Here is a 57,671-nt window from a genome sequence, read left to right as displayed (position 1 = left end):
GTCCGATGCCGGCCGCAACGGTCGTTATCGCGGCAATCGCGAACGAAAGACTGGCAGCGCCCACCGGGCGCAAACCCGCCGCCAGGACATTCGGAAGAAACAGTCCGAGGGCGAACAACGGCGCGTTGACCAACGCCACTCCGAATTCGAGTGAGTACGCTGCTACCGTCGGGCCGAACAGCGCGGGGCGAGCAAGTAGGGCGATGCCGAGGGCACCGCATCCGATTACCGACGCGACAACGATTGCTTGCAGAAAGGCAGCATATTGACGCGCGAAGTCAGGACGCCCGTACGACCTGGACATCACCCGCACCGCCACGGTCGGCAGGCTAAGCGCGAATACCATGCCGACAAGGATGATCAGCTGGTCAGTCAGGCCGACCAAACCGAGCCCGGCCGGGCCGAGATCAACGGAAATCACCTTGGCCCTGACGACCTGGACAAGGATTGTCAGGACCTGAAGCAGTCCGATGATGACTATGGTCCTGAACATTATCGCCGTGCCACCTTCATACGCAAACTGGCGACGAGACAATTATCCTTCGTTGCCGATGATTTCGACACGGGGGATCGGCACGATGAATTTCCCGCCCTTGGCGAGGAATTCAGATTGCTGCTGCACGATCTCGTCCCTGAAGTTCCAGGCGAGAATGAGCAGGAAATCGGGTCGGTCGGCCGCAATCCGATCCGGTGACACGACGGGAATCCGCATTCCGGGCGTATAGCGCCCCTGCTTGAGCTCGTTGCGGTCAGCAATCCACTCGAGCGTGTCCGGCCCGATGCGGAAATAGTTGAGGAGCGTGTTGCCCTTCGCCGGCGCCGAATAGCCGGCAAGCCGACGGCCCTCGCCCTTAAGCCTTTCGAGCAGGCTCATCAGCTCGGAACGGATGGCGTGGACACGCTCGACATGGCGATCGTAGGCCTCCTTCGTGAACAGACCCGCTGCCTTCTCGCGTTCGAGATAGGCGGTGACCGCAGCGGAGGGCTCACCAACTCGGCTGAGCGTACAGCGCATCGATCCACCATGGATCGGCAGCTCCTCAAGTTCGACCAGCTTGAACCCGAATTTCCTGCCAAGTGCGACAAGCGAAGCGGCCGTAAAGGTCGACAGATGCTCGTGATAGACGGTGTCGAACTCGTTGAGCTCGATGCAGGTGAGAGCCTGCGGCAGCTCCAGCACGAAACTTCCCTCGGGGTCCAGCAGGGTCGCCACACCAGCCATGAAGTCGTCTAGATTGTCGATGTGATTGAACGTGTTCGTGCAAACGATCACGCGCGCCGGTCCGTACTGGTCCCGGATGCGCACGGCTGATTCCGCCGTGAAATATTCGTTGAAGACCTCGACCCCGCGATCGCGGGCGAATTGGGAAATGTTCGCGGACGGATCGACGCCGAGAACCCGCATGCCCTCGCCCAGGCAGGCGGCGAGAAGCAATCCGTCATTGCTTCCGATGTCGACCACAAGCTGGCCTGGCGCGGTCACCAACTTCTCGCGGAACTGGTGCGCGAGCGCAGCGAAGTGCGCCGGCATGGTCGTAGTTGCCGACGGCATGTAGACATAGTCGACGTAGAAGTCCGCCGGCAGCGGATCCGGGATCTGAATCAGGCCGCAATCCAGGCAGGCATGGCTTTCCAGCGGGAACAGCACGTCCGGCTTGTCGAGGTTCTCAGGCCTGACAAAGGCGTTCGCCGCCGGATGGTCGCCCATCGGGAGGAAGCAATACATGTTGGTACTGTCGCAGGCGCGACAAACGGTCTTTCCAAGCATCAGCGACCCCTTTGCGATCGTTTTCCGACGTCGCGGACGACGTCCAAAGTCTGTTGAGCAAGCTTTTCCCAGCGGAGCGCTTCTCCCCGCTCGCGCGCCTTCCGGCGTAGGTCGGCGCGGAGATTGTCATCCGAAAGCACTGCCTGGATCGCTTCGACCAGCGAGTCGACGCTGGGCTCGATCATGTAGGCGTACCCGCCCGCAACCTCGCCGAGACCGCCGCGATTGGCAGCAATGACTGCGGTCCCTGCCGCCATCGCCTCGGTCGTGGTCATCGACCATCCTTCATTCTCCGACGGGTGAATGAAGATGTCCGCGGCTGCATATATCGGCGCCAGGTCCGAATGATGTTCCACGACCCCTTCGGTTTGGACCACGTCGTTTTCGACACCCAGGTCGCGGATCAGCTTTTCGAGCGGGACATCGCCCCTGTAGGGCCCGAACAGGAGCAGGCCGTGCGGCCACTTCCCTTCTTTCCGCAGGCGGGCGAATGCCTTGATCAGCATCGGGATATTCCGTCGCGGCGATCCCTTGCCTACGAACAGCAAATACGGCCGGTCCGAACCGAAGAAGCGCTTGCGTGTAGCCGACAACAGGCCGGGCTGGTCGTCCATCGGATGGAAGGCTTCGTCCGCCCCCTGGTGAACGATGTGAAGCCGATCTTTCGGAACGCCATAATATTCTTCGACAGCGCGTCTCGTTTTTTCACCCGGAACGATGACTGCATCGGCGCGCCGGGCACAGTGCTTGTAGAGCCGCGCGTAAGTCTGACGGTAAAGCCAGCTATGCGCAGCCGGCTCCGTCTCGTTGACGCTGTGCGTCGCGACAACAAGCCGTCCACGATAGCCGAGCGGCGCCGAGTAGGCCGGGCAAAACAGCACATCGTGGTCGGCGGCGGCGGGACCGAGGCGCAGCGTTTCCCAGGGCAAGCCCGGCATGCGGCTTTCAAGCAGGACCGTCCGGATGCGTGGCCAGGCTCCCGCCAGTCGCTCGTTCAGGGGCCGCCGAACGAAGAGACTCAGCTCCTCGCCGTCAGCCAGCTGCTCGTTCCAGTACCCAAGGATGTATTCCAGGTAGCGCCCGACGCCGAATGGCTGGCCGGCGAGCCGCTGCCCGTTGAACGCAATGCGCATGGGTTACCACTGCCCGGCAAAGTCGCGAAAGCGCTCATGAACGTAGGCGAGATCGGTCTCGCTCAGACCGTGATGGCAGGCGACCAACATGCCGCTTCGCATGACCCGATCGGCATTGGGATAGCCGCCCGAAGCCTCACGCCGAACGATGTCGCGATATCCCGGCTGGCGAAGGATATTGCCCGTGAAGACCGTCCGCGTCTGGATTCCACAACCCTCGAGATATGTCTGCAATTGACGCCGGGTGAACGGGGCCTCGTCACGCAGGATCAGTGGTAAAGCCAGCCAACCCGTGCGGCTGTCCTCGCATTGCCGCGGAAGGGTGAACCAGTCGGCATAGTCGGAGAAGAAAGCGAGGTGAGCGTCGAAATTGGCGACGCGGGCGTCGATGTTCGACTGCAGCCGGCCAAGCTGGACGAGCCCGAATGCAGCTCCGATCTCCGACGGCTCCAGGTTGTAACCAATCCGCTCGAACACGAACTTTGCATCGTAGGGAATGCCTTCGAGCGTTACCCCGAATCGATGCTCGGGATTCTCGGAATCCACGAACAAGGACGAGCTTCGTCCCCAACTCCGCAGAAGCTTCGCCTCTTCGGCCCAGTCGTCCCTGTTGACGCACAGCATTCCGCCATTGCCGGCGCAGTTGATCACGTGCGAGCCATAGAAGCTCGTCGTGCTGATGTGAGACCGCGTTCCCGTGCTGGACCCACGCAGGGTTGCTCCTAGCGTATCGGCGGAATCCTCGACGACCAGCAGGTCATGCGCGGCGGCGAGCTCGGCCAGGCGATCCCAGTCAGGCAGGTTTCCGATCAGCGATGGGACCATCATGGCCCGGGTATTCGGGCCGATCATCGCCTCGACCTGCTCGACGTCGACATTGAAAGTATCCGGTTCGACGTCGACGAAGGCCGGCACGAGGCCGTTCTTTACGATCGGCGCCACCGTTGTCGCGAAGGTCAGTGCAGGCGTGATTACCTCGGCTCCGACCGGGAGACCGAGCAGCTCGACCGCGAGGTAGTTTGCGCTGGACCCCGAATTGACCATGATCCCGTGGTCCTTGGCGAACAGGGCCGCTACCGACGCTTCCATCTTCCGAACGTTCGCGCCCATCTGCGTCGATGTGCGCAGGACTTCGACGACCGCCGCGATCTCCTCCTCGCCGTGGACGGTCCGCCCGTATGGGACGCGAATGGCGGGCGCTCCGCCCGGCTGACTTGCCGTCGCCGCAGAAGCTCGCGTCGAACTCATTGGCAACGTTCCTCCTGTTCGGTGAGCAGCTGTTCGTACGCTGCAATCTGTTGGTCGGTGACTGCGACAGGCGACCCTTCGGCTGCCTCGCGATACCATTCGGCGGTCATATCGAGCGCTCGTGACAGGCCTAGTGCAGGCCGCCACCCGAGTTCGTTGCGAGCTTTCGTGCAGTCGAGACGCAGGACGGCTGCCTCGTGCGGCCCAGTCTGTTCGGACTGATATGCGACCTTCAGCTCTGGCCAGCGGCCGCGGAGCTGCTCGACCAGTTCGCGGACCGGGACAATCTCGTCTTCAGACGGACCGAAATTCCATGCTCCGGAGAATCGGTGACCCTCCGTCGCAGCGCGATGCCCAAGCAGGAGGTAGCCGCCGAGCGGCTCCAGAACGTGCTGCCAGGGACGGACGGCTCCCGGACGGCGAATGACGGCAGTCGCGCCCGTCTCTGCCGCGCGGGCGAGGTCGGGGACTATCCGGTCGACGGCCCAGTCGCCGCCACCGATGACATTGCCGGCGCGCCCGCTTGCGACCGTGCAGCGGGAGGTTTCGAAGAACGAACGCGCGTAGGCCGAAGTCACCAGTTCGGCTGCACCTTTCGAGGCGCTGTACGGATCGTGACCGCCCATCGGGTCAGTCTCGCTAAACGGCGTCGAGCGTCCGTCATTCTCATAGCATTTGTCGCTGGTGATGATCACCACCGCCTTGATCGACGGGAAGCCACGGATTGCTTCCAGCAGGTGCGCGGTTCCCATCACGTTCGTCGCAAAGGTCTCGACCGGAAAGTCGTAGGATGGGCGGACCAAGGATTGCGCGGCCATGTGAAAGACTATCTCGGGCTCGGCCTCCCGGACAGCCGCCTGCAGATGTGCAAGGTCGCGGACGTCGCCTTCCAAAGAATGCATCCGGTCGGAGATCCGCGCCTGGAGGAACAAGCTTCGGCTTTCCGGCGGCAAGGCATAGCCCGTCGTCTTTGAGCCGAGGCGCTCCAGCCATGCGCACAGCCATGCGCCCTTGAAGCCCGTGTGGCCGGTGACCAGGACTCGCCTGCCGGAATAGGCCTTCAGAGCGTCTGCGATCATGGCTTGCAGACCCAGGGCGGATTGCCGGACTGCCACAGCTCCTCCAGCAGCTGCTTCTCGCGAAGCGTGTCCATCGGCTGGAAGAAACCGGAATGACGAAAGGCCTGCAGCTGGCCGTCGGCGGCTATCCGCTCGAGCACGTCCCTTTCCAGCGAGCTTTCAGGGCCTTCGATATAATCGAGGATCTCCGGCTCGAAGACGAAGAAGCCGCCGTTGATCCAGTCGGTGTCGGTCTGCGGCTTTTCAGAGAATGCCGCAACATGGTCGCCTTCCAGCTTGAGCAGACCAAAGCGCGCGGGCGGGTGAACGGCTGTAACGGTTGCCAGTTTTCCGTGGCTCCGGTGGAAGGCGACCAACTGGTCGAGCGCGACGCTGCTGAGACCATCGCCATAGGTGCACATGAACGGGCCGTCGCCGACATAATCACGCAGCGCCAAGAGGCGGCCGCCAGTCATCGCGTCACGCCCGGTGTCGATCGCATGGACCCGCCAGTCTGGCGGTGCTCCGCCGACCATCTCGACGTCGCCGGATTTCAGCGAAACGATCAAGTCCTGAGCGTGATAGCAGAAGTCGGCGAAGTACTTCTTGATGACCTCACCGCGGTAACCGCAGGCAACGTAGAAGTCGTTGAAACCGAACGCCGCGTAATGGCACATGACATGGTAGAGAATTGGCCGCTCGCCAATCTCGACCATAGGTTTCGGTTTCTGGGCAGTCTCTTCCGAGATGCGGGTGCCATACCCGCCTGCCAGAATGACGACTTTCATTGGAACCCCGCCAGCGACGTAGCCGGCAGCTTATGCCAAATTGGCGGCAAGGGAAGGCTAGTGTCCCAATTGCCCCATTACGACACGCTTCAGGGGGTGGTGCCCAGGGACGGAATCGAACCGCCGACACCGTGATTTTCAGTCACGTGCTCTACCAACTGAGCTACCTGGGCTCTCGTGACCGGGCGGGCCGCCCGTCCAAGCGACGCGCTCCCTAACCTTCGTGGTCTTCACTGTCCACCCCGGGATCGGCCTTGGGACCGGGAATCCGATAGCCCCCGCCCAGCCATCGAAGGAGGTCTCGGTCCTTGCATCCGCGCGAGCAGAATGGAGCATGCTCGACGGACGGTGGCTTCCGGCAAATCGGGCAGGACTTGGAGTCAGACGTTTTGCGCATACCCGCCATGGATGGGGAGCGATTGGTCGCTTCGCAAGGTAACCCCGCCGCCGATCTGTCTCGCAAGGGCGTCGATCCAGGCCACATTGCGCTCGAAGACGGCGGATATTGACGGATGGGCGACAAGGCAGGTCGCCCCAGTTCGATCCATCGCGACTTTTCGAAGGAGCACCCGCGCTTCAAACGGAGCCCGGTCGGACGCCAGCTCGAACGTCGACGCGCGCGCTCGCACGCGAACTATTTGAATGAAGCCGAACCCATTCATCGCCGTGCGCTCGAACGGCAGCGGAAGGTTCGCATCGATCGCGGCTCCAACCGCTTGTCGCTGGTCTTTTCCAGCAATCGTTGGAAGGTCGATCCCAATCGACCCGCCGATTCCGTGCCGAAGGATCATACGAGCCGCCGCAACCGCGGACGCGACGGCAAGGTCGAACGGAGGTAGACGCCCATCGACGTCGATCAGCGTCATTGCCGGCGTCAGTGAGATGCGAAGCTCACCACCTTCGAACCGGACGATGCCGCTTCGCGCCTCTTCGATCAGGTCCGACCATCCCGCTCGCTCGAGCCGATCCTCGGGTGACGGGAACGGAAGGACTTCAGCGTCCATTGGCTGTGCTGGACGTAGTGGTTCGTCAGTCAGCCGGGCCAGCGGCCTCTTCCATGGTTCGATGCCTGGGATCCGCTCACGCGTGATCTCGATCCGAATGAGCGCGCCTTCGGTAACACCAGGCGCGCCCTTGGGGAGGAGGTATTGCTGACACCCCACCTGCGCGACGGCAGGGAAGCCCGTCTCGATCAGCCGACCCTCGAGAATTGCCCCGGCCGGCTCAACACCTTCGAGAAGGACGCGCGCTTCGACGATCTCACCGGCATGGATGCGTACCGAGCGGGTCTCACCGATCCCGCGCTCGACGACCCATTCAGGCAATTGGATATCCCGCGGACTTCAACAGCAAACGTGTCTCGGCAAGGGGAAGGCCGACCACATTCGAATAGCTGCCGGCGATCTGGCGCACGTACACCTCGCCATAGCCCTGAAGGGCGTAGCCCCCGGCCTTGCCGCGCCATTCGCCGTGACTGGCGTAATAGTCCATCTCATCGTCCGACAGCCGCTTCATCGCGATCATGGTCTCGCCGAGCCGTGTACGAAGCGGTTGGCCCGGAGCCGCCAACGCGATGCCTGTCAGGACCCGATGGCGGCGCCCGGAAAGCAATCGCATGCAAACGCGAAGCGTGGCCTCATCCTCCACTTTGGGCAGAATGCGCCGTCCCACGGCAACGACGGTGTCGGCTGCCAGAACCAGATCGTTTGGATGCTCTGCGGCGATCGCCATGGCCTTCTCGCGCGCAAGGCGAAGGGCATGATCGCGCGGAAGCTCGCCCGCCGGGACACTCTCGTCGATATCGGCGGGGACGATCTCGTCGGGAATCACACCGATGCGCGCAAGCAGGTCGAGCCTGCGCGGGCTGGCGGAAGCGAGGATCAGACGCATGCCGCCGCCCTAGGGGCGGGGCGGAGGCCCGCTGCGGCCCGGCATGAAGCGATAAGTGATCCGGCCCTTGGTCAGGTCGTACGGCGTCATTTCGACCAGCACTTCGTCACCGGTCAGCACGCGGATGCGGTTCTTACGCATCTTGCCTGCGGTATGCCCCAGGATCTCATGGCCGTTCTCGAGCCGCACGCGGAACATCGCATTGGGCAGCAGTTCGACCACCTGCCCGCGCATCTCGAGAAGTTCTTCCTTAGCCAAACGATTTCCTCTTCGGGTCGGTAAAAAGTCGCGGAGCCTTACTAGCGCAAACTTCAAAAGTGAAGGTGGTGCATCAGACCGTGAAAACAGTCGAACCCGTCGTCTTGCGCGCTTCGAGAGCGCGATGCGCCTCGGCGGCATCCTTGAGCGGGAAGGTTTGACCGATCTCGATTTTCACTTTGCCCGACAGCACCATGTCGAAAAGTTCTTTGGCCGACTGCTCGAGCTCCTCGCGCTTGGCGATATAGTGGAACAGGGTTGGCCGTGTCAGGAACAGCGATCCTTTTTGCGCAAGCAGGTTTGGCGGGATCGGGTCCGGCGACCCGGAAGCGTTCCCGTAGCTGACCATCAGCCCGCGAGGGTGCAGACAATCGAGCGACCTGAGAAACGTATCCTTGCCGACTGAATCGTAGACGACCGGCAGCTTCGCACCGCCGGTGATGCGCTCGACCTCGGCGACGAAATCCTGCCGCGTGTAAATGATCGGATGGTCGCAGCCGTGTGTACGCGCCATCTCCGCCTTCTCGTCGGTCGACACTGTGCCGATGACCGTCGCGCCGATGGCCCTGGCCCATTGGCACATGATCAGGCCGACGCCGCCAGCGGCCGCATGGACGAGGATCGTCTCGCCGGTTTGGACCGCATGGACTCCGCGCAGGAGCATCCGGACGGTCATGCCCTGCAACATCATCGCGGCAGCCTGTTGGAACGGAATTTCGTCCGGCAACTTCACGAGGCGCTCGGCGTCGATCAGCCGCTCTTCCGCATAGCCGCCGGTCGGCCCGGCATAAGCGACGCGATCACCCGGCATGAGGCCGGTTACGTTCTCCCCGACTGCTTCAACCGTCCCCGCGCCCTCGGTGCCAGGCGTGAAGGGCAGTTGCTGCGGATACAGGCCGGTGCGGTGGTAGACGTCGATGTAGTTCAGCCCGACGGCTTGCTGGCGCAACCGGACCTGACCCGGTCCCGGATCGCCAACCTCTACCTCTTCCCAGTGCAGGACTTCAGGCCCGCCGGCCTCGTGAACCCGGATAGCGTGAACCATGGCGCGCCTCTGCGCCTGCTCGAGAACAAAGAAAAGCCCCGCCGCGGCAGTGCCGGGCGGGGCCGTTCTTCAGATCCGGTCGGCGCTCAGCCGGCCCCGTGACCAGCCAGAGCCGCGAGCAGGAGCAGCGCGACGATGTTGGTGATCTTGATCATCGGGTTCACGGCCGGGCCAGCGGTGTCCTTGTAGGGATCGCCGACGGTGTCACCCGTCACGGCAGCCTTGTGAGCTTCAGAGCCCTTACCGCCGTAATTGCCGTCCTCGATGTACTTCTTGGCGTTGTCCCAAGCGCCGCCGCCCGAGGTCATCGAGATGGCGACGAACAGGCCGGACACGATCACGCCGATCAGGACCGCGCCGAGCGACGCGAACGCATTCTCCGTGCCCGCAACCATGCGGATCACGAAGAAAACGACGATTGGAGTGAACACCGGGAGCAGCGACGGGATGATCATTTCCTTGATCGCCGCGCGGGTCACCAGGTCAACTGTGCGCGCGTAGTTCGGACGGACGCTGCCTTCCATGATGCCCGGATTGTCACGGAACTGGCCACGAACTTCCTCGACCACTGCGCCGCCTGCACGGCCGACGGCAGTCATGCCCATTGCGCCGAACAGATACGGAAGCAGCGCGCCCAGCAGGAGACCAACGATTACGTACGGGTTGGCGAGCGTGAAGTTGATGTCCGCATAAGCCACACCGAGATCGCCCGCGAAGGTGCGAAGGTCGGTCGTGTAGGCTGCGAACAGAACCAGCGCGCCGAGGCCCGCCGAGCCGATTGCATAGCCCTTGGTCACCGCCTTGGTGGTGTTCCCGACCGCGTCGAGAGCGTCGGTGCGTGTGCGCACGTCATCCTCGAGGCCCGCCATCTCGGCGATACCGCCGGCGTTGTCGGTGACCGGCCCATAGGCATCGAGCGCGACCACCATCCCGGCAAGCGCAAGCATGGCGGTCGCCGCGAAGGCGATGCCGATCAGGCCTGCAAGCTGATAAGACACGATGATGCCGACGCAGATGACGAGCGTCGGAAGCGCCGTCGATTCAAGGCTGATTGCCAGACCCTGGATGACGTTCGTGCCGTGGCCGGTCTGCGACGACTTGGCGATGCTCTTCACCGGACGATAACTCGTGCCGGTGTAATATTCGGTAATCCACACGAGCAGGCCCGTCACCGCGAGGCCGACGAGCATCGAATAGAACAAGTCCCAGCCGGTGAAGGCGCCGGTGAACTCACCAACCTTGGCCTGTGCGCCAACGTCGAGGCCGGCAGGCTCGCCGCCGACAGACGCGTTCAGGTCGCCGAGGACGAGCTGAGTGACGAAATAGATCGCAGGCACCGACAGCAGCGCGGTGACCCAGAAGCCCTTGTAAAGCGCGCCCATGATCGAGCCGCTCTTGCCGAGCCGGACGAAGTAGGTGCCGATGATCGAAGTGATGATGCAAACCCCTCCAATCAGCAGCGGAAGGGTCATCAGCCCGCCGACGTGGAGCGGCGTGCCGCCCACCAGCAATGCGATAAGAACCATCGTCGCACCGACGGTGACGACATACGTCTCGAAAAGGTCGGCAGCCATACCGGCGCAGTCGCCGACATTGTCGCCAACGTTGTCGGCGATCACGGCTGGGTTCCGGGGATCGTCTTCCGGGATCCCGGCCTCGACCTTGCCGACGAGGTCAGCGCCGACGTCGGCAGCCTTCGTGAAGATGCCGCCGCCGAGACGTGCGAAGATCGAAATCAGCGAAGCCCCAAATGCCAGCGCAACGAGCGCATCGGTAACCCCACGGTCGTTCGGAGCGAGACCACGAACGTCGACGAGGTAGTAGAAGAAGGTTGAGATTGCGAGCAGAGCGAGGCCCGCCACGAGCATGCCGGTGATCGCGCCCGAGCGGAACGCGATTGTCAGTCCGCCCTGCAGGCTCGTGCGAGCCGCTTCCGCAGTGCGCACGTTGGCTCGAACAGAAATGTTCATGCCGATGAACCCAGCCGCACCCGACAGCAGGGAGCCGAGCACAAAGCCCGCGGCCTGAACCGGGCCGAGGAAAATTCCAACGAGAATGGCTACGGCAACGCCGACCATTCCGATCGTCGTGTACTGGCGGCGCAGGTAGGCCGAGGCGCCTTCCTGGATGGCGCCGGCCACTTCGATCATGCGCTGGTTGCCCGCCGGCGCGTTGAGCACCTGGCGGCTCGTGAACAAGCCATAAAGCACGGCAATGAGGCCGCACCCGATCGCGATTAGAATGAGGTTCATCGAAAATTCTTCCCCGTTTTCGCGGCAATGCCGAACCGCCTGCAGGACGCAGACGGCGAACGGGGCGAGTGTTTATGGACCGAAATCGCGGCTGGCAACCGCGTTCGGCTTAGGGCTTAGTGAAGGAGCAGTGCCGTGAGGGCGCCAGAGATGAGCCCGCTAGCTGCGATCACCCATTGGCGCAGGGGAATTGCCGCGATGTTCATGACCCAAATGCTCCGGTAGCGGTACCGGACTTCCGCCGCTTGAAAGAGAGAGAAGAGATCCTTCAGCGGCGAGAGTCCCGATGCGGGCAATGGTCGTTCCGCGAGGTAAAGAAAGACTTAACGGATCGACGTCCGGAGGCATTGCCACGAGGAGCGCGTAGTCGTCACCTCCGGTCGCGGCGAACAGGCGAGCGTCGAGGCTTTCGCCACGCTCCGCGATGAATGCTTTCGACAGCGGGATCGCGTCGAGGTCAATTTCGGCATTCAGCGCACTCGCCTCGGCCAAACGCATCGCATCGAGCAACAGTCCGTCGGACACGTCCATCATTGCATGCGCATGTGGTGCCAAAACCTGACCGGGCGCGAGTAGAGGAACGGGCCGGCGATAGATATCGACCAGGGGACCGGTCGACGCGCCGTCTTCACGAAGCAATTCCAGTCCGGCGGCGGAATCTCCAAGCGTGCCGATGAGCCAAAGGACATCGCCGTCCTTTCCGCCCTTCCTGAGGGGTACTCGCTCGCCAGCCCGGCCGATGGCGGTAAGACCGAATACGCGCGGCGCTCCTGCTGGAAGTGCGATCGTATCGCCTCCGACCAACGCCAGCCCGTAGCTTTCGCAAGCTGCCTCGATTCCATCGAGGAAGCTCATGTCCCACGCGTCGTCGCCCGAAAGGGCGAGCGACAGGAGCGCCGCTGCGGGGCTCGCTCCCTTCGCCGCAAGGTCCGAGAGGTTCACTGTCACCAGCTTCCAGCCAACGCTCGCTGCCGGGTCCGCGGGCAGGAAGTGAACGCCCTCGGCGATGCTGTCGTGGGTCAGGACCAACCCATCCAGGAGGGCGGTGTCATCGGCGAGTCCCAAGGCGGCGGGACTGGTCGCAATCCGCCGGAGGCGCTGGATCGCCTGGGATTCACGCACTCGAACTACTCCGCGCGGGCCGGCCGCGCCTCTTTGGCAACTGCGTCGAGAAGCCCGTTCACGAAACCGCTCTCGCGCTTGTCATAGAACGCATGCGCAACATCGACATATTCCGAGATTACCGATCCCACTGGCACGTCCTTGCGCGCGAGGAGCTCGTAGGTGCCAGCGCGAAGGATTGCGCGCATCGGACGGTCCAGCCGATCGAGGCTCCATCCTTCGGCGAGCTTGTCGGCAATGGCGTCGTCGATCTCGATGCGGCGTGCGTCGACGCCGGTGACTACGTCGTCGAAAAAGCTCTGCTCGGCTTCAACATACTGTGCTTCCTCGATCGTCGCGCCGAGGCGATGCTCGTGGAACTCCCGGAGTAGCCGGGTAATTGGGATGCCCTCCATCTCCTGTTGGTAAAGCGCCTGCACCGCGGCAAGGCGGGCGGCGGAGCGCGAACGGGAGCGAGCAGCGGTATTCATCGCGCGGGCCTTAGCCCCGCAGGCTCAGCCGAGAAAGTCCCGAAGCGCCGATGCGACCTGATCCGGCGCTTCCCACGGCGCGAAGTGACCCGCATCCGGGAGTTTCACGACCGTCAAATCGTCCACCAACGCTTCAAGCCCTTCGAGCTGGAGCGGCAAAAGCGCCGGGTCCTTCATTCCCCACACAACGAGCGTTGGGACGTGGATCATGGGAAAGGATCGAAGCAGGAAATCGGGCACCGCAACCGTTGCGCCGGGCGGGGGTACGATAAGTTTGGTGGCCCGGTACCAGTTCAACATCGGAAGCATTCCGCCCGGCTGCGACCATTCCGCGATGTACTGCTGCTTCTCCGCTTCGGAGACGCTTGCGAGTTCGACATGGCTCATGAAGGTCTTCTGGAAGAAGGCTTCGAAGCCCATCGCCTCGATCGCCTTCTCGGCCCCAGGGACCCTGAACCAGTTGATGTACTGCGACGCCGCGCGCTGGTCCGCGTCCTCGATCAGACTCTTCTGGAAGATGAGCGGGTGCGGTGCGTTGATGATCGCAAGCTTGGTCAGCCGCGGGTCGTTGCGCATCGCTGCGGGCCAGGCGATCGCGCCGCCCCAGTCGTGCCCGACGAGCGCAAAGCGTTCGACACCGAACGCCTCGGCAAGCGCGAAGATGTCGCCGATCAATTTATCGCTCTCGTACTCATCGACATCGAGCGGACGGTCCGAGCCAGCGAAGCCGCGCTGGTCCGGCATGATCAGCCGGAAGCTGTCCTCGAGCAGCGGCGCCACGCCGCGCCATGTCCGGTGCGATTCCGGGAAGCCATGAAGAAGGATGACCGGCGGTGCGTCCTCCGGACCCGCAACAGCAACGTTCAGGGTTACCCCTGTAGAAAGCCCGACCCGCCGGAACTCCGTCACGGATAGCTTACCGTCAGCGGCACCTCGGGTAGCGGGATGAATTCGTCATGATCATCCGGCGGGAGAATGAATTCGCCAGCCCTCCACGCGCGCTTGGCTTCGTTGATCCGGTCGCGGCGCGACGACACGAAGTTCCACCAGACATGCCGCTCTCCCTCCATCGGCGCGCCGCCGCACAGCATCAGCCGCGCGCCGGCGTGCGAAGTCAGCAGCGGCAGATGACCCGGTGCCAACAAGGTGAGATGCATGGGGAGCAATTGGTTGCCGTCGACCGTCGCATCGCCCTCGATCAGATAGAGCGCCCGCTCGTCGGCTGGATGGTCGATCATCAATGCCGCCCCGGGCGAGAGCGTGATCGCGGCATAGATCGTCGGGGAGTGCTGCGTGACCGGCGACTGGATGCCGAACCCCTCTCCCATGATCAGCTGCAGCCGCACTCCATCGCCCTCGACCAGCGGCAAGGCGGCGGCAGGCGTGTGTTCGAACCCAGGCTCGAGCTCCTCCTTTGCCTGGGGCAAGGCGAGCCAGGTCTGGATGCCGTCCAGCTCCGGCCCGGCCGCGCGCTCCTCGGCTGGAGACCTTTCGGAATGAGCGATTCCCCGGCCGGCGGTCATCAGGTTTACGGCACCCGGCTCGATCCGCTGGAACGTGCCGAGGCTGTCGCGGTGATCGATCGCGCCTGCGAACAGATAAGTCACCGTCGCAAGGTTTATGTGCGGATGCGGTCGCACATCGATTCCGTCGCCCGGACGGAGGCGCGCGGGCCCCATCTGATCGAAGAAGATGAAGGGGCCGACCATCGTGCGCTGCTTGCTCGGAAGCGTCCGATGGACCTTGAATCCGCCGAGGTCGTGCGTGACCGGGGCGATCGTCATGGAGATCACGGAATCCATGGCGCGTTGCCCTACGCCGTCATGAGGCCGCGAAAAAGACCCGCCGAAGTTTCCTTGTCATTTCACATGCTTAACGATTGTTCATCTGGGCTTCAGGGTCGGGACGCTTAGGCGCGCTCATCCGGGGGCGTAACGAAGTGGCAGTCGCCGCGTCGGCCTCATCAGTTGGAACCAGCCTGTGTCGGGAGACGCCGTTTCCCGGAATGCTGACTCACATCATCGAAACGCAGCGGCACTCGCCGCCGCAGAAGAAAAGGGCATTTCTCGCATGCGTTTTCTGCTTGCTACGACGGGTCTTGGTGCAATTGCGGCGGCGACCGCGGCGGTTCCAGCACATGCCGAAACGGTTATCTCGACGGCGGTCACTACTCCGCAAACGACCAGCGCATCGGGCGATATCAAAATCTCTTCGACGGGCTCGGTGAAGCCCACGAGCGGCATCGGCGTCACGCTAAACACCAACAATTACGTCCGCAATGAAGGCACGATCCAGATCACCGGCGCCAACAACAGCGCGGGTGTTGTCGCCAACGCCGGAGTGACGGGCGAGATCACCAACAGCGGCACGATCACGATCGACGAGACCTATACGCCGACCGACACCGACAACGACGGCGATCTCGACGGCGCCTTCGCGCAAGGTTCGGGCCGGTGGGGCATCCATACGCTGGGCGGATTCACCGGCAATATCACGAATAGCGGCTCGATCTCGGTCAAGGGCAATCAGTCCGGGGGTATCCTCCTCGATGGCCCGCTGACAGGCAATCTCGTCAGCAGCGGCAGCATCACCGTGCTCGGCAACGACAGCTTCGGGATCAAGGCCGGCAACATCAGCGGCAACGTCTCGTTGCCCAAGGGGACGATCACGGTGCAGGGCGCCAATGCCGTTGGCGTTGCCCTAAACGGAGACATTGGCGGTTCGCTGACCATCCAGGGCACGGTCCAGTCGACCGGCTATCGCTACACCTCGGTTCCGGCCGATACGTCCAAGCTCGATGCGGACGATCTCCTGCAGGGTGGATCGGCGCTGATCGTCGCCGGGGATGTCGCCGGAGGCATCCTGTTCGACGCTCCGCCGAAGGATCTCAGCACCACCGACACCGACGAAGACGACGACGGGATCCCAGACGCGTCGGAAACCAAGGCGACGATCATCACTTTGGGCTCGGCTCCGGCGGTCCAGATCGGGTCGGCGACGGAAGCGACGAACATTGGTGCGGTCGCCAACTCCGGCGGTCGCGGAATCGTGATGAAGGGCTCGATCGTCGGCAACGGCCTCTACAAGGGCGTCGCCGGGAACGGCCTGGTGATCGGCGGGCTCGGAAACGCCGTAAACGTCGCCGGCGGGATCACGGTCGCCGGCACGATTGCGGCAACCGGTTCTGAAGCGAATGCGACGGCGCTCCGTATCGGATCCGGCGGAAACGTCCCGATCATCGAAAACAGCGGCCAGATCACCGCGACCGGCGGCGGGACCACGACGACCGGCTCGACTGCCATTCTCATCGATGCCGGTGCAAGCGTCACGACGATCAAGAACAGCGGTTCGATCATCGCGTCGCGCTCGGGCGCTGACGGCACGGCAGCAGCGATCGTCGACAAGGCCGGCACGGTCACCCTGCTCGAGAATAGCGGGTCGCTGGGCGTCGCCAATTCTTTGTCGCTGGGCGACAAAGGCATTGCCTTCGATCTCAGCGCGAACGGCGGCGGCGTTACCGTCCGCCAGCTCGTCGCAGCGACTGGTGCGGCGGCTCCGGCGATCAGCGGCCAGATGCTGTTCGGTGCGGGCAATGACGTGTTCGATGTTGCCGACGGCACGGTGTTCGGCACCGCCAAGTTCGGCGCCGGCAACAACAGCCTGTCGCTGTCGGGCGACGCGGTCTTCAACGGCGCGGTCCAGTTCGGATCGGGCAGCGATACGCTTCAGCTCGCCGGCACGTCCGTTCTTAAGGCGGACATCGACTTCGGCGGCGGCACGGACGTTCTGACCCTCGCCGGAACCTCGGCCTTCAACGGCAAGCTGAGTGGAAGCGCAGGTCTGGCCGTAAACGTCGGAACGGGCTCGACACTTAACGCGACCAATCTCGGGACCGTGAACCTGGCATCGCTGACGACCGGCGCAGGCTCGACGCTCGGCGTGACCATCGACTCTTCGACCGGCGAAGAGACCCTGTACAACGTCGCCGGTGCGGCGAACTTGGGCGCGGGATCGACGATCGATATCCACCTGCTCTCGCTTGGCGGGGTCGCGGGAACATACAAAGTTCTCCAGGCCGGCACTCTGACCGGCGCAGGCGGGCTTTCCAGCTCGGTCGAATCGCTTCCGTTCATCTTCGACAGCAGCCTGGTCACGTCGACGCCCAACGAGATTTCGGTCACGATCCGGCAGAAGACGGCCACCGAGCTCGGTCTCAACGGGTCTGAGGGCGCGATCCTGAGCGCGGTCCTCAACGCCGCCGATTCCGATGCGGCAGTCGCGGGCGTGTTCCTCGGCGTCGAAGACAGCGCGACGCTGCGCAACACTCTGCAGCAGATGCTGCCGGACCATGCGGGCGGTGCGTTCGAAACCGCGACCAAGGGTTCGCGCCTGATCAACCGCGTCTTCACCGACCCGAAAGCGCCCCTCGCGAAGCGCGGATCGCTTGGCTTCTGGATGCAGCAGGTTGCCTGGGGCGGCAGCAAGTCGATCGGCGCGTCGTCGTCCTACGATATCAGCGGATGGGGCGCGTCGGGCGGCGTCGAAACCGCAGTCGGTCCGCTCGGAAGTGTCGGCCTCTCCCTGGCTTATCTCTCCGGCAAGGACAGTCGCAACATCAACGACAACGAACTGGTCAGCAGCCAGTACGAGGGCGGCGCCTACTGGCGCGGGGCGCTCGGGCCGGTGCGGGCATTCGCACGCGCGATGGCCAGCACGCTCAACTTCGACGGCAGCCGCTTTTTCAACGGCACCGTCGGCGGAACGGCAGTCAGCCGCGAAGCCAAGGGCAAGTGGAAGGGCACGATGTGGTCGGGCGCCGCTGGCGTGTCATACGATGCGCAGTTCGGCCGCTTCTCGCTCCGTCCGACCGCCGCGATCGAATATTATTCGCTCAAGGAGAAGGGCTATACGGAGACCGGCGGCGGCGACGCGTTCGACCTGACCGTCGACAGCCGCAAGAGCACGGAGACCTCGGCCTCTGGGACGGTCGCTCTTGGCTACGAGATCATCCAGGGCCGCGGTCCGGACGAGGGCTGGTTCCGAGTCGAGCTCGAGGGCGGCCGGCGCGAGATCCTCAGCGGCAAGCTGGGAGCGACTACCGCGCGGTTCGGCGACGGCGATCCGTTCACGCTGACTCCCGAAAAGCGGACGAGCGGCTGGGTCGGCGGCCTCCGCCTGATGGGCGGCGGATCGGGCATCGCGGTCACCGGCGAAGTCAATGCCGAGGAGCTTCAGAGCAAGATGTCGCTCGGCGGCCGCCTAGGCCTCCAGTTCACCTTCTAGGCGACCTCATTCCTCACCGGGTGCGCGCGCTCTGATCTGGAGCGCGTGCACCCGCTCGTGCATCAGTTCTCCAAGCGCCCGATAGACGAGACGCTGGCGTTCCACGCGCGACTTGCCGGTGAATAGCTCGCTTTCAATCTCGAGAGAGAAATGGCTCTCGCCGGCCGGGTTGTAGCCGCCATGCCCGCGATGCTTCTCGCTATCGTCGGTCAGCGCGATCCTGCTCGGCGAAAGCGCCGAGTCGAGGCGCTTCAGCATTTCAGTCGCGACGGGTCCGGTGGCGGTCGTGTCCATGGTTCCTATATATGCCGGCTGATCGAACGAGGAAGTGAGTGGCATCGAGTCATCCCAAAATGCATGGACGGGTCGAGGGAGCGCGGGATCGCTGCGCAGTCCCCGGGTGCCGTGCTCCCGGCGAGTTCAAGGCGCCGCTGCAGCCTGCCAATTTCGACGGCCCGGGCTCATGGCGATTCCTGTGCCTGGAGCACGTCCGCGAGCACAATTCGAAATACAATTTCTTCGAAGGCATGAGCCCCGACGAGATCACCGAAGCCCAGTCGCCGATCGCGGGATGGGATCGGGCGACGCGCGCCTTTGCGCATGCCGGTAGCGACCCCGCGCCATCTTGGAGCGACTTTGCCGATCCGCTGGAAGCGATCTCGGGCCGGTTTCGACGGAAGCACAACGAGGACACGACGCGCTTCTCGCGCCACGAGCAGCGTGCACTGAGCATCCTCGGACTCGGTGAAGATGCCGATCTCAAGGCGGTCCGCAGCAGCTACTCGAAATTGGTACGGCGCTTCCATCCTGATCGAAACGGCGGCGACCGAAGCCACGAGGGGCGTCTCGGAGAAGTGATCGAGGCGTATCAGACGCTGCGGAAGTCGGCAGCTTTCACCTAACTTTCACCTAGCTTTCACCTAGCGCCAGCCGCGCTCCATCGCCGCTTTCTCCTGAGCCGCATCAAACGGCTCACCATCGATCGACGCATCGACGGCCTCCATCAGCTGTGGGTCACCGCCACTAGCCATGCGATAGTCAGCAGCTTGCCCCTCGGCCCCCTGGAAGAGGCTGCGGATTCGCCAATCACCACCCTCGCGGCAAGCGAGCCCGCTGGCCGCCCGATCTTCGAACGTTCGGCAGATTGCGCCGGACGTGTCGCGGTATGTGAGCCCGATGCGCGGACCAGTATTCGCGGGAGCGCTGGCAAGCTGAGTCGAAAGCGCCTGTTCGAGGCCCGCAGCGGCGACAAGCTTTCCGTCCCGCGGGTGGATCGGGCTGCCTTGCCCACCGCCGAGCTGGCTACCCGCAAAGACGCCGATCGCGAGAGTTGCCGCAAGAGCGGCGGCCTGGACCCAAAACGGCTGGGCAAGCCGCGCTTGCCGCCTGGACCGGGCATCGGTGAGACTCGCGACCTTGCCGTCGCCTTTGAGCATCGCCTGCAGCCGCTCTGGGACCGGCTGCGCCTCCACGGCGCCGAACGCGCCGCGCAGGCCGGCGGCCATCGACCGATGTTCGGCCGCCATTTTCGACAATTCCGGATCGGCCGCGACTGCCGCTTCGACCCGCGCGGCCTCATCGGGTGAAAGCTCTCCGTCGAGCCATGCGAAGAACTTCTCTTCCTCAACCATCAGCAGACCCACCCAACATTTCCAGCAGCGCCGTGCGCCCGCGCACCAGCCGGCTCGACACGGTTCCGATCGGCAGGTCGAGCATTTCCGAAACCTCGCGATAGCCGAAGCCCTCGACGAGGATCAGCGCGACGATTTCGCGCTGCTCGTCCGGCAGGCGATTCATCGCCGCCATGGCGCGCTTTAATTCGAGCGACGCGTCCATGCTTTCGCGCGGATCCTCGCCGACGAATTGCGCTTCTTCCTCCGGCGCCTCGTGCTTCTCTTTCCGCCCGCGCGCACGGGCGGTGTCGATCCAGAGATTGCGCATGATCCGGTAGAGCCATGAGTTCGAGCCTGGACCCCGGCTCCCATTGCCCGCGGGAACGCAAGGCACGCTCGATCGTCGCCTGAGCCAGATCGTCTGCATCGGCCCCGTTTCGGCTCAAGGAGAAGGCGAACCTTCGCAGCCGCGGGAGCAGCTGCGTCAGCTCGTTCTCGAACGTTTCGGATGATCCCATTCGCCCTCATGCGGATGAAACGACGCTTCATCATCGTTTCATCCCCAAACGCATAAAAAGAGGTCACGCGATGTCCAGTTTTGTTCACCGAGCGCTGATTGCCGCCACTGCCGCCGCCGTCCTTGCGGGCAGCGCGGGCGCGCAATTGCTGCCGGGCGTGGGCCTGCCCGCGCTGCCTCCGGTAGGCCTCCCTACACGCGACCTTCCGGTTGCCGGACCAGTGCTCCAAACCATTCTCGCGCAGCCTGGCGCCAGCGAGGCGGTGGCTCCGACCCTCAATTCGGTCTCCGGCCTGCCCGAACGCCTCGCCGAAGCGCCGCCCGCCACGCTGCTCGAGTTGCGCCAGCTCCGCCTGCGCGAACTCATCCGGCAATATCCGCGCGAGCTCGAGAATGACGGGAACGGTCAGCCGGTAAGGCGCGGCGTCCTGGTCGTCGTCGATCCCGATCCAGCGTCGCTCCAGAGAGTGTCCCAAGCAGGGTTCGGCGTCGTTTCGGATGATCGCGATGCAGAGCTTGGAATTCGCAACGTTACCCTATCGGTCCCTCGTAACCTCTCGACCCGGCAGGCATTGAAGCGCCTCCGCTCAGTCGCCCCGGGCCTGCAGGCCGACTTCGACCATCTGTACGAGCCGGCGGGAGGCGCTTTGCTCCCTTTCGCAGGAGCCCTCGCCGCTAGCGCAGGAGCTGGAGGCGGCCCGCGCATCGGAATCGTCGATGGCGGAGTCGCATCGCACCCCTCCATGGCGGGCGCGTCGATCGAGCAGAACGGCTTTGCTGGACGCCCGCAGCCGACGGGACACGGTACCGCGGTCGCCTCGCTGATCGTCGGCAACCAGGGTCCGTTCCAGGGCGCCGCCCGCGGCGCCTCGCTGTTCGTTGCAGACGTCTACGGCGGCTCGCGCGCTGCCGGGTCGGCAAGCTCGATCGTCCGTGCCCTGAGCTGGCTCGCATCCAAGCGGCCGCAAGTGATCAACATCAGCCTCGTCGGTCCACAGAACCGGCTGGTCCAGCGAGCGGTGCAGGCCCTCCGCGCGCGCGGAATCGGGATCGTGGCTGCAGTCGGCAACGACGGCCCCGCCGCTCCGCCTCAATACCCTGCATCCTATCCGGGCGTGGTTGCAGTGACCGGCGTTGATGCGCGCGGTCGAGCTCTTCCGGAGGCCGGAAAGGCCGCGCATCTCGATTTCGCAGCGCCGGGCGCGGACATGGCCGCCGCGCTTCCAGGCCAGGGTTATGCGAAAGTTCGTGGGACGAGCTTTGCCGCTCCGCTCGCGACTGCGCGCCTCGCTCTCAGCGGCTCCTTTCAGCGGCTCGCTTCGGAAGCGCGCCCGGGCAGAGGCCGCGTCGGGCGAGGTATCGTCTGCGGCACGTGCCGAATCGATCCGCGAGCGGTCGGCGCAAAATAATTCCAACTCCGGGATGAAGCGGCGAGTCCGCGTCGTTCTCTTGTCTGAGGGCAGCAAAATGCCCTCCAGAATTGGAAGGAGAATCTCATGTTGAAGGTCATCCTGATCGCCGGTGCTGCGGTCGCATTTGCGGGCACTCCCGCGCAGGCCCAGCTGCTGGGCGGTGTCACCGGAGCCGTCAACGGCGCGGTGGGCGGAACGCTCGGCGGAACGGTCAACGGGACGCTGGGCGGAATCGTGAACTCCACAGGTAATGCCGGCGGAGCCCTCGGCGGATCCGGTTCGATCGCAAACAGCGTGACGAGCACGATCACGAACAGCGTGTCGGCAGCGGGCAACGTCAGCGGTCATGGCAGCGGAAGCGGCTCGGGCAATGTCGGACTAGCAGGAGTCGTAACGGGCGCGGGCAACGCGGCCGGCTCGGTGACCGGCGCTGCAAACGGTGCTGGCAACCTCGCAGGGTCCGTCACCGGCATGGCGAACGGAGCAGGCAACGCTGCCGGCTCGCTCAATGGCGCACTGAATGGCGCCGGCAACGCTGCCGGTTCGATCACAGGTGCGGGCACGGGCGCTCTCGGCGGCTCGGCCAGCGGCTCCGGTTCGGCGAGCGGCAATGCGAATGCCAACGCCGGTCACAACAACGGCTCGCTTTCAGTCGGTGCGAGCGGAAGCGGCAATGCCAACGGCAACGGCAATGTCGCAATTTCCTACGGCAACTAGTCGCCCCTGACGCCTCCTTCAGGGGTCCCCCGGCCCGTCGCCTTCCCCAGGGCGGCGGGCCTTTTCTTGTCGGGCTGTAACGCTAAGACACCTTGATGGCCGGCGGCGCTCGCGAACTCCAGCAACAGGAAAAGATTGGCGGCCTCCTGCTGATGGCGGCTGCTGCCGTAGCATTGATTCTCGCCAACAGCGGCTTTGCCGAGGGCTATCACGCAGCGCTCGAAACGACATTCGGCCCGCCCATGCCGCGCTTCGGGATCCTGTCGCTTCACGAATGGATTGCCGATGGCCTGATGGCAATCTTCTTCCTCCTTGTCGGGCTCGAAGTGAAGCGTGAATGGTACCAGGGGCGTCTCTCCACTCCGGCCGCGCGTCGTCTGCCGATCGTCGCAGCGGTTGCGGGAATGGCCATTCCCGCGTTGATCTACCTCGCGGTGACCGGGTTCGATCCAACCTTGGTCCGCGGCTGGGCGATTCCGTCGGCTACCGATATCGCCTTCGCCGTAGGTATGCTTGCGCTGCTCGGATCGAGCGCCAACCCCTCGCTCAAGCTTATCCTAGTAGCCATTGCGATCATCGACGACATCGGCGCCGTGATCATCATCGCACTCGTCTACACGGCTGGTCTAGATGCCATGGCGATCGGGGGCGCTGCGGTAGTATTTGGGGCAATGGCCCTGTTGAACCTGTTCGGGGTTCGCCGCCTCTGGCCTTACATGATCGGCTTCGCCCTGCTCTGGTACGCGATGCTGGCGAGCGGAATTCACGCCACCATATCGGGAGTGCTCGCAGCCCTGACCATCCCGCTTGCCCGAGGCGAAGCCCATTCGCCGCTTAAACGGCTTGAGCATCGCATCCATCCATGGGTGATGCTTGCGATCGTGCCCTTGTTCGGACTGGCAAGCGCAGGCGTGCACATCGACGGACTGGGCGAGGTCCTGCAGCCGTTGCCGTTGGCTATCATGGCCGGGCTATTCGTCGGAAAGCAGGTCGGCGTGTTCGGATCGATCTGGCTGATGGTCCGGTTCGGCGTCGTGGAGCGGGAGCCGAGCACGCCGTGGATCCAGCTTTATGGGGCTGCGCTGCTAACGGGTATCGGTTTTACGATGAGCCTTTTCATCGGGGCGCTCGCTTTTCCGAACGATCCGGAGCTGGTCGATGCGGCCCGGCTTGGAACGATTGCGGGATCCATCATGGCGGGCGTGAGCGGCTGGGCGTTGCTCTATTTCTCCCGGCCGTTCGTCGTCGAAGATGATCGCGACGAGGCGCTCGAAATTTTCGCTGGAGACTTCACCGAGCCGGCGGATGCGCCCCGGCCGAAAGCGGAACGCTGATGCGCTGCTTTTGGGGCGAGCAGCAGCGGGCCCACTCGCCGGCGGGGGAGTTCTTCAACGGCGGGGTGCATCCCGCGGCCGAGCATCCGGGGAGGGTCGATGCAATCCTGGAAGCGATCGGGACGACCGTCGCGCCTCCTGACCTTGGCTTGGACCCAATCCTTCGCGTCCACTCACACGACTACATCGAGTTCCTTCGGACGGCGTACGATCGATGGCGCGAAGCGGGACGCGAAGGCGATGCCTTTCCCTACACGTTCCCGGTCATCGGTAGGCGTCCGCTAAACCTAAGTCGCATCGACGCGCTGCTCGGCCAATATGGTTTCGACACGTCCACGCCGATTGCGGAAGGTACTTGGACGGCTGCCTATTGGGCCGCGCAGACGGCGCTCGCCGCGACTGAATTTGTACTTGGTGGTGAGCGATCGGCGTTCGCGGTTTGCCGGCCGCCCGGACATCATTGCGGCCGCGACTATCTCGGCGGCTACTCCTACCTCAGCAACGCAGCGATCGCGGCGGAACATGCGATTGCAGCCGGCAAGAAGCGCGTCGCAATCCTCGATGTCGACTACCACCACGGCAACGGGACCCAAGACATCTTCTATGCTCGAGCGGACGTGGCCTACGCGTCGATCCACGCGGAGCCTGGCACCGATTATCCCTTCTTCTGGGGACATGCCGATGAAACCGGGTCGGGCAAGGGCGAAGGCGCAACGCTCAACCTGCCTCTACCGCGCGGCACTGACTGGAACGGTTACGAGCCCGCGTTGTTCAAGGCGCTCGATTGGATTGATAGCCATGAACCCGAACTGCTGATCGTCTCGTATGGAGCGGACACGTACGAAGGCGACCCAATCAGCCACTTCGGGCTCAGGACCAGCGATTACGCGACGATGGCAAAGCGCATCGCGGCGCTCGGACTTCCGACCGTCGTCGTCATGGAAGGCGGGTACGCCATCGACGCGCTGGGCGCGAACGTCGTCACCTTTCTCAGCGGATTTTAGAGCTTCTCGGTCAGTTCCGGGACGATCTTGAAGAGATCGCCGACGAGGCCGATGTCCGCGACCTGGAAGATCGGGGCTTCTTCGTCCTTGTTGATGGCGACGATGACCTTCGAATCCTTCATCCCGGCGAGGTGCTGGATCGCGCCGGAGATGCCGATCGCGATATAGACCTCGGGAGCGACGATCTTGCCGGTCTGGCCGACCTGATAGTCGTTCGGCGCGTAGCCCGCATCGACCGCGGCGCGGCTGGCGCCGACGGCTGCGCCGAGCTTGTCGGCGAGCGGGTCGAGCAATGAATGGAACTGCTCCGACGAACCGAACGCGCGGCCGCCGGAGACGATGACCTTGGCGCTGGTAAGTTCAGGACGGTCGCTCTTCGAGGCTTCGAGGCCGACGAAGCTGCTGCTCCCGGAATCGCCGCCCACGTCGACATTCTCGACCGAGCCGCTGCCGCCTTCGCGTGCAGCCTTTTCAAACGCAGTGCCGCGAACGGTGAGCACCTTCTTCGCATCGCCAGTGCGGACGGTCGCAATCGCGTTGCCGGCGTAGATCGGGCGGGTGAACGTGTTCTCGTCCTCGACCGACAGGATCTCGGAAATCTGCATCACGTCGAGCAAGGCGGCGACGCGCGGAGCGATGTTCTTGCCGGTGGTCGTTGCCGGAGCGACGAACGCGTCGTGGCTCTCCATCAGCTTGGCGGCGACCGGGGCGACATTCTCCGCAAGGCCGTGATCGAGATGCGCGCCATCGGCGACGTGGACCTTGCCGATACCCGCGATCTTGGTCGCGGCGTCCGCGATGGCGCCGACATTGCTGCCGGCGACGAGCGCATGAACTTCGCCCAGCTTCGAGGCGGCGGTGACGGCCGCGAGCGTGGCGTCCTTGATCTGGCCGCCCTCGTGCTCGACGTAGACGAGCGTCTTCATGCCACCACTCCCAATGCCTTGAGTTTGCCAACCAGCTCGTCGACCGATCCGACCTTGTCGCCGGCCTGGCGCTTCGGCGGTTCGGTGACCTTCAGCGTTTCGAGGCGGCGCGAGATGTCGACGCCAAGCTCGTCCGGGGTCTTCGTCGCGAGCGGCTTCGACTTGGCCTTCATGATGTTCGGGAGCGAGGCGTAACGCGGCTCGTTCAGGCGAAGGTCGGTGGTGATCACGGCCGGAAGCTTCAGCTTGTCGGTTTCGAGACCGCCGTCGACCTCGCGGGTGACGCTGACCTCGCCGTCCGACGGATCCAGCTTCGACGCGAACGTGCCCTGCGGCCAGCCGAGAAGCGCCGCGAGCATCTGGCCCGTGGCGTTATTGTCGTCGTCGATCGCCTGCTTGCCGAGGATGATCAGCTGCGGCTGTTCTTCATCGGCAATCTTGGCGAGAAGCTTGGCGACGCCTAGCGGCTCGACCTCCTCGTCGGTCGTCACGTGGACCGCGCGATCAGCGCCCATGGCGAGAGCGGTTCGGAGCGTTTCCTGTGCCTTGGCCGGGCCGATGGAGACGACGACGATCTCCGTCGCAACGCCCTTTTCCTTCAGACGGATCGCCTCTTCGACGGCAATCTCGTCGAAGGGGTTCATGCTCATCTTCACATTGGTGAGATCGACGCCCGTGCCGTCCATCTTGACGCGCGGTTTCACGTTATAGTCGATCACCCGTTTTACGGCGACCAGCACCTTCATCGCGTAGCTCCCAGAATGCTCAGGCGGGAACCGCCTGGTTGACCTCGGCGACGATCTTCTTCGCCGCATCTCCGAGGTCGTTGGCAGCGATGATCGGAAGCCCGCTCATCGCCAAGATGTCCTTGCCCTGCTGGACGTTCGTGCCTTCCAGGCGAACCACCAGCGGCACCCGTAAATCGACTTCGCGCGCCGCTTCGACAATGCCTTCAGCGATGATGTCGCAGCGCATGATCCCCCCGAAGATGTTGACGAGGATGCCCTTCACCGCGGGATCGCTGAGGATGATCTTGAAGGCCGCGGTGACCTTTTCCTTCGAGGCGCCGCCGCCGACGTCGAGGAAGTTGGCCGGGAAGGCGCCGTTCAGTTTGATGATGTCCATCGTCGCCATGGCAAGGCCGGCGCCGTTGACCATGCAGCCGATGTTGCCGTCGAGCTTGATGTAGGCGAGGTCGTACTTCGAAGCCTCGATCTCCATCGGATCCTCTTCGGTGAGGTCCCGCATCTGCTCCAATTCCGGATGGCGGAACTCGGCATTGTTGTCGAAGCCGACCTTGGCATCGAGCACCAGCAGCTTGCCGTCGTCGGTGACGGCGAGCGGATTGATTTCGATCTGGGAAGCGTCGGTGCCGACGAACGCATTGTAGAGCTGCGGCAGAAGCTTGCCCGCCTGCTTGGCGAGATCGCCAGTGAGGCCGAGCGCCGCCGCCACGGCCCGCCCGTGATGCGGCATCAGTCCGGTCGCCGGATCGACGGTCAGCGTCTGAATCTTCTCAGGCGTGTCGTGAGCGACCTTCTCGATGTCCATACCGCCCTCGGTGGACGCGACGATGGCGATGCGGCCCGTCTCGCGATCGACAAGCAGCGCGAGGTAGAATTCCTTCGCGATGTCTACGCCATCGGTGATGTAGAGGCGCTGAACCTGCTTGCCCTGCGGACCCGTCTGAATCGTGACGAGCGTCTTGCCGAGCATTTCCTCGGCGTTGGCGCGGACTTCCTCGACCGACCTGGCGAGGCGGACGCCGCCCTTGGCGTCGGGTCCGAGCTCGGTGAACTTGCCCTTGCCGCGGCCACCGGCGTGGATCTGCGCCTTAACCACCCACAGCGGTCCCGGCAGCTTCTTCGCGGCTTCGACCGCTTCGTCGACGGACATGGCGGCGTAACCGGCGGGAACCGGCACTCCGAACTTCGCGAGCAGCTCTTTGGCTTGATATTCGTGGATATTCATCGGGGCGCCCTTAAACAGATTGGAGAGCGCGATGCAAAGCTCGACCGCTCGGTCAGGGTGACGATCATGTCAGTCGACTGATTGAAACCGGGGGGTCTTCCACTTCTTCCACTTCGTCACCTTGCGAACCCCGTCAAAGTTGCGGTCGTAATGCCTAGACTTCCTGGGTCGCTGTAGGACAGTGAAATCGCGTGGCCGACTCCGACAAGCCCGTCCGCAAGATCATCCATGTCGACATGGATGCTTTCTACGCGTCGGTCGAACAACGCGACGATCCTGAACTGAGGGGTAAGCCGGTTGCCGTCGGCGGCGGGCACCGCGGTGTGGTCACGGCCGCGAGCTATGAGGCCCGGCCGTTCGGCGTGCGGTCGGCGATGCCGTCAGTCACGGCCAAAAGGAAATGCCCTGAGCTGATCTTCGTGAAGCCGCGGTTTGACGTGTACCGTGAGGTATCGCGGCAAATCCGGGCGATCTTCGCCGACTATACCGACCTGATCGAGCCGCTCAGCCTCGACGAGGCCTATCTCGACGTGACTGCGGACCAGCGAGGCCTCGGCACGGCGCGCGCAACCGCCGAGGAAATCCGTCGCCGCATCCGCGAGGAAACCGGCCTCACCGCCTCGGCCGGCGTTTCCTATTGCAAGTTCGTCGCTAAGCTCGCTTCCGACCAGAACAAGCCCGACGGCCTTTGCGTCATCACCCCCGAGCGGGCGCAGGCCTATATCGCCGCTTTGCCCGTCTCGCGCTTCCACGGGATTGGCCCGGTTACGGCCTGCAAGCTTGAAGCGCTCGGTATTCAAACTGGGGCGGACTTGCAGGAGCGGAGCCTAGCAGAACTGGAGACGCGGTTCGGCAGTTCCGGCCGCTGGTACTGGCGCATCTGCCGGGGGATCGACGAGCGGGAGGTGAAGCCGGACCGGCCGTACAAGTCGGTCAGCGCCGAGCGCACTTTCGACGACGATTTGCGCGATCCCGAACGCCTCGCCGCGGAGCTGACGCGCATCGCCGGCTATGCCTGGGACCGCATCGAGCGAGCTGCGGTTTCGGGGCGGACCGTCACGCTCAAAGTGAAATTCGCGGACTTCGAGATCATCACCCGATCTAAGAGTTTCGGAACCACGCTGGGGCGTTGCGAGTTTGAATCGGCGGGCCAAGCCCTCCTTGCGGCACTGCACCCACTACCGAAAGGCATACGATTGCTCGGACTGGGATTGCACAATTTAATCGAAGTTAATGCCGCACAGTCGCGTCAGTTGGGATTAGCGATCTAATTGAGCAATTAGATGGGGATGGCGCTGTGGATAGATTCGACTCAGGGTGGTTTTTCGAGATCAGTTGTGATATAAAATTGTAATAGAGGCCCTCGCAATCAGCGAAGGCCATTTTTGCAGGAACCGGAAACAGGCAAGGAGCCGCGACCGAACGGGTCGTTTTGGGGGACGATGCGAGCAACGTGTCGGCTCTAGTCTGCCGTAACGGAAAGGATAGCAATGGCTGCGAAGGCGCTTAGCTTCGACGTTGGCGATTATGTGGTGTACCCCAAGCATGGAGTCGGCCGGGTGGTCGAGCTGCAGAGCACCGAAATCGCCGGAACCAGCCTCGATCTCTACGTGCTGAGGTTCGAGAAGGAGAAGATGACTCTTCGCGTTCCCGTGCTGAAGGCTGACTCGGTCGGCATGCGCAAGCTTTCGTCCGACAAGACGATGAAGGACGCTCTCGAGACCCTGAAGGGCAAGCCCAAGGTCAAGCGCACCATGTGGTCGCGCCGCGCTCAGGAGTATGAGGCGAAGATCAACTCGGGCGACTTGACCTCGATCGCGGAAGTGACCCGCGACCTGTTCCGCCCGGACGATGCTCCGGAGCAGAGCTACTCCGAGCGTCAGATCTTTGAGGCGGCTTCGTCGCGCCTGGCCCGCGAGCTCGGCGCCATGGAGCAGACCGACGAGAAGGCCGCGCTGGCGAAGATCCTCGAGATCCTCAACAAGGCATGGCCGATCCACAACAAGGCCAAGGAAGTCGCGAACGCCTAAGCGTTTCGCTTCCGCTTAAAGAACAAGGGCGTGCTCCAAAGCGGAGCGCGCCCTTTCTTTTTGCGCTTGCCCTTCGCATCTGCCCTAGTGTATTAGTTCGGTAATACGCTTGAGGAGGTACTGATGAAAAGGGCGATCGTGTTTGGAATCGTAGCGGCAGCGGCGGCTATGGCCGGTTGCAGCGAAGCGCGAGGCGAGAATGGCGGGCCGGTGGTCGACCGGACCTACAAGGTCGGCGGGTTCGACCGGATTGCCCTTGCCGGCGCCTACAACACGACCGTTCGCACCGGCGCGGCTCCAGGCGTCCGCGCCCACGGCAACCAGAAGGCGATCGACAATCTCGAAGTGGAAGTAAAGGACGGGATCCTCGTCATCCGCCACAAGTCGCGCATGGGCTTCAGCTGGGGCTCCGGCCACGGTAAGGTAACGTTGGACGTGACCGTCCCGAGCCTGCGCGGCGCGGAGCTCGCCGGGTCGGGCGACATCAACATTGATAAGGTAGCCGGCGACAGCTTCGACGGCGCGATTGCGGGGTCAGGAAACCTGAAGCTAGCCAAGGTCGAAGTCGGCAAGCTCAAGCTGTCGATTGCCGGTTCGGGCAATGCTTCCGCCGGCTCCGGCCGCGCAAAATCAGCCGAATATGAAATCGCCGGATCGGGCGGGATCGACGCCAAGGGCGTCGCTGTCGAAACCGCGGCGGTCTCCATTGCGGGATCGGGAGATGTCGCGGGTCAGGCAAGCACGACCGCCTCGGTCGACATCATGGGATCGGGCAACGTCGAGATGACCGGCGGCGCCAAGTGCACGGTCTCGAAGGCAGGCTCCGGCTCGGCCCGCTGCTCATAGTGACATCTTAACCATGACAAGCGAGAGTGGCGGCATGAACAGGACCGCCATTTTCGTTTTCTGCCTCGTCTCACTCGCTTCGCCGGCAATCGCGGCCGAGCGCACCTTGAGCGTGACGACCTTCGATCGCGTTCGCGTCGATGGACCCTATAAGGTGAAGGTCACGACGGGTGTCTCGCCTTACGCGAAGGTCAGCGGATCATCCGCCGCCATCGACGGAGTCTCGGTCGACCAGCAGGGTCAGACCCTGATCATCCGGGCAAACCCCTCGTCATGGGGCGGAGCGTATCCAGGCGAGGGACGCGGCCCGGTCGAAATCTCCGTGGGAACCCTCAATCTGTCGGCGGCCTGGGTCAACGGCTCCGGGTCGCTGGCCGTGGATCGTGTGAAGGGATTATCCTTCAACCTCGCCGTCCAGGGGTCCGGCTCGGCCGCTATCGGCAACGCCGCCGTCGACCAGATGGAGATCGGCATTGCCGGCGCCGGAAGCGTCATTCTAGCCGGTGCTGCGCCGAAGCTAACCGCGATCGTTCGCGGCACCTCTTCGCTCGATGCATCCGCACTTGCAGTAAAGGACGTCACCGTCGGAGCCGAGGGCCCCTCACAGGTGCGGCTCAACGTGAGCAACAGCGCCAAGGTCGACGCCCGCGGCGTGGCGAGCGTGGAGATCGCGGGCGGTCCGGCCTGCACGGTCAAGGCGCAGGGCTCTGCCGTCGTCACCGGTTGCCGCTAACCTAATCACCGGAACTTCGCTCGACCCGGAATCGTTACCTCACCACACCAAAACAGTGGGAGCCAAGCGATGTATATCGGTATCGGCGGTCTCATTTTGTTGATCATCCTTTTGATCATCCTGTTCTGAGAACAGTTCGAGATTAGACCAGAATAGAAGGCGCAGCCGTCGAGAGGCGGCTGCGCTTCTTCTTTCGTTTCGCTTGTGTCAGGATGCTCGCAATGCTGGCGCTGCGTCTCTTCGCGAAGCTGACCGCATATTATGTCGCGGTCACTGCGATCGTCCTGATCGCGTTGCGTCTATTTCCGTATCTTCGCGAATATATGCCATTTGGCGGGGTCGAGGCCTTGATGTCCGGCCCGCGGACCACTGGCCTCGATGGAATGCTCGCGCCGAGCCCGGCGGCGGCCGAGATCGGCAATCTCCGCGAGAGCCTCTACTGGCTGACGATCACCATACTGGGCGCGCTGCTGACGGCCCTGCCCGGCAGTTGGGTCTATATCGCGATCCGCAATCCCAAGGATTACGACCAGTCGCTGGTCGACACGATCATCATCCTACCGATCGTCGTCACCAGCATCATCATCATCGTCCAGAACTCGCTGGCGCTCGCCTTCTCGATCGCCGGGATCGCGGCAGCCGTGCGCTTCCGCAATTCGCTCAAGAGCTCGGGCGATGCCCTGTTCATCCTGCTCGCGGTCGGCATCGGCCTGTCGGCGGGGATCGGCGCGCTGGAGCTGGCGATCGTGATGACGATCGCGTTCAACTACACGTTCCTGATCCTGTGGGTGACCGATTACGGCGACCGGCGCGGCCTCAAGAAACGCTACATGACCGACTGCGATCCGGACGTGAAACCGGCCGCGGCAGCGCCTCCCGCCGATCTTACCTGATACAGGTCTTCAGCAACCGCCGATTGACATCCTCGTCGGTAGCAATGTCTTGGAAGAAGCCTTCCAGATAGGCCGCTGCCTTCTGCTGCCGACCCCCCTCCAGGCCCGGCACGGTTCCGAGGACCCCGACAATCTCTGCCCTCTTCGCTCGAAACTCAGCCGCGACATCAAGCGCCTGGCGGTTGTGGACGCAGTAGCCGCGATACCGACGCTGTTTGACGGTATCGATCCCCAGACCGTCGGGGGGCAACGCATAGGGTGGATTGACCAGTCCCGAGACGTCGAAGTCGTAGGGCACGGGGATAATGCCATATTGCGCACCCGCCGCTCGCCCGAGCAGCTTGAAATTGTGGCAGCAGGTGTCGCCTGCCGGGCCCGCGCGCATCGACCAGTCGGTGTTGCCGATCATATATTCGAACATCGCCGCCCGGGCCGACGTCACCGGGTCCAGCTGCGAGGGCGCGATGCGCGCGGCGATGCGCAGCTCCGCCAGCGAATTCCTTTTTGCCGCGTCGTCGGGATCCTCAATGAAGAATCCGGTCTTGGACGCTACGGCCCGGCCGTTTTGCTCGACATAGTCGAATGTGCCGAGGCGCGCCCGGAGGCCAAGCGGACTGAGCACATTGAACATCCGGTAAGCCGCATATTCCAACAGGACATATTGCTGGTGATCGGATGGATTGCGGCAATGCGTAACGAGCTTGAGCCTTTTCTGCCGGTCGAACAGCGACTGCGTGGGAGGCTTGGCGGTGAACTGGACGCCGAGCGGCGGGAACGAGCAGGCGACCTTGGTCCGCCGAAGGATTCCGCGCGGCGAGAGCAGGATCGGAAGAGTTTCCGCCCCTGCCTGCAGCACGGCTGGCCTCGCAGTCCGTGCCGGCGCCGGCGTCGAGACGACTGCCGAAATCGGCCCCTTGATCGTCACGTGGATCGGCTGATCTTCCGAAAACAGGCGGGTGGCCGGTTTGGACGCCGGTGCGACCGGCTGCGCCGCAGCCGCTAGCAAGACCGCCAGTGCGAGCCGTGCCGCCATCCGCAACTCCCGCGAATTCCCACCTAGAGGGCCTCCAATCGCGGAAGCTTGTCAAGCTTGGCGCTAGGATTGCTCTCCCGATCGGCACATCAGCTTGAGCGCGTGGAATTCGCCGTCAGACAAGGCGTGCCGATAGGTGACCCCCTTCTGCGCCGCGGCGACGAAGCGCTCCGCGCGTTTCCGGCTGAGTGGATGGCTCTGCAGGAACTCGCCCGTGAAGCCCGGCTCTTCGCCCATCTCGTTGGCCAGCTGGACGAACAGGTCGCCAGTTGGCTTCGGAGAGATGTTGGCGCGGCGCAGCATCACGATTGCGTCGCGGTCCGCCTCCGCCTCATTCTCCCGTGTGTAGGACAGCGAGACCAGTTGCTGCGCGTTCACGCCGACGTCGCCGGCGAAGAGGCGGATCAGCGCTCCGATTCCAAGCTCCCGGATAAGCGCCTGGGTAACGTGCCGCCGGCGGACATGGGCGATCTCGTGGGCAACGACGCCGGCGAGCGCATCCGGGTCCTCGACCTCGTCCAGGGCACCCTGGAAGACGACGATGTGAGCGCCCGGAAGCGCGGCTGCGTTAAAGATCGGGAAGTCCAGGGTCGCGATCCTGATCGCGTTCGGTCCGTGCGTCGCACCAGGATCGAGCCGCTCGACCAGCTTATCGAGCACGCGCTGCCCTTCAGCTCCGCGGCACCGATTGTCGCCAAAGTCACCGACGATGGCGTCCCCGACGTTGCGCTCCCAGCTTTCGGGCACATGCGGCGCGATCCATTTCGGCGACAGATAACCGATGGCGACGATCCCCGCGGTGATCACGCCGAAGGTGACCAGCGCAGGAACCAGCCCGATGCGGTCGATCCATCGGCCGTATCGCTCTTCCTTGCCGAGCAGCGGATCGAAGTCCGATTTCGCCGCGGCTGGGACGAGCAGCCGCCAGCCCTCGCGGTCGCTCCGGCCGATGCGGAGTTTGTCGGGATCGCGGTCGATCCGCCGCAGGACGGCGGCATCGATCGTTTCCAGCGATCCGTCCGAATGCGTCAGCTGGAGCTTGCCGCCAATCGGTTCAGCGCGAACCTCGCGACGGTCGCCGGTGACGCCGTCGTACAGGATGCCGTCGATCATCGCCGGTCAGATCGCGCCAACGTCGAAGGCATCGGCCCAGCCTTCCGCCTCACGCGGCGCAGCCACGGTCGAGCGGGTCAGCTGGTCGAGGTTCACGACGCCGTACACGTGCATGTGCCGCACCATGAACGCCCATTGGCGGTAGCCCCAGAATGCCAGCCCGAAACCAAAAGTTACGATCGCGAGGCCAATATTGCCTAGGAACAGCTTCAGCCAATCCCAGGTCGTCGCGTCGAAGCCGAACTCGATATCGCCGAGCGTCGTAGCGGCAGCGGCGTTCCGATAGAATTTGGCGTACCAGTGAAGGGTCGCGAGAGGCAGGACGATGTAAAAAAGGACCAGGATCACGCCCAGAACGCCCCCGAGACCGGCCATCTTCTCGGGGTCTGCCTCTTGGCCATCAAGCTTCGCCGTGATCACGATCATCGCGATGGCCGCACTGACAGCCATGAGCAGCAGCGGCGCAATATAAACCCATACCCAGCGCGCTTTCAGGCCTTTGGCGGTCAGGTCAGCCCGGAACTGAAGCGGTCCGAAGCTCATGGCCTTCCAGCGTGAATTCCAGAGGCGCGTTGCTGCCCAAGGGTACATGATGAACATCGTCATGAATGACAGTGCATGGCGGCCAAGATATTCGCCGCCATAGTTCCAGCCGGGATTGTCGCTGCCTCCGCGGATTCCGTGCCACCACGTCCTCGACAGCCGGTACCTAAGCGCCCTGAAGCGGGCGACGCCGGCGAGATAGAAGAAGGCGATGTAGAACAGGAACATGAGCCCGCCCGCCGCAGCTTCCTTGCCGCGCGCGACGAGCGCCGGGAACAGGAACTGGATGAAGACGAAGAACGGAAGGATGAACGCGACGACCATTAGGAAGCCGAAGAACATTTCCTTCCCCGTGCCGGTCCATTCGAGACCGTCGTCGACGATGTGCGTGCGCGACCATAGATAGCGGCGCTGGCGCGCGGTCGCCCAGAAGCGGTAGATGCCCAGAGTGACGATGATCAGCGCGACATTGGTCGCCGCGATCGGAAGATATTCCCGCCAGTTCCCGGTGAAGCGAATGGCACGCTCGTCCCCGTCGGCGGGCCACGCCTTGTAGCTATCCATTACTCGATCCCCCTCCCGAGCCGGGCGAAACTGCAATCAATAAAGAAGGTTGGCAAGTGGGCCGGATCGGCCGGGGTGCCTAATGAGTCGGCAATGGCGTCTTTCTCGGTCCGATGGTCATATGGCAGTAATTGAAGAGGGCATCCGCTTGCTCCGAAGACAAGGCCGGACGCACCCAAAACGCAGCCGATTTGTCAGGAATGTCCCGCCAGAGTTTCGCGCGGTTCTGCCCGAAGCCGAAATGCATGTAATATTGTTCTTTGCCGAAGCTTCTGTTCGCCTCCCGCTCCTGTTCCATCCTTTCGAACAGCTCTGCGCCCGCTTGGGTTCGGATACCTCCGGCCATCAGCATCGAAACGGCTTGCAGATCCGCTTTCCTTTCTTCTTCCTCTGAGAAAACAAGGAGCTGTTCCGGTCGTCGATCTCCAGCAATTCTGCCTATGAGTCCGCCAATCGTCCCACTCGCCCGAAGCGCAGCTCGAACTGGATCCCCGTTTCGGAGATGAGCAACTTCATGAGCGAGCAGCGCGGCTAATTCTTCTGGATCAGTGGTGGTCAGGAACGCGTTCGAAACATAGAGCCGATTGCCGGGCAGACTTGAGACCAGGAAGGCACCTTCGTTGCCCACGACCTGAATACGAACCGATTTCGCAATCGCGGGATCGATACGTTCGAGGAGTACTCGTAAAGCCAAATCGCCCTTGGCGGATTTACAGTAGCTTCCGTAGTCGGATCGCACATCTTCGGGAACGAGCCGCCGTTCTACGCTGGCTGGCACCAGCGGCGCCAACCAATCTGGCGGAACCTTCACAAGTTCGATGACCAGCATTGTCCCGACGAAAATGCCGATGTGCCAAACTTTGGCTGCACCCCAGCGAAGTCTTCGGCGGCGACCGCTGACCTGTCCGCGAATCTGCTCCGCAAGCGCGCCGGACATTCGGAGCTCCCAACCGCGTCGTCCAGTCCGGCCAAGCTTCAGCTGAAACGGATCTGACGACAGGCGCCGAAGGGACTGTAGAGGGACGAAATCGAGCTGCCCGGACCTGTCGACTACCAACTCGCGATCGTTCAGCTCAAGCCGGACGGACACCGGCGAGGCTCCGCGCGAGGCGGTGAGAATGCCGTAATTACTCAATGACTCATCAGCTTTCCCCGAGCTGCCGCACGATTATCTGAACTCTGGCGTCGGCAGCAACCGCCAGCTGATGCTTGCGCGGTTGAGAGGGATGCGGTCCGTCGCTACATGCGCCCTGCAATGACCAAGATGTTCAAGATCGCGCTTCCCGACGGCTCGGTACGGGAGATGCCCGAGGGTTCGACACCCGCGGACGTTGCTGCCGCGATCGGGCCGGGCCTCGCCAAGGCCGCGCTTGCCGCCAAGATCGACGGCGAAGTGCGCGACATCATGCGACCGTTCGAGGGCGATTCCAGCCTCGCGCTGATCACCTCACGCGATGAGAAGGACGCGCTTGAGCTCGTCCGCCACGACTTCGCGCATATCCTCGCCGAGGCGGTCCAGAACCTCTTTCCGGGAACCCAAATCACCTTCGGGCCCGCGACTGATGACGGATTCTATTACGACTTCGCGCCGACCGCGGAGCATGGCCCCTTCACCGACGAAGACTTGCCCGCGATCGAGGAAGAGATGCGGCGAATCATCGCTCGCGACGAACCGCTGATCCGCGAAGTCTGGACTCGCGAGAATGTCCGCGCCTTCTTCGAGCGCACCGGTGAAGCGTTCAAGGCGGAATGGGTGATGGAACTGCCCGAGGGCGAGCCCATCACCATGTATCGGTCGGGCAAAGGCGAAAACGCCTGGATGGATCTCTGTCGGGGTCCGCACCTCGCTTCGACCGGAAAGGTCGACCCCAACGCGTTCAAGCTGACCCGCGTGTCGGGCGCTTACTGGCGCGGCGATCCCAAGAACCCGATGCTTTCGCGCATCTACGGGACCGCCTGGCTCAACAAGAAGCAGCTCGACGAACACCTCGTTCGGCTCGAGGAAGCGGCCAAGCGCGACCATCGCAAGATCGGCCAGGAGATGGACCTGTTCCACCTCCAGCCCGAGGCGCAGGGCAGCGTCTTCTGGCACCCGAACGGCTACATCGTGTGGCGCCAGCTGGAGGCCTACATGCGCCGCCGGCTCGACGTTGCGGGCTATCTCGAGATCAAGACCCCGCAGCTGATGAACGCCAGGCAGTGGGAGCGTTCCGGCCACTGGGGCAAGTATCGCGAGAACATGTTCGTCGTTCCCGACGAGATTCCGTCGACCGAGGACGATGCGCCGATCCTGTCCGGCGATGCCGAGTTGATGGCGCTTAAGCCGATGAACTGCCCCGCGCACATCCTGGTCTTCAAGCAGGGCATCAAAAGCTACCGCGACCTGCCGGTGCGTTTTGCCGAATTCGGCTGCTGCCACCGCAACGAGCCGCACGGAGCGCTGCACGGCATCATGCGCGTGCGCCAGTTCACCCAGGACGACGCGCACATCTTCGTCACCCAGGAGCAATTGGTCGACGAGGTCGTCGCATTCTGCGACCTGCTCGACAGCGTCTATCGCGACCTCGGCTTCGACAAATATGCGATCAAGCTCGCGCTGCGGCCGGAGAAGCGCTTCGGCTCGGACGAAATGTGGGACTGGTCAGAGCAATCGCTTCGCGATGCGGTCGCTGCCGCAGGCCGCAACACCGAGGAATTTGGCTGGGAGGAGCTACCCGGCGAGGGCGCTTTCTACGCGCCGAAGCTGGAGTTCCATCTGTCGGACGCGATCGGCCGCACCTGGCAGGTCGGCACCATCCAGACCGATACCGTGCTGCCGGAACGCCTGGACGCCACCTACATCGGCGAGGACGGCGAAAAACACCGGCCGATTATGCTCCACCGCGCGATCATCGGCACGTTCGAGCGCTTCCTAGGCATCCTGATCGAGCATTATGCGGGCAAGTTCCCGCTGTGGCTGGCGCCGGTGCAGGCCGTCGTCACCACCATCGTGTCGGACGCGGACGACTATGCGAAGGACGTCGCGGCCAGGTTCGCGAGCCAGGGAATCCGGGTCGAGACCGACCTTCGCAATGAGAAGATCAACTACAAGGTGCGCGAGCACTCGCTGAAGAAGGTCCCGCTGCTGCTGGTCGTCGGCAAGCGCGAAGCCGAGGAAGGCACCGTCGCCCTGCGCCGCCTCGGCTCTGAGGAACGGCAATTGATCATGACCGTTGATGAAGCGATCTCGATGATCGTCGAGGAAGCGATTCCGCCGGACCTGAAACGCTGACCGTCTGACGACTCTTCGCAACAGGTCGCGGCAAAAATGACGCGCTTTCGGCGCCCGGACTTTTCAACTGGGCGTCCAGTGCTTACTTCGCCCCCGTTACAACAGCATTCTTGGAGACTCGACTATACCCCCGCCCTATCCGCGCAGAGCGCAGACGCCGCCGCAATTTACCGGCCCCCGCTACAACGAATTCATCCAGTCCCAGAAGGTCCGGGTGATCGATGAAAACGGTGAGAACCTGGGCGTGATGTTTACGCGCGAAGCGTTCGAGCAGGCGCAGGAGGTCGGCCTCGACCTCGTCGAGATTTCCCCGAATTCCGATCCGCCGGTCGCCAAGTTCCTCGATATCGGCCGCTACAAGTATGAGGCCCAGAAGAAGGCCAACGAGCAGCGCAAGCGCCAGAAGACGCAGGAGATCAAAGAGATCAAGATGCGTCCGAATATCGACGACCACGACTATGACACGAAGATGAAGAAGGTCTTCGAGTTTCTCGAGGACGGCGACAAGGTGAAGGTCACCATGCGCTTCCGCGGCCGCGAAATGGCACACGGCGAGCTTGGCATGAACGTGCTCCGCCGGGTTCAGGAGCAGACTGCCGAACTGGCCAAGGTCGAAGCGCATCCGCGCATGGAAGGCCGCCAGATGCTGATGGTGCTCGCTCCGAAGTAAGTCCGGCGTAGCCCGGCGGCTCGTACAAATCCGCTTATCGATTCCGCGTGCCTTTTGATTGGCCGGCCAAGGCCGCTCGGAGCAACGGGCTCGAAGCATGGACGAGCTATCACTTTTGCAGGACGCCGACGAACGCGCCCGCCGCTACGTGGCCGGCGCCGATGCGCGACGCGTGTTTCCGGAAGACTCGGCGATCGATGCGCTCGAACGCTTCAGCGAGCGATTGCCTGATACGGGCCGTCCGGATGCGGAGACGCTGGCGCTGCTGGACGACGTCGGATCCCCGGCGACGGTCGCGAGCAATGGGCCAAATTATTACGGCTTCGTCGTGGGAGCGACCCTTCCGGCCGCCGCAGCGGCGGACAGGCTGGTTCTCGCCTGGGACCAGACAGCTTCCTCGTTCGCGAATTCGCCGGCTGCCGCAACGCTGGAAAAGGTCGCTGCCGGTTGGGTGCTAGAGGCGCTCGATCTGCCTCGCGAAAGCGCGGTCGGTTTCGGCACCTCCGCCACTGCCTGCACGCTGATTTGCCTGACCGCGGCGCGGCGTACTTTGCTGAAGCGTCACGGCTGGGATTTCGATGGCGAGGGCCTCGTTGGCGCACCGCCCATCCGCGTCGTGGTCTCAGAGGCCGTGCACATCACGGTGAAGAAGACGCTCCGGGTTCTGGGCTTCGGCACGAACAATTTGATCGTCGCGCCGGTGGATGAGTTCGGGCGGGTCGATCCGAAGCGCCTTCCAGCGCTCGACGGTTCAACGATCCTGTGCCTGCAGGCAGGCGAGGTGAATACCGGCGAGTTCGATCCGTTCGCCGAGATCATTCCGGCCGCCCGGAAGGCCGGTGCATGGGTGCATGTCGACGGCGCGTTCGGGCTGTGGGCCCGGGCTTCAAAAAAGCTCAAGCCGATGACCGAAGGCGTGGAGTTGGCCGACAGCTGGACCACCGACGGGCACAAATGGCTCAACACTCCGTACGATGCGGCGATGGCCATCTGCCGCGACGCCGATGCGCTCGCCGCCAGCATGAACAGCGACGCAGTCTACGCGACATCTTCGAGCGATTCGCAGAAGAACCTGACTCTCGAGTTTTCGAGGCGCGCACGCGGAGTTTCCGTCTGGGCGGCGCTGCGCAGCCTCGGGCGGAACGGGATCGAGCAGCTCGTCGAGCGGCATTGCGCGCAAGCGCAGCGCATTGCCGATGGGCTGAAAGCCGCAGGCTTCAACGTGCTCAATCGCGTTGTGCTCAACCAGGTCGTTGCGCGTGCCGATACCGAGCAATCGACGACCGCGATACGCGAAGCTGCGCAAAGATCGGGCACGATATGGTTCGGGCCGACGGTCTGGCGCGGACAGTCTGCTTTCCGCTTTAGCGTGTCTTCCTGGCGCACGACCGACGCGCATATCGATCGTGCGATCGCGTTGATGACGCGATCGTGGTCCGAACTGACGCCGCAGAACGCTGCCTCGCCCGAAGTCGCGCCAAGCTGACGCTACGGCATCCGCATCAATCGAAAGCGCTGTTGCAATTGTGCAGCAACGCGTTGCGATTGTGCGGCTCATAACGCCGCCGTTGCTTTCCTTGACTCATCACCTGGATTAGCTTTCGCTGTTCACGCCGCAGGGAGAGCGGCGCACAGGGGAGGAATTATGCGCAAGTCCGTGTGGCTGCTATCGGCAGGCATCGTCGCCATTTCGTGTCCGGCGAACGCCCAGGACAACCAATCCACACCGCAGCCGACAGCGCCGTCACCGACGGAAGCTGCAGGCGTAACGCCTGAAGCGCAGGCTGCGTCCGAATCCGACTCGGGCGACATCATCGTCACCGCGCAGGGCCGCCGTCAGGTCCTCCAGGACGTTCCGATCGCCGTGACTGCAATCGGCGGCGGCGAATTGGCGAATTCGGGCGTCACCGACATCCGCCAGCTCAACCAGCTTGCCCCGTCGCTTCTCGTCTCCTCGACCGGTAGCGAAGCGAACGGCTCGGCCCGTATCCGCGGCATCGGCACGGTCGGCGACAACCCCGGCCTCGAAAGCTCGGTCGCCGTGTTCATCGACGGCGTTTATCGTTCGCGTTCGGGCATTGGCCTCAACGAAATGGGCGAGCTCGACCGGGTCGAGGTTCTTCGCGGTCCGCAGGGCACATTGTTCGGGCGCAACGCATCGGCCGGCCTCATCAACATCATCAGCAAGCGGCCTTCGTACAATTTTGAAGGCTATGGCGAAGCGACGATCGGCAATTACGATCTCCGGCGCGTCGCCGGCGGCATCACCGGCGGCTTTACCGACACGCTCGCCGGCCGCCTGGACGTCGTCTACGTCAAGCGCGACGGTTTTTACGACGACGCCGCGAACGACACTACGATCAACAACCGCAATCGCCTGTTCACGCGCGGCCAGCTGCTGTTCGAGCCTACGAGCGACATCAGCTTCCGCCTGATCGGCGATTACACGTGGCGCAAGGAGCGCTGCTGCGCGGCGGTTTACGTCAACGACGACATGAACTCGCAGATCGACGGGCTCAACGACCCGGCGCAAAACAACATCATCAGGGTCCTGAGAGATCTCGGCCAGGATCTCAGCGCATTCACCGACGGGTTCAACCGCAACGTCTCGGTCACTCCCGGCCGCGGCTATAACGGCAAGACCAAGGACGGCGGCGTCTCTCTCGAGGGCAAGTTCGACCTCGGCGCTGCTGAGCTGACCTCGATCACCGGATGGCGCCATTACAAGGCCGACCAGGGCGGCGACTTCGACTATGGCACCGTCGACATCCTCTATCGCCCGGACGACGGAAGCTCTTCGCGGAAGTTCGAGACGCTGAGCCAGGAAGTCCGGCTCAACGGCCGCGCCTTCAACGACAAGCTCGATTGGTTGGTCGGCGGCTATTACGCCGACGAGGACCTGACGCTGAAGGATCAGCTTCGTTTCGGCGACCAATACGGCCGTTTCGCGACCTGCCGCCTGGTCACTGGCAGCGCATTGTCACCGTTGTACAACCCCGCTGCCGCGGGCTGTCTAGCCGCGCGTCCGGCAGCCTTCGGTGCAGCAAGCCCGCTCATCTACGCCGCGATCGATCGCCTCGATGGGATGAGCGACGTCGGCGCGACGGGCGATACATACAAGCAAAACAGCCGCAACTGGGCGCTGTTCACCCACAACATCTTCCACGTGACATCGCACTTCGACGTCACCGTGGGTCTTCGTTACACCAACGAGCGGAAGAAATTCTCGGCCACGTTCGGCAACGACAATACGGCCTGCACGCTCAACCAGGCTTCGCTGCTTCCGCTGATCGGCAACGCCGCGCTTGCCCCGGTCATCCAGGGCATCCTCGGTCTCAGCTGCCAGGGCAACAGCACGGCCGAGCTCAATGGCGTTTCGATCCGCGACAAGCGCAAGGAGAACAAGCTCACCGGCACGGGCGTGCTTTCCTACAAGCCGAACGACGACATGCTGCTCTACGGCAGTTTCTCGCGCGGCTATAAGGCGGGCGGCTTCAACCTCGACCGTTCGGCGCTGAAGATTCCGATCTTCACCTTCGCGTCGCAGGGTGGCGCGCAGGCGCTGGTCAGCCGGCTCCAGTTCGATCCGGAAACCGTCGATGCGTTCGAGATCGGCGGCAAATATTCGGCTGGCGGAATCCTCTTCAACTTCGCCCTGTTCCGGCAGGAGTTCAAAAACTTCCAGCTCAACACCTTCGATGGAACTGTCTTCATCGTCCAGAACATCAACGGTTGTGATTCGGACCTCGGAGGTACGGACGAGGATCAGTCGAAGTTCTCGACGGCGCCCAACTACAATCCCGCCGCCGCAACGTCAGGCGCCTGCGACAGCGGCGACGTAGGGTACGGCGTCCGCTCGCAGGGCGTCGAACTGGAAGCGTCGGCAAGGCTGATGAAGGACCTGCGCGTCAACGCCGGCTTCACCTACGCCGACACGCGCTATCGTGGGGACCTTGTCGGAACCGACGACGGTGCGCCGCTCAACCAGGCTCTGCGCCGCCTCCCGGGACGCCGCGTTTCGAACGCTCCGTCGACGGTCGTGACGGGATCCTTGTCGTGGACCCCGCCGATCGGAGGCAGCGGGCTTTCCGGCCTGTTCTACATCGACGGCCGCTACAGCAGCGGATTCAACACGGGTTCGGACCTCTTCCCGCAGAAGACGCAGGGCAGCTTCACGGTTGTGAACGGCCGCATCGGCGTCCGCGGACCGGATGACCGCTGGGCCCTCGAACTTTGGGCGCAGAACCTGTTCAACGAGGACTATCAGCAGGTCGCGTTCAACTCGCCGTTCCAGGAAGGTGCAACGGGCGCTCCGTTCACCGATCCGCAGTTTCCGGGCGGCCGGCAGATCTTCTCGTCCTACCTCGCGGAGCCGCGGACCTACGGCCTGACGCTTCGCGCCCGGTTCGCCGCAGCAAAGGCTGCGCCGGTGGTCGAGACCCCACCGCCGCCTCCGCCGCCTCCGCCGCCGCCGGCCACGCAGACCTGCGCCGACGGATCGGTGATCCTGGCGACTGAGGCATGCCCGGTTCCGCCGCCACCGCCTCCGCCGCCGCCGCCGGCGCCAGAGCGCGGCTGACGACAGCGCTACTAAAAGGGGGAGGGCTCGCCGGAAACGGCGGGCCCTTTTCCTATGCGGCTGCGGCTTCGCTCGTTTCGCGGGCCGCGGCGAGCAACGCCGAACGCAACGGTTCAATGTCGTCGGGCTGAAGCTTCTGGCCGTCGGATCGTGTCAGATAGAAGACGTCGACGGCCCGCTCTCCATAGGTCGCGATATGGGCGGAGTGGATGATGTGCCCGCAGCCGTGGATCGCTCCCGCAAGGCCCGCCAAAAGCGCCGGACGATCGCGGGCGTTGACCTCCACGACCGTTGTCCGGGTCGAAGCACGCTCAGCGATCGCGACCGATGACGCGACCCGGAAGGCGGCGGCCTTGCCGTGGCCCGGAGCATGCGGCAGCGGCGGCTCGATTTCGGATGTCAGCGCATTTTCGACCGAGCGGACCAGCCGGTTCTTCAGCCGGCGGTCCGAATAGGCGCGCCCCTGCCCGTCCTTCACCAGCAGATTGTCGAGCGCCATTCCGTCGCGGGTCGTGTGGATGCGCGCGTCGATGATGTTCGCGCCCGCCGAGGCCAGTCCGGCGCAGATTCGATAGAAGAGACCTTCGCGGTCCGGCGTGAAGACGCTGATCCGTGTCGAACCGCTTTCCGGATCGTCCTCGGCGACCACGTTCGGCGTCGCGTCCCCGATATGGGCTTCCGCCGCCGCAACCTGCTTCGCGTTCGCAACCTGCCATTGCGGCGGCTCAGCTAGCCAATAACTGTCCGGCAGCCGCCTTGCGTGCGCCCTGGCCGCGCTAGCCTTCCAACCGAGAGCGGAAGCAAGTTCGCGCTGCCGCTCTTCGACAAGCTCGCTCCGTCCACGCTGCTTGTGGCCCAGCCGTAGCCGCTCCTCTGCGGCATCGAACAGGGTTCGGAGGAGCGCCCGCTTCCACTCGTTCCACACTGTGGGCCCGACGGCGCGAATATCCACAACGGTCAGGATCAGCAGGAACCTGAGCCGTTCCGGGCTTTGCACCTGGCGAATGAAATCCTCGACGGTCTTGGGGTCCGCGAGATCGCGTTTGAATGCCGTCGCGGACATCAGGAGGTGGTGACGGACGAGCCAGGCGACGGTCTCCGTCTCCGCCGGATCGAGCCCGAAGCGCGGGCAGAGCTTGAGCGCGACCTGCTCGCCGATGACGCTGTGATCGCCGCCCCGCCCCTTGGCAATATCGTGAAGCAGGACCGCGACGTAGAGCGTACGCCGCGACCCGATCTGCTTGAACAAAGCCGTCGAAAGCGGGTGGTCCTTCTGAAGCTCGCCACGCTCGATCGCCGCCAGCAGGCCGATAGCGCGGATGGAATGCTCATCGACCGTATAGTGGTGGTACATGTCGAACTGCATCTGAGCGACGACGCGGCCGAAATCGGGAACGAAGCGGCCGAACACGCCGGCCTCGTTCATCCAGCGGAGAACGAGTTCGGGCGATTTGACGCAGGTCAGGACCTCAAGGAACAGCTCGTTCGCGCGTGCATCCTTGCGGACCTTCTCGTCGATCAGCTTCGCGTCGCGGGCGGCCGCACGCATCGCCGCCGGATGGATCTCCAGGCCCTCGCGCGCGGCCAATGCGTAAAGCTCGAGCAGTCGCACAGGATCCTCGGCGAAGAAGTCATCGTTCGGAATCGACAGCCGTCCGCGATCGAGGACGAATCCCGAGAGGCGCTTCGGTCTCCGGCGGATTGTCGGCAGGGCGAAGCGGAAGCCCTTCTTGCCCATCTGCTCGTCGAGCTGGGCGAGGAATATTCCGGTCAGGTCGCCGACCGTCTTCGCGTTGAGGAAATAGAATTGCATGAACCGTTCGACGGCCGATTTTCCCGGCCGGTCGGCGTAGCGCATGACCTCCGCGATCTGCTTCTGGCGATCGAAGCCGAGTCTCTCCTCCGCCCGTCCGGCCGCCAGATGGAGATGGCAGCGCACAGCCCAGAAGAACCGCTCCGCGCGCTCGAATTTCTTGAACTCGGCCGCCGTGAACAAACCTACGCGGACGAGGTCTGACGGCTCCTCCACCCCATGGACGTATTTGCCGATCCAGTAGAGCGTATGAAGGTCGCGCAGTCCGCCCTTCCCGTCTTTCACGTTCGGCTCGACGACGTAACGCGTGTCGCCCATGCGAACGTGGCGCTCGTCGCGTTCCGCCAGCTTCGACGAGACGAATTCGGCTGCCGTTCCCGACACGATCTTCGAACGGAAACGCTGCATCGCCTGGTCGAAGATCGCCTGTTCGCCCCAGATCAACCGCGCCTCCAGGAATGCCGTGCGGACGGTCATGTCCGACTTGGCGAGCGTCATCAGGTCCCCGATCGAGCGCACCGAGTGGCCGACCTTGAGCTTCAAGTCCCACAGCAAATGCAGCATCGCTTCGATGACGGCGGTCTGACGAGCGGTCGGTTTCGCGAACGTCAGGAACATCAGGTCGAGATCGCTGAACGGCGCCATTTCGCCTCGGCCGGTCCCGCCAAGCCCGACGATTGCTATCGGCTCGATATCTCCGCCTGCCGCTACGAAGTCGTAGGTCAGGCGGACGATCTGGTCGTGGAGATAGGCGGTCGCTCGCGCAGCGGCTCGTCCCCGGTCGGGATCTATCGCCAGCCGCCGCGCAACCTCGGCGCGTCCCTGCTCGAGTGCTCCGCGCAGGATCTTGGCCGCAAACCCGTTCCGGTCCTCGCCTTCCGGGAGTGCGGAGAGCGCGTCGGCGATTCCCCGGCGGTCGATAATCGCGCGCCGGTCGGGCACGTTCTCGAACTTCGAGGAGGTCATTTCCCGTGCTCGGTGGCTATCCGCTTGAGGGAATATAATGCTTCAAGAGCTTCGCGTGGGCTGAGGCTGTCCGGATCAAGCGCGTCGAGCGCGACGGCGAGCGGGTCGGCGACGTGCTCCGGCTCCGCGATTGCGGCGAACAATGGCAAATCGTCGAGACCCGCCGCGACTCCTCCGGTGGCGTCGCGGCCTGCTTCGAGCTTGGCGAGAACCGACTTCGCCCGCGCGACAACCGCCGGCGGGAGCCCGGCAAGCTTGGCGACGGCGATGCCGTAGCTACGGTCGGCCGCGCCGTCGGCGACCTCGTGAAGCAGGACGAGATCGCCCTTCCACTCGCGCGCCCGGACGTTGTGCAGCGACAGGCAATCGAGACGTCCGGCGAGGCGGGTCAGCTCATGATAATGAGTGGCGAACAAAGTCCGGCACTGCACCTGATCGTGCATCGCCTCGACTACTGCCCAAGCGATCGCGAGGCCGTCGTAGGTCGAGGTGCCGCGGCCGATCTCATCGAGGATGACGAGACTCTGCGGGGTCGCCCGCGAAAGGATGGCGGCGGTCTCGACCATTTCGACCATGAAGGTCGAGCGACCGCGAGCGAGATTGTCGGAAGCGCCGACACGGCTGAACAGCTTGTCGACGATGCCGACGGTCGCGTTGCTCGCCGGCACGAAGCTGCCCGACTGGGCGAGAACCGCCACCAGTGCAGCCTGCCGCAGGAAGGTTGATTTGCCGCCCATGTTGGGGCCGGTGATCAGCCAGAGACGATCGTCGGGGCCGAGCCTCAAATCGTTGGCGACGAAGCGCTCGCCGGTGTCGGACAGCGCCGCTTCGACGACCGGATGCCGACCCGCCTCGATCTCCAGGCAGGGTTCGTCGGTGATGTGCGGGCTGCACCAGCCGCCTTCGACCGCGCGCCGGGCATTCGACGCCGCGACGTCGATTCGGGCGATGGCTTCAGCGGTGGCGACGACACGCAAGGCGGATGCGACAGCGAGACCGGTCAGCTCCTCGGCATGTGCGGCCTCTGCCGCGAGCGCGTGCGCGCCCGCCTCGACGACGCGGCTCGCTTCTTCATGGAGCTCGGGCGAGTTGAAGCGGACGACTCCAGCCAGCGTCTGCCGATGGGTGAAGCCGCTTTCTGGGTCCATGAGCTTGTCGGCGTGCCGAGCGGCGACCTCGACATGATAGCCGAGCACGGCGTTGTGGCGGATCTTGAGCGAAGAGATTTGCGTCGCGTTGCGGTACCGGCTTTCGAGAGCGGCGATGGCGCGCCGGCCGTCCGATGCTGCCGAGCGAAGCGTGTCGAGCGCCGCGTCATATCCTTCGGCGATGTAACCGCCCTTGCTCGCGTCGATCGGCGGAGCTTCAACGAGCGCCGCCCGAAGCTTGGCGACGAGCGCGTCGTGACCGCCGAGCAGCGGAAGCAGGCTTTGCAGAAGCGCCGGCCGATCCGGCTCGCCACCCAGCTCCGTCTTCAGCGCTTCGGCGGCCGACAGACCATCGCGAAGGACCGCGAGGTCGCGCGGACTTCCTCGCCCAGCCGTGAGCCGCGCGAGCGCCCGCGCAAAGTCGGGCATCGCCCTGAGTGCGGAGCGCGTCCGCTCACGTCGAAGCGCATCCTCGTGAAGCCACGCGACAAGCGCGAGGCGCTGTTCGATCCCAGCCTTGTCGGTAAGTGGCGCCGAAATGTCCGACGCCAGGAGCCGCCGTCCCGCAGCCGTCTGGCAGCGGTCGATCTCGCCCATCAGGCTGCCCGGCACCCCGCCCGAAACGGACCGGCACAGCTCCAGGCTGTCGCGGGTTGCGGCGTCGATCGCCATGTGCGCCGACCGCGACACACGCCGGGGTGCGTCGAGCAAGACGCCCGCGCCCTTCTGTGTCGCGTCGAGATAGGCGAGCAGGCCGCCAGCCGCCGCAAGCTCCGCGCGGGTCGGGCTGCCGATGCCGTCGAGCGTCGCGAGACCGAACCGGGTCTTCAGCGAGCGTTCGCCCGCCATGCTGTCGAACCCGCCCTTGCCTACTGTCGTGCGCAGGCCCGGAACCGGCGCATCGGCGATTGTCTCAGCGGGCGACAGCCGCGCAAGTTCCGCCGCCAGCTCCCCTGTTCCGCAAGCGATCAACTCGAAGCGGCCGGTCGAAATATCGGCCGCGGCGATCGCCCATTCATCGCCGGCCCTGCCAATCGCCGCCAACCAATTAGCAGCGGAGGATTCGAGCAAAGTCTCTTCGGTCAGCGTTCCCGGTGTGACGAGGCGAATGATCGCGCGCTCGACAAGCGCCTTTGATCCCCTCGCCTTGCGGGCTTCGGCGGGGCTTTCGGTCTGCTCCGCGATCGCCACACGATTACCTGCCCGGATCAGGCGGGCGAGATAGGATTCGGCCGCATGTACCGGCACGCCGCACATCGGGATCGGCTCGCCTTCGGATTCGCCGCGCTTGGTCAGCGCGATGTCGAGGCAACTCGCTGCGACCTTCGCGTCGTCGAAGAACAATTCAAAGAAGTCGCCCATCCGATAGAACAGCAAGGCGTCTCCAGCCTCGGCCTTCAGCCGCTGGTACTGCTGCATCATCGGAGTGGGAGCGTCCGCCCGCGCCATTGCCAAACCGTAGCCGCTCGGTTCGAGCGGTGCGACTCCGCAATTGGCTTCGACGTGACTCTTTCCTCTCCTGTCCGCTAAGGGCTGCCGCCATGTCGGAAAGCAACGTCACCTTTTCGGAAGCCGAAGCGCTGGAGTTCCACTCGCGCGGCCGCCCGGGCAAGATCGAGATCATTGCATCGAAGCCGATGGCGACGCAGCGGGACCTCAGCCTCGCTTACTCGCCTGGCGTCGCGGTTCCGGTTCGGGCGATCGCCGACGATCCGGGCAAGGCCTATGATCTCACGGCGAAGGGCAACCTTGTCGCCGTCATCTCAAACGGCACTGCGATCCTCGGACTCGGCAACCTCGGAGCTCTCGCGTCGAAGCCGGTGATGGAAGGCAAAGCGGTGCTGTTCAAGCGCTTCGCCGATGTCGATTCGATCGACATCGAAGTGGCCACCGAGGACGCGCAGAGATTCATCGAAGCGGTCGAATTGCTCGAGCCCAGCTTCGGCGGAATCAACCTGGAAGACATTGCCGCACCCGACTGCTTCGTCATCGAGCAGACGCTGCGCGAGCGGATGAACATTCCCGTCTTCCATGACGACCAGCACGGAACCGCGATCATCACCGCGGCGGGCCTGATCAACGCGTGCCACCTGACGGGCCGCGAGTTCGGGCAAATCCGGGTCGTCGTGAACGGCGCCGGCGCCGCGGCGATCGCCTGCACCGAGCTGATCAAGGCGATGGGCGTCAAGGGCGACCACGTCATCATGTGCGATCGCAAGGGCGTCATTCACAAGGACCGCACCGACCTCGACCAGTGGAAGTCGGCGCACGCGGTTGAAACGGACAAGCGCACGCTTGAAGAGGCGCTGGTCGGGGCCGACGTGTTCCTCGGCCTGTCGGCTGCGGGAGCGCTGAAGCCCGAGATGGTCCGGAAGATGGCCAAGGAGCCGATCATCTTCGCCATGGCGAATCCGGACCCAGAAATCTGGCCGCCCGATGCGAAAGAGGTTCGCCCGGATGCGATTATCGCGACCGGCCGCTCCGACTTCCCGAACCAGGTCAACAACGTCCTCGGCTTCCCCTTCATCTTCCGCGGCGCGCTCGACGTCCGTGCGACGCGAATCAACGAGGAAATGAAGATCGCCGCTGCCGAAGCGCTGGCGGAGCTCGCTCGCGAGCCGGTGCCGGAGGAAGTCGCGGCGGCTTATGGAGGTCGCTCCCAGAGCTTCGGTCACGATTACATCATCCCCGCGCCGTTCGATCCGCGACTGATGGAAGTCGTCGCTTCGGCGGTCGCGGAAGCGGCGGTGAAGACGGGCGTATCACTGAAGCCGATTACGGATTTCGACGCCTATCGCACCAAACTGCGTGCCCGCCAGAACCCGACCGTCTCGGTTCTCAGCCTTGCCTATGAAACAGCCAAGGCTAGGCCGAAGCGTGTACTGTTCGCGGAAGGCGAGGAGCCGAACGTTCTTCGGGCAGCCATCGCCTTCAAGGAAGCGGGCTACGGCACGCCCGTGCTGGTCGGACGCGAGGAAACCTACGACCTCCTGCGCGAGCACGGAGTCGAGAACCCGAAGGAATATGAGGTTCTCAACAGCCGCAATTCGCCGCTCGTCGGGCGCGCGGTCGACTTCATCTACAAGAAGCACCAGCGCCACGGCATGCTTCGTCGCGAGGTGGAGCGGCTCGTCAACCAGGACCGCAACTACTTCGCGTCCGCGATGCTCGCGCTGGGCGAGGCCGACGCCATGATCACCGGCACGACGCGCCCGTTCAGCCAGTCGCTCCGGCAGATTCGAGTCGTCATCGACGACGAGCCCGGCGCGACGCCGTTCGGCGTCAGCGTGGTCGTTTCGCGCCACCAGACCGTGCTGATCGCCGATACCGCGGTGACCGAACGCCCGGACGCCGAACAACTCGCCGCCATCGCCCTTCGTTCGGCTGGCTTCGCGCGGCGCATGGGCCTCGAGCCGCGCATCGCTTTCATTTCCTACACCACGTTCGGCAATCCGCCCGGAGTTCACATCGAGGAGCTGCGCGGTGCGGTGAAGCTGCTCGACGGCATCAAATGCGACTTCGAATATGAAGGCGAGATGGGGCCGGACGTCGCGCTCAATTACGACATGCAGCGTCGCTTCTATCCGTTCAGCCGACTGTCCGGAGCGGCCAACGTGTTGGTCATGCCCGGCTTGCAGTCCGCGAGCCTGTCGTCGAAGCTGCTTCGCGAGCTTGGCGGCGAAAGCATTCTTGGGCCGTACATCCTCGGGCTCGACATGCCGGTGCAGATTGCGCCGATGACGGCTTCGGCCTCCGACCTCGTCACCCTCGCAGTGCTTGCGGCGCTCGGGGCGCGGGAGCGGCCGAAAGGCTAGATTCGCTCGACCGAGCTGACCGGGTCGGCGCCGCGAAGCGCTGCGATGATCGCGTGAAGGTGCGCTAGATCGTGGACTTCCACGTCCACGTGGAATGTCTGGAAGCTTCCGTCGCGATGAACCAAATGCAGGTTCACGATGTTCGCATGCTTGGTGCCGAGGATGCCGGCCATCGTTCCCAGCGCTCCGGGGACGTCGCGAAGGATCACGCTCAGGCGAGCCGCACCGCCGTCCGAGCCCTCACCCCAGGCGAGATCAAGCCAGTCGGCATCGACTCCGCTCGCGAGCGTGTCGCAGCCGATGACGTGCACTTCGATTTCTTCGTCCTCGCGGCGAAGGCCGACGATCCGATCGCCGGGGATCGGATGGCAACATTGAGCGAGGTGATAGGCGACTCCGGGCGTCAGGCCCTTGATCGAGATGGCGGTGCGCTGTGCGACAGGGCGCGGTGCGACGTCGCCGCCGGCTGACCCCGGCATCAACGCTTCCATCACCTGCTCGTCGCTGATTCGCTTGCGGGCGATCGCGATCATCAGCTCGTCCTGGCTTTCGATCTGCAACCGCTTCAACGCCTGCTTCAGGGCATCCTTGTCGAGCACCGCCGGAAGCCGTTCGACGATCTCGTCGTAGATCTTGCGCCCAAGCTCGACGGTCTCGTCGCGCTCCTTGTGGCGGACGAAACGCCGGACACCCGAGCGTGCCTTTCCCGTGACGACGAACCGCAGCCACGACGGTTGCGGATGCTGGGCTTCCGACGCGAGGATTTCGACCTGGTCGCCGTTCTCCAGGATCGTTCGCAGCGGGACCACGCGGCCATTGACCTTCGCGCCAACGGTGCGGTCGCCGAGGTCGGTGTGCACGGCGTAGGCGAAGTCAACCGGGGTCGCACCCTTCGGTAGCTGGATCAGCTCGCCCTTCGGAGTGAACGCAAAGATCCGGTCCTGGTACATTGCCATGCGCGTGTGCTCGAGGAGCTCCTCGGGCGATGCGGCGTGGTCTAGGATTTCGACGAGATCATCGATCCACGGGACCTTGAGGTCCGCGCTCGGCTTGTTCTCCTTGTAGGCCCAGTGCGCCGCCAGTCCGCGCTCGGCCTGATCATGCATCTCGCGAGTGCGGATCTGTATTTCGATGCGCATCTTCGAGTCGTGGATCACCGACGTGTGCAGCGATCGGTAACCGTTGCGCTTCGGCGTCGAGATGTAATCCTTGAAGCGGCCCGGAACCATCGGCCAGCGCTGGTGGATCACTCCGAGCGCTCGGTAGGCGTCCTCCTGGCTGTCGACGATGACTCGAAACGCCATGACATCGGACAATTGCTCGAAGCTGATGTGCCGCTCGGCCATCTTCTTCCAGATTGAAAAGGGATGCTTCTGGCGGCCCATGACCTCGGTGTGGAGGCCATTGTCCTCAAGGTGGAGCTGCAGCCCGAGCCCGATTCGGCTGACGAGGTCGCCGCCCTGCTCGGTCAGCTGCTTCAGGCGGCGCATGATCGAGGCGTAGGCATCCGGTTCCAAAATTTGGAAAGCCAGGGTCTGCATCTCGTTCATCATCTCGTACATGCCGATCCGCTCGGCGAGCGGCGCGTAGATATCCATCGTCTCGCGGGCGATGCGCCGGCGCTTCTCCTCGTTCTTGATGTGATGCAGCGTGCGCATGTTGTGCAGCCGGTCGGCGAGCTTCACGAGCAGGACGCGGATGTCGTCACTCAGCGCGAGCAGGAATTTGCGCAGATTCTCGGCCGCGCGCTCGTTTTCGGACTGAGCTTCGATCTTGCTGAGCTTCGTGACGCCATCGACCAGCCGCGCAATGTTCGAACCGAAGAGACGCTCGATCTCTTCCGGAGTCGCGATCGTGTCCTCGATCGTGTCGTGCAGAATCGCCGTGACGATGGTCTCGTCGTCGAGCTTGAGGTCGGTAAGAATTCCGGCCACCTCGATCGGGTGGCTGAAATAGGGGTCACCGCTGGCGCGAGTTTGTGTGCCGTGCGCCTTCATCGAGAAGACGTAGGCGCGGTTGATCATCCCCTCGTCCGCATCCGGATCGTAGGAGCGGACCCTCTCGATCAGCTCGTACTGTCTCAGCACGTCCTTAACATGGGGGGAGGCGCCTCTTTTGTGCAAGCGCGAAAGGACTCGATCACTGTGTCGGCTAGAGAACTATTCATTTGTAAATGTTTGTGCTTACCTTGGCTCATCGAGGGGAGTGCGAGGATTGACCCAGGGCAAGGTCAGGTCCGCCATCAACGAGTTTCGCGCGCAGGCGCTGCAATGCCCCCTGCCCGCTGCCGTTGAGCTGATCGGAGAGAAATGGGCGTTCCTGATCGTTCGCGGGGCATTCAACGAACTTCATCATTTCGAGGAATTCCAGGCGGGCCTCGGAATCGCCCGTAACATATTATCCGACCGGCTCGCCAAGCTGGTTGCCGGCGGAATCCTTCAGAGAACCCCAGACCCGTCGGACCGCCGCAAGGTCATTTACTCGTTGGCGCCGAAGGGCGAGGCGCTGATGCCGGTCGTCCTGGCGCTACGGCAGTGGGGCGAAGAATGGGGCGGCAGGCCGGCTGATATCATGCTCGTCAATCGGAGCACCGGATCGCCTGTCCGCAAGATCTGCGTCCAATCCGAAGACGGGAAGGTGCTGAACAGGCACGACGACCTGGTCTGGGTTTCGCGGGCCCACGCGGAGTCTGTGAACAAGGGCCGGGCTGCCTAAGGCAAGAAAGCCCGATCGATCCAACTGACCTTGTAGCTGCAGGCGCAGCGACCAGCATTAAGCTTACCATCGCGTCTTGTGCCGTCTTCGCTCTGGTCATCATTGCGCTGCTGCTTCTTTAGCCAGTGCATTTCATGTTACTGAATCGCCAAAGGAAAAGGGCCATGAAGCGGCCCTTCCCTTGTCCCCGACAGCTTGCGCCTGGGGCTTATTCGTAGTCGCCGCCGCTCGGAGTGGGACGCGGCGGAGCCGCAGCCGTAAGGCGCAAGGCCTCGGCGGCTTCACTGAGCGAGGACAGCTCTTCAGTCTCGTCCTCCTCGTCGACGCGGACGCGCTGCAGGCTGTTGACGATCGATTCCTCGAGCTCCTTCGGGCGAACCGTCTGCTCGGCAATCTCGCGCAGTGCGACGACCGGGTTCTTGTCGCGGTCGCGATCGATCGTCAGGTCCGCACCCGACGAAATCTGCCGAGCGCGCTGCGCTGCAAAAAGGATGAGGTCGAACCGATTCGAGACTTTGTCGACGCAATCTTCGACCGTGACGCGAGCCATGTGCGCTCCGAATTAGCTTTTAGCGGGTTGGAAGAGGAGAGCGATTAGGGGTCTGGAGGTTCAAAAGTCAAGGATTCGAAAGCGAGAGCGCCCGCGGAACGCTTGCGCTGCCCCTTGTCCGCCGCCACAGCAATGGCATGGCGAGCCAGCCGAAATCCGCAGGCGATCGCGTAGATCGCATCGTCGCGACGGTCGACGGCAACCGTCTGGAGATGCTCGAGACGGGCGCCGAGCGCCTCGACGCCATCCTTCGGCTGATCAATGAGGCGAAGGAGAGCCTCAGGCTCATCTTCTATATTTTCGCCGAAGATGAAGCCGGCACGACTGTCCGTGACGCCTTGGTCTCGGCGGCGAGGCGAGGCGTCCAGGTCAGGCTTCTTCTCGACGGCTATGGCTCCTCAGGCGCGGATTCCAGCTTCTTCCAGCCGATCTCGGACGAAGGCGGCGACTTCTGCCTCTTCCTGCCGAGCTACGGACGCCGGTATTTGATTCGCAATCACCAGAAATTGGTCATCGCGGACGAGAAGCTGGCAATCATCGGCGGCGCCAACGTCGAGACGACCTACCTGACCGACAAGGGCGAAGAGCATTGGCGCGACCTCTGGGCCCTGATCGACGGACCGGCGGCCAAGCCCGCCAGCCGCTACTTCGATTCGGTCTTTCTCTGGACGACGACCAAGGGCGCGAAGCTCAGGACATTGCGGAAGATCGTTACGCGGCACAGCCAGTCGGAAGGAACCCTGCAATGGAAGTTCAGCGGCCCGATGAGCCGCAAGAACAGGCTACCGGCGGCACTCGCGCGCGAACTCGTCACTACAAAAAGGTTCGACCTTATCGCCGCTTATTTCTCTCCCCCTTGGTCGTTCATGCGGCGTCTCGGCCGGGTCGCCCGGCGCGGGAAGGCGCGCGTGATTACGGCGGCAAAGTCCGACAATAACGCGACCATCGCGGCCGCCCGGCACACCTACTCGCGCCTGCTGAGGCGTGGCGTCCAGATGTACGAGTATCGGGCCGCGAAACTGCACACCAAGCTCGCGATCGTCGATGACGTGACATACATCGGCTCGGCCAACCTCGATTTCCGGAGCCTCTTCATCAACATGGAAATCGTTCTGCGGGTCGATGACGCAGACTTCGCTGCGGCGATGCGCGGCTATTTCGAGAACGAACGGCACCACAGCGAGCACATCACGCCGGCGCTCCACAAGAAACGCGCCACCTTATGGCGACGGCTCAAATGGACGATTTCGTACTGGCTGGTCACGTCGATGGACTACACAGTCACCCGACGTCTGAACTTCATCGAGCGTTAGTCGAGCGCTTCGCCATTCTTTTTCCACGCCCAGAACAAGGTCGCGGGCGGAACATTGATCCACTCGAATCCGCGGTCGATCTTGTCGAAATGCGGGGCGATGAAATCGCGAACCTTCGGGCTGAACTGGTAGACCAGGAACGCGCCGCCTGGCCGGATAACCTCCGACGTCGCCTTTGCGATCGCATCGCCGACACCCGGCGGAAGCGTCGAGAACGGAAGCCCCGACAGGACAAAATCGGCCTTCGGAAGGCCGCGGTCCTCGAGGATATTTTCAACGTCGGCAGCCGAGCCCGTGACGGCAATCAGGCGCGGATCGTCGATGGATTCCTTCAGATAGCGCGTGAAGTCAGCGTTGGTGTCGATCGTCACCAGGCGCGCATCGGCGCCGAGCTTTTCCAGGATCGGGCGCGTAAACGTGCCCACGCCCGGGCCATATTCCACGAACACCTTCGTGTTTTCCCAATCAACCCGGCCGAGCATCTTCTCGATGAGGATGCGGCTCGACGGGATGATCGAGCCGACCATCACCGGGTGCTTCAGGAATCCGCGAAGGAACTGCCAGCGCGGGCTTGGGCTGCGCCGGGCGGAACGGCGAACGAGTCGGCGAGGCCCCTTTAGGGTTCGGGCAGTCGAGGTCGGCAAAGCAAGCTCCGTGCGGGGAAACGGCGGTTCGTTCGCAAATGCATCGCCGCTTGGCAAGGTTCCGATGTCGTTCCTGCGGCGGGCCGAACCGTTACGGCGGCGTTTTGGATCGAGCGATGTCGTTGATCGGGCGTTGTTTCGGACGGTAGAACCGAATCATGCCGCAACTCCATCTGACCAAGGTCGCGTTCGGGTGCCGGGATCTCGACGCACTCCGCTCACGGGTTGCGGCGCGGTCGGAGAATACTCAGCTGCGAGTGCCAACGCGAATGCGTCCCAAGCGTTCGGCCGAACTCGTCGGCGGGAATCTCTACTGGATCGTCAAGCACCGTGTGCTTGGCTGCAATCAGATCCTGGCGTTCGAGGATCGCGAGGACGGGCGGATCAACATCGTGTGTTCCGCCGAGCTCGAACCAGTGACGCCCTTCCCGAAGCGGGCGCACCAGGGTTGGCGCTATTTCGAAACCGACGCGGCCGTGACGGCTGACGAGTCAGGCGTCGGCGAGCTTCCGCCACAGCTTTATGGCCGGCTTTCGGCGCTGGCCCTGGTTTGAGCAGCGCGTCGTCTTGCCGACGTTCGGGCCTCAAGCTATCGGCTGAAACTCAACATTCAGGAGGCTCAG

At 63.6% G+C, this 57,671-nt stretch carries 49 protein-coding genes, 1 tRNA gene and 1 pseudogene (1 of these 51 cut by a window edge); 19 read left to right on the top strand and 32 right to left on the bottom strand.

Translation table 11 applies throughout. From position 1 onward, the window contains the following. The 17 genes from ACMC5O_RS13880 to ACMC5O_RS13800 all read right to left on the bottom strand — a co-directional run. On the bottom strand, positions 1-493 hold the start of the coding sequence (locus ACMC5O_RS13880) for a polysaccharide biosynthesis C-terminal domain-containing protein (RefSeq protein ID WP_187708285.1). Its footprint begins 962 nt before the window's first position; the window shows 493 of its 1,455 coding nt (coding positions 1-493); the start codon lies at positions 491-493; its stop codon lies off the left edge, out of view. A 42-nt stretch (positions 494-535) separates the two neighbouring features. Beyond that, on the bottom strand, positions 536-1,768 hold the full coding sequence (locus tag ACMC5O_RS13875; protein ID WP_187708286.1) for a class I SAM-dependent methyltransferase: 1,233 nt from the start codon (positions 1,766-1,768) through the stop codon (positions 536-538). Further along, positions 1,768-2,901 (bottom strand): glycosyltransferase family 4 protein, encoded by a 1,134-nt coding sequence (locus ACMC5O_RS13870; RefSeq protein WP_426693026.1) that lies wholly within the window; start codon positions 2,899-2,901, stop codon positions 1,768-1,770. The genes ACMC5O_RS13875 and ACMC5O_RS13870 overlap by 1 nt, the downstream gene beginning before the upstream one ends. A 3-nt stretch (positions 2,902-2,904) precedes the next feature. After that, positions 2,905-4,149 carry a DegT/DnrJ/EryC1/StrS family aminotransferase gene (locus ACMC5O_RS13865; protein ID WP_246444170.1) on the bottom strand — a complete coding sequence of 415 codons (1,245 nt, stop codon included), beginning with the start codon at positions 4,147-4,149 and terminating at the stop codon, positions 2,905-2,907. Beyond that, on the bottom strand, positions 4,146-5,228 hold the full coding sequence (gene rfbG, locus ACMC5O_RS13860) for a CDP-glucose 4,6-dehydratase (protein WP_187708289.1): 1,083 nt from the start codon (positions 5,226-5,228) through the stop codon (positions 4,146-4,148). The genes ACMC5O_RS13865 and rfbG overlap by 4 nt, the downstream gene beginning before the upstream one ends. Beyond that, positions 5,225-5,995, bottom strand: a complete 771-nt coding sequence (rfbF, locus tag ACMC5O_RS13855; RefSeq protein WP_187708290.1) for a glucose-1-phosphate cytidylyltransferase — start codon at positions 5,993-5,995, stop codon at positions 5,225-5,227. The genes rfbG and rfbF overlap by 4 nt, the downstream gene beginning before the upstream one ends. Positions 5,996-6,092: 97 nt before the next feature. Then, positions 6,093-6,168, bottom strand: a tRNA-Phe gene (locus ACMC5O_RS13850). Between the two features lie 41 nt (positions 6,169-6,209). Further along, entirely contained in the window at positions 6,210-6,392 is a 183-nt protein-coding gene (locus tag ACMC5O_RS13845) for a DNA gyrase inhibitor YacG (RefSeq protein WP_187708291.1), read from the bottom strand. Beyond that, complete coding sequence (locus tag ACMC5O_RS13840) at positions 6,376-7,320, bottom strand: ribonuclease (protein WP_187708292.1); 945 nt, start codon at positions 7,318-7,320, stop codon at positions 6,376-6,378. Before ACMC5O_RS13840 ends, ACMC5O_RS13845 begins: the two co-directional genes overlap by 17 nt. Continuing rightward, the gene (locus ACMC5O_RS13835) at positions 7,313-7,885 is read right to left on the bottom strand and encodes a Maf family protein (protein ID WP_426693025.1); all 573 of its coding nucleotides are present in this window, start codon (positions 7,883-7,885) and stop codon (positions 7,313-7,315) included. The genes ACMC5O_RS13840 and ACMC5O_RS13835 overlap by 8 nt, the downstream gene beginning before the upstream one ends. A 9-nt stretch (positions 7,886-7,894) precedes the next feature. After that, positions 7,895-8,143: a translation initiation factor IF-1 gene (infA, locus tag ACMC5O_RS13830; protein ID WP_187715669.1), complete on the bottom strand. Its 249-nt coding sequence runs from the start codon at positions 8,141-8,143 to the stop codon at positions 7,895-7,897. 73 nt (positions 8,144-8,216) lie between these two features. Then, positions 8,217-9,188, bottom strand: a complete 972-nt coding sequence (locus ACMC5O_RS13825; protein WP_187708295.1) for a quinone oxidoreductase family protein — start codon at positions 9,186-9,188, stop codon at positions 8,217-8,219. A gap of 86 nt (positions 9,189-9,274) precedes the next feature. Continuing rightward, positions 9,275-11,440: a sodium-translocating pyrophosphatase gene (locus ACMC5O_RS13820; RefSeq protein WP_187708296.1), complete on the bottom strand. Its 2,166-nt coding sequence runs from the start codon at positions 11,438-11,440 to the stop codon at positions 9,275-9,277. A 159-nt stretch (positions 11,441-11,599) separates the two neighbouring features. Continuing rightward, complete coding sequence (gene thiL / locus ACMC5O_RS13815) at positions 11,600-12,562, bottom strand: thiamine-phosphate kinase (protein ID WP_187708297.1); 963 nt, start codon at positions 12,560-12,562, stop codon at positions 11,600-11,602. Between the two features lie 5 nt (positions 12,563-12,567). Beyond that, positions 12,568-13,032 carry a transcription antitermination factor NusB gene (gene nusB / locus ACMC5O_RS13810; protein WP_187708298.1) on the bottom strand — a complete coding sequence of 155 codons (465 nt, stop codon included), beginning with the start codon at positions 13,030-13,032 and terminating at the stop codon, positions 12,568-12,570. 24 nt (positions 13,033-13,056) lie between these two features. Beyond that, positions 13,057-13,941: an alpha/beta fold hydrolase gene (locus ACMC5O_RS13805; protein ID WP_187708299.1), complete on the bottom strand. Its 885-nt coding sequence runs from the start codon at positions 13,939-13,941 to the stop codon at positions 13,057-13,059. Then, positions 13,938-14,834: a pirin family protein gene (locus ACMC5O_RS13800; RefSeq protein ID WP_426693024.1), complete on the bottom strand. Its 897-nt coding sequence runs from the start codon at positions 14,832-14,834 to the stop codon at positions 13,938-13,940. Before ACMC5O_RS13800 ends, ACMC5O_RS13805 begins: the two co-directional genes overlap by 4 nt. Before the next feature lie 268 nt (positions 14,835-15,102). Between ACMC5O_RS13800 and ACMC5O_RS13795 the strand changes: the two genes are divergently transcribed. Next, positions 15,103-18,315 (top strand): autotransporter outer membrane beta-barrel domain-containing protein, encoded by a 3,213-nt coding sequence (locus tag ACMC5O_RS13795; protein ID WP_187708300.1) that lies wholly within the window; start codon positions 15,103-15,105, stop codon positions 18,313-18,315. A 6-nt stretch (positions 18,316-18,321) separates the two neighbouring features. Here ACMC5O_RS13795 and ACMC5O_RS13790 read toward each other — a convergent pair whose 3' ends face one another. Beyond that, entirely contained in the window at positions 18,322-18,609 is a 288-nt protein-coding gene (locus tag ACMC5O_RS13790; protein ID WP_187708301.1) for a BolA family protein, read from the bottom strand. Between the two features lie 59 nt (positions 18,610-18,668). On the opposite strand from ACMC5O_RS13790, the gene ACMC5O_RS13785 reads away from it, so the two are divergent. Continuing rightward, positions 18,669-19,217 (top strand): J domain-containing protein, encoded by a 549-nt coding sequence (locus tag ACMC5O_RS13785; RefSeq protein ID WP_426693537.1) that lies wholly within the window; start codon positions 18,669-18,671, stop codon positions 19,215-19,217. An 18-nt stretch (positions 19,218-19,235) separates the two neighbouring features. Here the strand turns inward: ACMC5O_RS13785 and ACMC5O_RS13780 are convergent, their stop codons facing one another. Together ACMC5O_RS13780 and ACMC5O_RS13775 are read right to left on the bottom strand one after the other, a co-directional pair. Continuing rightward, positions 19,236-19,958, bottom strand: coding sequence for a zf-HC2 domain-containing protein (locus tag ACMC5O_RS13780; RefSeq protein ID WP_187708302.1), 723 nt, complete (start codon positions 19,956-19,958; stop codon positions 19,236-19,238). Further along, positions 19,939-20,446, bottom strand: a pseudogene (locus tag ACMC5O_RS13775) (RNA polymerase sigma factor). The gene ACMC5O_RS13780 and the pseudogene ACMC5O_RS13775 overlap by 20 nt, the downstream one beginning before the upstream one ends. A gap of 70 nt (positions 20,447-20,516) precedes the next feature. Here ACMC5O_RS13775 and ACMC5O_RS13770 point away from each other — a divergent pair. From ACMC5O_RS13770 to ACMC5O_RS13755, 4 genes are all read left to right on the top strand, one after another. Continuing rightward, a complete protein-coding gene (locus ACMC5O_RS13770) occupies positions 20,517-21,854 on the top strand; it encodes a S8 family serine peptidase (RefSeq protein ID WP_187708304.1) in 1,338 nt (445 codons plus the stop codon). 87 nt (positions 21,855-21,941) lie between these two features. Beyond that, complete coding sequence (locus tag ACMC5O_RS13765; protein WP_187708305.1) at positions 21,942-22,574, top strand: hypothetical protein; 633 nt, start codon at positions 21,942-21,944, stop codon at positions 22,572-22,574. Between the two features lie 95 nt (positions 22,575-22,669). Then, complete coding sequence (nhaA, locus tag ACMC5O_RS13760; protein ID WP_426693023.1) at positions 22,670-23,908, top strand: Na+/H+ antiporter NhaA; 1,239 nt, start codon at positions 22,670-22,672, stop codon at positions 23,906-23,908. After that, entirely contained in the window at positions 23,908-24,912 is a 1,005-nt protein-coding gene (locus ACMC5O_RS13755) for a histone deacetylase family protein (RefSeq protein ID WP_187708306.1), read from the top strand. Before nhaA ends, ACMC5O_RS13755 begins: the two co-directional genes overlap by 1 nt. Here the strand turns inward: ACMC5O_RS13755 and ACMC5O_RS13750 are convergent. The 3 genes from ACMC5O_RS13750 to sucC are packed head-to-tail and all read right to left on the bottom strand — an operon-like array spanning position 24,909 to position 27,809. Further along, positions 24,909-25,838, bottom strand: coding sequence for an electron transfer flavoprotein subunit alpha/FixB family protein (locus ACMC5O_RS13750; RefSeq protein WP_187708307.1), 930 nt, complete (start codon positions 25,836-25,838; stop codon positions 24,909-24,911). The genes ACMC5O_RS13755 and ACMC5O_RS13750 overlap by 4 nt on opposite strands. Next, positions 25,835-26,584: an electron transfer flavoprotein subunit beta/FixA family protein gene (locus ACMC5O_RS13745; RefSeq protein ID WP_187708308.1), complete on the bottom strand. Its 750-nt coding sequence runs from the start codon at positions 26,582-26,584 to the stop codon at positions 25,835-25,837. Before ACMC5O_RS13745 ends, ACMC5O_RS13750 begins: the two co-directional genes overlap by 4 nt. 19 nt (positions 26,585-26,603) lie before the next feature. Continuing rightward, a complete protein-coding gene (gene sucC / locus ACMC5O_RS13740) occupies positions 26,604-27,809 on the bottom strand; it encodes an ADP-forming succinate--CoA ligase subunit beta (RefSeq protein WP_426693022.1) in 1,206 nt (401 codons plus the stop codon). A 191-nt stretch (positions 27,810-28,000) separates the two neighbouring features. On the opposite strand from sucC, the gene dinB reads away from it, so the two are divergent. From dinB to ACMC5O_RS13715, 5 genes are all read left to right on the top strand, one after another. Further along, positions 28,001-29,080 carry a DNA polymerase IV gene (gene dinB / locus ACMC5O_RS13735; RefSeq protein ID WP_187708309.1) on the top strand — a complete coding sequence of 360 codons (1,080 nt, stop codon included), beginning with the start codon at positions 28,001-28,003 and terminating at the stop codon, positions 29,078-29,080. Positions 29,081-29,299: 219 nt separating this feature from the next. Further along, positions 29,300-29,839, top strand: coding sequence for a CarD family transcriptional regulator (locus ACMC5O_RS13730; RefSeq protein WP_187708310.1), 540 nt, complete (start codon positions 29,300-29,302; stop codon positions 29,837-29,839). A gap of 123 nt (positions 29,840-29,962) precedes the next feature. Then, a complete protein-coding gene (locus ACMC5O_RS13725; RefSeq protein WP_187708311.1) occupies positions 29,963-30,685 on the top strand; it encodes a head GIN domain-containing protein in 723 nt (240 codons plus the stop codon). A 34-nt stretch (positions 30,686-30,719) separates the two neighbouring features. Next, entirely contained in the window at positions 30,720-31,418 is a 699-nt protein-coding gene (locus ACMC5O_RS13720; RefSeq protein ID WP_426693021.1) for a GIN domain-containing protein, read from the top strand. Positions 31,419-31,639: 221 nt separating this feature from the next. Next, entirely contained in the window at positions 31,640-32,311 is a 672-nt protein-coding gene (locus ACMC5O_RS13715; RefSeq protein ID WP_187708314.1) for a DUF4956 domain-containing protein, read from the top strand. Here ACMC5O_RS13715 and ACMC5O_RS13710 read toward each other — a convergent pair. The 4 genes from ACMC5O_RS13710 to ACMC5O_RS13695 form a co-directional block, all read right to left on the bottom strand. Continuing rightward, positions 32,304-33,344, bottom strand: a complete 1,041-nt coding sequence (locus ACMC5O_RS13710; protein WP_426693020.1) for a hypothetical protein — start codon at positions 33,342-33,344, stop codon at positions 32,304-32,306. The two genes, ACMC5O_RS13715 and ACMC5O_RS13710, sit on opposite strands and share 8 nt — an antisense overlap. Positions 33,345-33,407: 63 nt before the next feature. Next, positions 33,408-34,457, bottom strand: a complete 1,050-nt coding sequence (locus ACMC5O_RS13705) for a M48 family metallopeptidase (protein WP_426693019.1) — start codon at positions 34,455-34,457, stop codon at positions 33,408-33,410. Positions 34,458-34,463: 6 nt separating this feature from the next. Next, positions 34,464-35,564 (bottom strand): YjgN family protein, encoded by a 1,101-nt coding sequence (locus ACMC5O_RS13700; protein WP_187708317.1) that lies wholly within the window; start codon positions 35,562-35,564, stop codon positions 34,464-34,466. 79 nt (positions 35,565-35,643) lie between these two features. Further along, positions 35,644-36,501, bottom strand: a complete 858-nt coding sequence (locus ACMC5O_RS13695; protein ID WP_187708318.1) for a M48 family metalloprotease — start codon at positions 36,499-36,501, stop codon at positions 35,644-35,646. Between the two features lie 318 nt (positions 36,502-36,819). Between ACMC5O_RS13695 and thrS the strand changes: the two genes are divergently transcribed. The 4 genes from thrS (at position 36,820) to ACMC5O_RS13675 (ending at position 44,084) form a co-directional block, all read left to right on the top strand. Further along, complete coding sequence (gene thrS, locus ACMC5O_RS13690; RefSeq protein WP_187708319.1) at positions 36,820-38,835, top strand: threonine--tRNA ligase; 2,016 nt, start codon at positions 36,820-36,822, stop codon at positions 38,833-38,835. Between the two features lie 124 nt (positions 38,836-38,959). Further along, positions 38,960-39,505 carry a translation initiation factor IF-3 gene (gene infC, locus ACMC5O_RS13685; RefSeq protein WP_187709971.1) on the top strand — a complete coding sequence of 182 codons (546 nt, stop codon included), beginning with the start codon at positions 38,960-38,962 and terminating at the stop codon, positions 39,503-39,505. A 97-nt stretch (positions 39,506-39,602) separates the two neighbouring features. After that, positions 39,603-40,991 (top strand): pyridoxal phosphate-dependent decarboxylase family protein, encoded by a 1,389-nt coding sequence (locus ACMC5O_RS13680; RefSeq protein ID WP_187708320.1) that lies wholly within the window; start codon positions 39,603-39,605, stop codon positions 40,989-40,991. A gap of 159 nt (positions 40,992-41,150) precedes the next feature. Further along, complete coding sequence (locus ACMC5O_RS13675; protein ID WP_426693018.1) at positions 41,151-44,084, top strand: TonB-dependent receptor; 2,934 nt, start codon at positions 41,151-41,153, stop codon at positions 44,082-44,084. A gap of 52 nt (positions 44,085-44,136) precedes the next feature. Here the strand turns inward: ACMC5O_RS13675 and ACMC5O_RS13670 are convergent, their stop codons facing one another. Beyond that, the gene (locus tag ACMC5O_RS13670) at positions 44,137-46,863 is read right to left on the bottom strand and encodes a [protein-PII] uridylyltransferase (protein ID WP_426693017.1); all 2,727 of its coding nucleotides are present in this window, start codon (positions 46,861-46,863) and stop codon (positions 44,137-44,139) included. Then, positions 46,860-49,460, bottom strand: a complete 2,601-nt coding sequence (gene mutS / locus ACMC5O_RS13665) for a DNA mismatch repair protein MutS (RefSeq protein ID WP_246444172.1) — start codon at positions 49,458-49,460, stop codon at positions 46,860-46,862. Before mutS ends, ACMC5O_RS13670 begins: the two co-directional genes overlap by 4 nt. A 92-nt stretch (positions 49,461-49,552) precedes the next feature. Between mutS and ACMC5O_RS13660 the strand changes: the two genes are divergently transcribed. Continuing rightward, positions 49,553-51,826 carry an NADP-dependent malic enzyme gene (locus ACMC5O_RS13660; protein WP_187708321.1) on the top strand — a complete coding sequence of 758 codons (2,274 nt, stop codon included), beginning with the start codon at positions 49,553-49,555 and terminating at the stop codon, positions 51,824-51,826. On the opposite strand, the gene ACMC5O_RS13655 is transcribed toward ACMC5O_RS13660, so the two are convergent. Then, positions 51,823-53,913 (bottom strand): RelA/SpoT family protein, encoded by a 2,091-nt coding sequence (locus tag ACMC5O_RS13655; RefSeq protein ID WP_187708322.1) that lies wholly within the window; start codon positions 53,911-53,913, stop codon positions 51,823-51,825. The genes ACMC5O_RS13660 and ACMC5O_RS13655 overlap by 4 nt on opposite strands. Before the next feature lie 127 nt (positions 53,914-54,040). Here ACMC5O_RS13655 and ACMC5O_RS13650 point away from each other — a divergent pair, with 127 nt between their 5' ends. After that, entirely contained in the window at positions 54,041-54,541 is a 501-nt protein-coding gene (locus tag ACMC5O_RS13650) for a winged helix-turn-helix transcriptional regulator (protein ID WP_426693016.1), read from the top strand. Positions 54,542-54,749: 208 nt separating this feature from the next. Here ACMC5O_RS13650 and rpoZ read toward each other — a convergent pair whose 3' ends face one another. Further along, positions 54,750-55,091, bottom strand: coding sequence for a DNA-directed RNA polymerase subunit omega (gene rpoZ / locus ACMC5O_RS13645; RefSeq protein WP_187708324.1), 342 nt, complete (start codon positions 55,089-55,091; stop codon positions 54,750-54,752). A 137-nt stretch (positions 55,092-55,228) separates the two neighbouring features. Here rpoZ and ACMC5O_RS13640 point away from each other — a divergent pair, with 137 nt between their 5' ends. After that, the gene (locus ACMC5O_RS13640; RefSeq protein ID WP_426693015.1) at positions 55,229-56,404 is read left to right on the top strand and encodes a phospholipase D-like domain-containing protein; all 1,176 of its coding nucleotides are present in this window, start codon (positions 55,229-55,231) and stop codon (positions 56,402-56,404) included. Here the strand turns inward: ACMC5O_RS13640 and ACMC5O_RS13635 are convergent. Next, the gene (locus tag ACMC5O_RS13635; RefSeq protein WP_426693014.1) at positions 56,401-57,048 is read right to left on the bottom strand and encodes a class I SAM-dependent methyltransferase; all 648 of its coding nucleotides are present in this window, start codon (positions 57,046-57,048) and stop codon (positions 56,401-56,403) included. The genes ACMC5O_RS13640 and ACMC5O_RS13635 overlap by 4 nt on opposite strands. 158 nt (positions 57,049-57,206) lie before the next feature. On the opposite strand from ACMC5O_RS13635, the gene ACMC5O_RS13630 reads away from it, so the two are divergent. Then, entirely contained in the window at positions 57,207-57,602 is a 396-nt protein-coding gene (locus ACMC5O_RS13630; RefSeq protein WP_187708328.1) for a DUF1489 family protein, read from the top strand. Positions 57,603-57,671 lie beyond the last annotated feature (69 nt).

The organism is Sphingomonas sediminicola (assembly GCF_049991885.1).
Lineage (GTDB): Bacteria > Pseudomonadota > Alphaproteobacteria > Sphingomonadales > Sphingomonadaceae > Sphingomicrobium > Sphingomicrobium sediminicola.
The sequence above is the reverse complement of the archived record's forward strand: the minus strand, read 5'-3'. Positions and strand labels throughout refer to the sequence as shown.

Bases quoted from the DNA above. Each gene is read 5' to 3' on its own strand.
- ACMC5O_RS13875 (WP_187708286.1), bottom strand. From the start codon at position 1,768: ATGCTTGGAAAGACCGTTTGTCGCGCCTGCGACAGTACCAACATGTAT.
- ACMC5O_RS13870 (WP_426693026.1), bottom strand. From the start codon at position 2,901: ATGCGCATTGCGTTCAACGGGCAGCGGCTCGCCGGCCAGCCATTCGGC.
- ACMC5O_RS13865 (WP_246444170.1), bottom strand. From the start codon at position 4,149: ATGAGTTCGACGCGAGCTTCTGCGGCGACGGCAAGTCAGCCGGGCGGA.
- rfbG (WP_187708289.1), bottom strand. From the start codon at position 5,228: ATGATCGCAGACGCTCTGAAGGCCTATTCCGGCAGGCGAGTCCTGGTC.
- rfbF (WP_187708290.1), bottom strand. From the start codon at position 5,995: ATGAAAGTCGTCATTCTGGCAGGCGGGTATGGCACCCGCATCTCGGAA.
- ACMC5O_RS13845 (WP_187708291.1), bottom strand. From the start codon at position 6,392: ATGCGCAAAACGTCTGACTCCAAGTCCTGCCCGATTTGCCGGAAGCCA.
- ACMC5O_RS13835 (WP_426693025.1), bottom strand. From the start codon at position 7,885: ATGCGTCTGATCCTCGCTTCCGCCAGCCCGCGCAGGCTCGACCTGCTT.
- ACMC5O_RS13825 (WP_187708295.1), bottom strand. From the start codon at position 9,188: ATGGTTCACGCTATCCGGGTTCACGAGGCCGGCGGGCCTGAAGTCCTG.
- ACMC5O_RS13820 (WP_187708296.1), bottom strand. From the start codon at position 11,440: ATGAACCTCATTCTAATCGCGATCGGGTGCGGCCTCATTGCCGTGCTT.
- nusB (WP_187708298.1), bottom strand. From the start codon at position 13,032: ATGAATACCGCTGCTCGCTCCCGTTCGCGCTCCGCCGCCCGCCTTGCC.
- ACMC5O_RS13800 (WP_426693024.1), bottom strand. From the start codon at position 14,834: ATGGATTCCGTGATCTCCATGACGATCGCCCCGGTCACGCACGACCTC.
- ACMC5O_RS13795 (WP_187708300.1), top strand. From the start codon at position 15,103: ATGCGTTTTCTGCTTGCTACGACGGGTCTTGGTGCAATTGCGGCGGCG.
- ACMC5O_RS13790 (WP_187708301.1), bottom strand. From the start codon at position 18,609: ATGGACACGACCGCCACCGGACCCGTCGCGACTGAAATGCTGAAGCGC.
- ACMC5O_RS13785 (WP_426693537.1), top strand. From the start codon at position 18,669: ATGCATGGACGGGTCGAGGGAGCGCGGGATCGCTGCGCAGTCCCCGGG.
- ACMC5O_RS13770 (WP_187708304.1), top strand. From the start codon at position 20,517: ATGTCCAGTTTTGTTCACCGAGCGCTGATTGCCGCCACTGCCGCCGCC.
- ACMC5O_RS13765 (WP_187708305.1), top strand. From the start codon at position 21,942: ATGTTGAAGGTCATCCTGATCGCCGGTGCTGCGGTCGCATTTGCGGGC.
- nhaA (WP_426693023.1), top strand. From the start codon at position 22,670: ATGGCCGGCGGCGCTCGCGAACTCCAGCAACAGGAAAAGATTGGCGGC.
- ACMC5O_RS13755 (WP_187708306.1), top strand. From the start codon at position 23,908: ATGCGCTGCTTTTGGGGCGAGCAGCAGCGGGCCCACTCGCCGGCGGGG.
- ACMC5O_RS13750 (WP_187708307.1), bottom strand. From the start codon at position 25,838: ATGAAGACGCTCGTCTACGTCGAGCACGAGGGCGGCCAGATCAAGGAC.
- ACMC5O_RS13745 (WP_187708308.1), bottom strand. From the start codon at position 26,584: ATGAAGGTGCTGGTCGCCGTAAAACGGGTGATCGACTATAACGTGAAA.
- sucC (WP_426693022.1), bottom strand. From the start codon at position 27,809: ATGAATATCCACGAATATCAAGCCAAAGAGCTGCTCGCGAAGTTCGGA.
- ACMC5O_RS13730 (WP_187708310.1), top strand. From the start codon at position 29,300: ATGGCTGCGAAGGCGCTTAGCTTCGACGTTGGCGATTATGTGGTGTAC.
- ACMC5O_RS13725 (WP_187708311.1), top strand. From the start codon at position 29,963: ATGAAAAGGGCGATCGTGTTTGGAATCGTAGCGGCAGCGGCGGCTATG.
- ACMC5O_RS13720 (WP_426693021.1), top strand. From the start codon at position 30,720: ATGAACAGGACCGCCATTTTCGTTTTCTGCCTCGTCTCACTCGCTTCG.
- ACMC5O_RS13715 (WP_187708314.1), top strand. From the start codon at position 31,640: ATGCTGGCGCTGCGTCTCTTCGCGAAGCTGACCGCATATTATGTCGCG.
- ACMC5O_RS13710 (WP_426693020.1), bottom strand. From the start codon at position 33,344: ATGGCGGCACGGCTCGCACTGGCGGTCTTGCTAGCGGCTGCGGCGCAG.
- ACMC5O_RS13705 (WP_426693019.1), bottom strand. From the start codon at position 34,457: ATGATCGACGGCATCCTGTACGACGGCGTCACCGGCGACCGTCGCGAG.
- ACMC5O_RS13700 (WP_187708317.1), bottom strand. From the start codon at position 35,564: ATGGATAGCTACAAGGCGTGGCCCGCCGACGGGGACGAGCGTGCCATT.
- ACMC5O_RS13695 (WP_187708318.1), bottom strand. From the start codon at position 36,501: ATGTCCGGCGCGCTTGCGGAGCAGATTCGCGGACAGGTCAGCGGTCGC.
- thrS (WP_187708319.1), top strand. From the start codon at position 36,820: ATGACCAAGATGTTCAAGATCGCGCTTCCCGACGGCTCGGTACGGGAG.
- ACMC5O_RS13680 (WP_187708320.1), top strand. From the start codon at position 39,603: ATGGACGAGCTATCACTTTTGCAGGACGCCGACGAACGCGCCCGCCGC.
- ACMC5O_RS13675 (WP_426693018.1), top strand. From the start codon at position 41,151: ATGCGCAAGTCCGTGTGGCTGCTATCGGCAGGCATCGTCGCCATTTCG.
- ACMC5O_RS13670 (WP_426693017.1), bottom strand. From the start codon at position 46,863: ATGACCTCCTCGAAGTTCGAGAACGTGCCCGACCGGCGCGCGATTATC.
- mutS (WP_246444172.1), bottom strand. From the start codon at position 49,460: ATGGCGCGGGCGGACGCTCCCACTCCGATGATGCAGCAGTACCAGCGG.
- ACMC5O_RS13660 (WP_187708321.1), top strand. From the start codon at position 49,553: ATGTCGGAAAGCAACGTCACCTTTTCGGAAGCCGAAGCGCTGGAGTTC.
- rpoZ (WP_187708324.1), bottom strand. From the start codon at position 55,091: ATGGCTCGCGTCACGGTCGAAGATTGCGTCGACAAAGTCTCGAATCGG.
- ACMC5O_RS13640 (WP_426693015.1), top strand. From the start codon at position 55,229: ATGGCGAGCCAGCCGAAATCCGCAGGCGATCGCGTAGATCGCATCGTC.
- ACMC5O_RS13630 (WP_187708328.1), top strand. From the start codon at position 57,207: ATGCCGCAACTCCATCTGACCAAGGTCGCGTTCGGGTGCCGGGATCTC.